The sequence below is a fragment of the Peptostreptococcus anaerobius 653-L genome, from assembly GCF_000178095.1.
Classification (GTDB): domain Bacteria; phylum Bacillota; class Clostridia; order Peptostreptococcales; family Peptostreptococcaceae; genus Peptostreptococcus; species Peptostreptococcus anaerobius.
Genome location: NZ_ADJN01000058.1, coordinates 1 through 50400, shown reverse-complemented (window position 1 = coordinate 50400; position 50400 = coordinate 1). Strand labels below are relative to the sequence as shown.

The 50400-nt window shown below is 37.3% G+C and carries 44 protein-coding genes, 4 tRNA genes and 1 riboswitch; of the genes, 45 read left to right on the top strand and 3 right to left on the bottom strand.

What is annotated here, in order from left to right; translation table 11 throughout:
* The first annotated feature begins 70 nt into the window (after positions 1 to 70).
* The 21 genes from HMPREF0631_RS07210 (at position 71) to metK (ending at position 19471) form a co-directional block, all read left to right on the top strand.
* Positions 71 to 146: transfer RNA gene (locus tag HMPREF0631_RS07210), tRNA-Met, on the top strand.
* A 7-nt stretch (positions 147 to 153) separates the two neighbouring features.
* A tRNA-Glu gene (locus HMPREF0631_RS07205) sits at positions 154 to 225 on the top strand.
* A gap of 24 nt (positions 226 to 249) precedes the next feature.
* Positions 250 to 326 (top strand) — tRNA-Asp (locus tag HMPREF0631_RS07200).
* Positions 327 to 330: 4 nt separating this feature from the next.
* Positions 331 to 405 (top strand) — tRNA-Gly (locus tag HMPREF0631_RS07195).
* A gap of 150 nt (positions 406 to 555) precedes the next feature.
* Entirely contained in the window at positions 556 to 1407 is an 852-nt protein-coding gene (gene cdaA / locus HMPREF0631_RS07190; protein ID WP_002844130.1) for a diadenylate cyclase CdaA, read from the top strand.
* A 13-nt stretch (positions 1408 to 1420) separates the two neighbouring features.
* Positions 1421 to 2344, top strand: coding sequence for a CdaR family protein (locus tag HMPREF0631_RS07185; RefSeq protein ID WP_002844132.1), 924 nt, complete (start codon positions 1421 to 1423; stop codon positions 2342 to 2344).
* A gap of 668 nt (positions 2345 to 3012) precedes the next feature.
* Positions 3013 to 4086, top strand: coding sequence for a butyrate kinase (buk, locus tag HMPREF0631_RS07180; RefSeq protein WP_002844128.1), 1074 nt, complete (start codon positions 3013 to 3015; stop codon positions 4084 to 4086).
* Positions 4087 to 4162: 76 nt separating this feature from the next.
* Positions 4163 to 4837 carry a hypothetical protein gene (locus HMPREF0631_RS07175; RefSeq protein ID WP_002844157.1) on the top strand — a complete coding sequence of 225 codons (675 nt, stop codon included), beginning with the start codon at positions 4163 to 4165 and terminating at the stop codon, positions 4835 to 4837.
* Between the two features lie 52 nt (positions 4838 to 4889).
* Complete coding sequence (locus tag HMPREF0631_RS07170; protein ID WP_002844120.1) at positions 4890 to 5108, top strand: 4Fe-4S dicluster domain-containing protein; 219 nt, start codon at positions 4890 to 4892, stop codon at positions 5106 to 5108.
* 20 nt (positions 5109 to 5128) lie between these two features.
* Positions 5129 to 6190, top strand: a complete 1062-nt coding sequence (locus HMPREF0631_RS07165) for a 3-methyl-2-oxobutanoate dehydrogenase subunit VorB (protein WP_002844118.1) — start codon at positions 5129 to 5131, stop codon at positions 6188 to 6190.
* Positions 6190 to 6978 carry a thiamine pyrophosphate-dependent enzyme gene (locus HMPREF0631_RS07160; protein WP_002844166.1) on the top strand — a complete coding sequence of 263 codons (789 nt, stop codon included), beginning with the start codon at positions 6190 to 6192 and terminating at the stop codon, positions 6976 to 6978. The genes HMPREF0631_RS07165 and HMPREF0631_RS07160 overlap by 1 nt, the downstream gene beginning before the upstream one ends.
* Positions 6979 to 7536, top strand: a complete 558-nt coding sequence (locus HMPREF0631_RS07155) for a 2-oxoacid:acceptor oxidoreductase family protein (RefSeq protein ID WP_002844167.1) — start codon at positions 6979 to 6981, stop codon at positions 7534 to 7536. It abuts the gene before it with no gap.
* A 177-nt stretch (positions 7537 to 7713) separates the two neighbouring features.
* Positions 7714 to 9063 (top strand): phosphoglucosamine mutase, encoded by a 1350-nt coding sequence (gene glmM, locus HMPREF0631_RS07150; RefSeq protein WP_002844162.1) that lies wholly within the window; start codon positions 7714 to 7716, stop codon positions 9061 to 9063.
* Positions 9064 to 9273: 210 nt separating this feature from the next.
* Positions 9274 to 10527, top strand: a complete 1254-nt coding sequence (gene murA / locus HMPREF0631_RS07145; RefSeq protein ID WP_002844145.1) for a UDP-N-acetylglucosamine 1-carboxyvinyltransferase — start codon at positions 9274 to 9276, stop codon at positions 10525 to 10527.
* A gap of 36 nt (positions 10528 to 10563) precedes the next feature.
* The gene (gene mreB / locus HMPREF0631_RS07140) at positions 10564 to 11574 is read left to right on the top strand and encodes a rod shape-determining protein (RefSeq protein WP_002844136.1); all 1011 of its coding nucleotides are present in this window, start codon (positions 10564 to 10566) and stop codon (positions 11572 to 11574) included.
* 66 nt (positions 11575 to 11640) lie between these two features.
* Positions 11641 to 12789 (top strand): glycosyltransferase, encoded by a 1149-nt coding sequence (locus HMPREF0631_RS07135; RefSeq protein WP_002844126.1) that lies wholly within the window; start codon positions 11641 to 11643, stop codon positions 12787 to 12789.
* 1 nt (position 12790) lies between these two features.
* Positions 12791 to 13999 (top strand): nucleotide sugar dehydrogenase, encoded by a 1209-nt coding sequence (locus tag HMPREF0631_RS07130; RefSeq protein WP_002844143.1) that lies wholly within the window; start codon positions 12791 to 12793, stop codon positions 13997 to 13999.
* Between the two features lie 12 nt (positions 14000 to 14011).
* Positions 14012 to 15112: a non-hydrolyzing UDP-N-acetylglucosamine 2-epimerase gene (gene wecB / locus HMPREF0631_RS07125; protein ID WP_002844123.1), complete on the top strand. Its 1101-nt coding sequence runs from the start codon at positions 14012 to 14014 to the stop codon at positions 15110 to 15112.
* Positions 15113 to 16330 (top strand): glycosyltransferase, encoded by a 1218-nt coding sequence (locus HMPREF0631_RS07120; RefSeq protein WP_002844122.1) that lies wholly within the window; start codon positions 15113 to 15115, stop codon positions 16328 to 16330.
* A gap of 16 nt (positions 16331 to 16346) precedes the next feature.
* Positions 16347 to 17918 (top strand): murein biosynthesis integral membrane protein MurJ, encoded by a 1572-nt coding sequence (murJ, locus tag HMPREF0631_RS07115; protein ID WP_002844127.1) that lies wholly within the window; start codon positions 16347 to 16349, stop codon positions 17916 to 17918.
* A gap of 158 nt (positions 17919 to 18076) precedes the next feature.
* Positions 18077 to 18176: riboswitch (SAM riboswitch) on the top strand.
* 110 nt (positions 18177 to 18286) lie between these two features.
* Positions 18287 to 19471, top strand: a complete 1185-nt coding sequence (gene metK, locus HMPREF0631_RS07110; protein WP_002844151.1) for a methionine adenosyltransferase — start codon at positions 18287 to 18289, stop codon at positions 19469 to 19471.
* Between the two features lie 292 nt (positions 19472 to 19763).
* Here the strand turns inward: metK and HMPREF0631_RS07105 are convergent, their stop codons facing one another.
* Positions 19764 to 20951 (bottom strand): YkvI family membrane protein, encoded by a 1188-nt coding sequence (locus HMPREF0631_RS07105; RefSeq protein ID WP_002844138.1) that lies wholly within the window; start codon positions 20949 to 20951, stop codon positions 19764 to 19766.
* Positions 20952 to 21225: 274 nt separating this feature from the next.
* On the opposite strand from HMPREF0631_RS07105, the gene recD2 reads away from it, so the two are divergent.
* The 6 genes from recD2 (at position 21226) to rpmE (ending at position 30019) form a co-directional block, all read left to right on the top strand.
* Positions 21226 to 23448 (top strand): SF1B family DNA helicase RecD2, encoded by a 2223-nt coding sequence (gene recD2, locus HMPREF0631_RS07100; RefSeq protein ID WP_002844164.1) that lies wholly within the window; start codon positions 21226 to 21228, stop codon positions 23446 to 23448.
* Between the two features lie 7 nt (positions 23449 to 23455).
* A complete protein-coding gene (locus tag HMPREF0631_RS07095; RefSeq protein WP_002844147.1) occupies positions 23456 to 24277 on the top strand; it encodes a ComF family protein in 822 nt (273 codons plus the stop codon).
* 29 nt (positions 24278 to 24306) lie between these two features.
* Positions 24307 to 26829 carry a cell wall-binding repeat-containing protein gene (locus tag HMPREF0631_RS07090; RefSeq protein WP_002844133.1) on the top strand — a complete coding sequence of 841 codons (2523 nt, stop codon included), beginning with the start codon at positions 24307 to 24309 and terminating at the stop codon, positions 26827 to 26829.
* A 134-nt stretch (positions 26830 to 26963) separates the two neighbouring features.
* Positions 26964 to 28580 (top strand): putative polysaccharide biosynthesis protein, encoded by a 1617-nt coding sequence (locus HMPREF0631_RS07085; protein ID WP_002844153.1) that lies wholly within the window; start codon positions 26964 to 26966, stop codon positions 28578 to 28580.
* 167 nt (positions 28581 to 28747) lie between these two features.
* Complete coding sequence (locus HMPREF0631_RS07080) at positions 28748 to 29695, top strand: SAM-dependent methyltransferase (protein WP_002844144.1); 948 nt, start codon at positions 28748 to 28750, stop codon at positions 29693 to 29695.
* A gap of 123 nt (positions 29696 to 29818) precedes the next feature.
* The gene (gene rpmE / locus HMPREF0631_RS07075) at positions 29819 to 30019 is read left to right on the top strand and encodes a 50S ribosomal protein L31 (RefSeq protein WP_002844141.1); all 201 of its coding nucleotides are present in this window, start codon (positions 29819 to 29821) and stop codon (positions 30017 to 30019) included.
* Between the two features lie 87 nt (positions 30020 to 30106).
* Here rpmE and HMPREF0631_RS07070 read toward each other — a convergent pair whose 3' ends face one another.
* Together HMPREF0631_RS07070 and HMPREF0631_RS07065 are read right to left on the bottom strand one after the other, a co-directional pair.
* A complete protein-coding gene (locus HMPREF0631_RS07070; protein ID WP_002844165.1) occupies positions 30107 to 30430 on the bottom strand; it encodes an AzlD domain-containing protein in 324 nt (107 codons plus the stop codon).
* Positions 30420 to 31130, bottom strand: a complete 711-nt coding sequence (locus tag HMPREF0631_RS07065) for an AzlC family ABC transporter permease (RefSeq protein WP_002844124.1) — start codon at positions 31128 to 31130, stop codon at positions 30420 to 30422. The genes HMPREF0631_RS07070 and HMPREF0631_RS07065 overlap by 11 nt, the downstream gene beginning before the upstream one ends.
* 346 nt (positions 31131 to 31476) lie before the next feature.
* Between HMPREF0631_RS07065 and HMPREF0631_RS07060 the strand changes: the two genes are divergently transcribed.
* The 18 genes from HMPREF0631_RS07060 (at position 31477) to HMPREF0631_RS09585 (ending at position 49722) form a co-directional block, all read left to right on the top strand.
* The gene (locus tag HMPREF0631_RS07060) at positions 31477 to 31614 is read left to right on the top strand and encodes a terminase small subunit (protein WP_002844161.1); all 138 of its coding nucleotides are present in this window, start codon (positions 31477 to 31479) and stop codon (positions 31612 to 31614) included.
* Positions 31615 to 31628: 14 nt separating this feature from the next.
* Positions 31629 to 32189, top strand: coding sequence for a hypothetical protein (locus HMPREF0631_RS07055; protein ID WP_002844149.1), 561 nt, complete (start codon positions 31629 to 31631; stop codon positions 32187 to 32189).
* Positions 32190 to 32202: 13 nt separating this feature from the next.
* The gene (locus tag HMPREF0631_RS07050; RefSeq protein ID WP_002844168.1) at positions 32203 to 32436 is read left to right on the top strand and encodes a hypothetical protein; all 234 of its coding nucleotides are present in this window, start codon (positions 32203 to 32205) and stop codon (positions 32434 to 32436) included.
* A gap of 646 nt (positions 32437 to 33082) precedes the next feature.
* Positions 33083 to 33991, top strand: a complete 909-nt coding sequence (gene prmC, locus HMPREF0631_RS07045; RefSeq protein ID WP_002844159.1) for a peptide chain release factor N(5)-glutamine methyltransferase — start codon at positions 33083 to 33085, stop codon at positions 33989 to 33991.
* Between the two features lie 173 nt (positions 33992 to 34164).
* A complete protein-coding gene (locus HMPREF0631_RS07040; RefSeq protein WP_002844146.1) occupies positions 34165 to 34707 on the top strand; it encodes a biotin/lipoyl-containing protein in 543 nt (180 codons plus the stop codon).
* Position 34708: 1 nt separating this feature from the next.
* Positions 34709 to 36058: an acetyl-CoA carboxylase biotin carboxylase subunit gene (accC, locus tag HMPREF0631_RS07035; protein ID WP_002844137.1), complete on the top strand. Its 1350-nt coding sequence runs from the start codon at positions 34709 to 34711 to the stop codon at positions 36056 to 36058.
* 2 nt (positions 36059 to 36060) lie between these two features.
* Complete coding sequence (accD, locus tag HMPREF0631_RS07030) at positions 36061 to 36921, top strand: acetyl-CoA carboxylase, carboxyltransferase subunit beta (protein ID WP_002844154.1); 861 nt, start codon at positions 36061 to 36063, stop codon at positions 36919 to 36921.
* A gap of 60 nt (positions 36922 to 36981) precedes the next feature.
* On the top strand, positions 36982 to 37725 hold the full coding sequence (locus HMPREF0631_RS07025) for an acetyl-CoA carboxylase carboxyltransferase subunit alpha (RefSeq protein ID WP_002844139.1): 744 nt from the start codon (positions 36982 to 36984) through the stop codon (positions 37723 to 37725).
* Between the two features lie 14 nt (positions 37726 to 37739).
* Positions 37740 to 38429, top strand: coding sequence for a MarR family winged helix-turn-helix transcriptional regulator (locus HMPREF0631_RS07020; RefSeq protein ID WP_002844150.1), 690 nt, complete (start codon positions 37740 to 37742; stop codon positions 38427 to 38429).
* The gene (locus HMPREF0631_RS07015; protein WP_002844119.1) at positions 38419 to 39429 is read left to right on the top strand and encodes a beta-ketoacyl-ACP synthase III; all 1011 of its coding nucleotides are present in this window, start codon (positions 38419 to 38421) and stop codon (positions 39427 to 39429) included. The genes HMPREF0631_RS07020 and HMPREF0631_RS07015 overlap by 11 nt, the downstream gene beginning before the upstream one ends.
* A 161-nt stretch (positions 39430 to 39590) precedes the next feature.
* Positions 39591 to 39821, top strand: a complete 231-nt coding sequence (locus HMPREF0631_RS07010; protein WP_002844121.1) for an acyl carrier protein — start codon at positions 39591 to 39593, stop codon at positions 39819 to 39821.
* Positions 39821 to 40774, top strand: coding sequence for a nitronate monooxygenase (locus HMPREF0631_RS07005; protein ID WP_002844129.1), 954 nt, complete (start codon positions 39821 to 39823; stop codon positions 40772 to 40774). The genes HMPREF0631_RS07010 and HMPREF0631_RS07005 overlap by 1 nt, the downstream gene beginning before the upstream one ends.
* The gene (locus HMPREF0631_RS07000; protein WP_002844152.1) at positions 40767 to 41699 is read left to right on the top strand and encodes an ACP S-malonyltransferase; all 933 of its coding nucleotides are present in this window, start codon (positions 40767 to 40769) and stop codon (positions 41697 to 41699) included. The genes HMPREF0631_RS07005 and HMPREF0631_RS07000 overlap by 8 nt, the downstream gene beginning before the upstream one ends.
* A gap of 15 nt (positions 41700 to 41714) precedes the next feature.
* Positions 41715 to 42461 (top strand): 3-oxoacyl-[acyl-carrier-protein] reductase, encoded by a 747-nt coding sequence (fabG, locus tag HMPREF0631_RS06995; protein ID WP_002844135.1) that lies wholly within the window; start codon positions 41715 to 41717, stop codon positions 42459 to 42461.
* 22 nt (positions 42462 to 42483) lie between these two features.
* Positions 42484 to 43719: a beta-ketoacyl-ACP synthase II gene (gene fabF / locus HMPREF0631_RS06990; RefSeq protein WP_002844134.1), complete on the top strand. Its 1236-nt coding sequence runs from the start codon at positions 42484 to 42486 to the stop codon at positions 43717 to 43719.
* Between the two features lie 14 nt (positions 43720 to 43733).
* Positions 43734 to 44180 carry a 3-hydroxyacyl-ACP dehydratase FabZ gene (fabZ, locus tag HMPREF0631_RS06985; protein WP_002844155.1) on the top strand — a complete coding sequence of 149 codons (447 nt, stop codon included), beginning with the start codon at positions 43734 to 43736 and terminating at the stop codon, positions 44178 to 44180.
* 469 nt (positions 44181 to 44649) lie between these two features.
* Complete coding sequence (locus HMPREF0631_RS09920) at positions 44650 to 47511, top strand: hemoblobin-interacting domain-containing protein (protein WP_002844163.1); 2862 nt, start codon at positions 44650 to 44652, stop codon at positions 47509 to 47511.
* A 213-nt stretch (positions 47512 to 47724) separates the two neighbouring features.
* A complete protein-coding gene (locus HMPREF0631_RS09585) occupies positions 47725 to 49722 on the top strand; it encodes a cell wall-binding repeat-containing protein (protein WP_002844131.1) in 1998 nt (665 codons plus the stop codon).
* The last annotated feature ends 678 nt before the right edge of the window (positions 49723 to 50400 follow it).

Below are 50400 nucleotides of genomic sequence, written 5' to 3'. Positions count from 1 at the left end.
TACAAAAACAATACTTTAATTGGAAATTGAAGTCTATGACTTCAATTTTGATATGTAAAGACCAAATTATCGCGGAGTGGAGCAGTTGGCAGCTCGTCGGGCTCATAACCCGAAGGTCGTAGGTTCAAGTCCTGCCTCCGCAACCATTATTATGGCTCCTTGGTCAAGCGGTTAAGACACCGCCCTTTCACGGCGGTAACAGGGGTTCGATTCCCCTAGGAGTCACTTTTTAATACAAATAGGCAACAAGGCCTGGTAGTTCAGTTGGTTAGAATGCCAGCCTGTCACGCTGGAGGTCGAGGGTTCGAGCCCCTTCCAGGTCGCCATTTTGCGGGAATAGTTCAGTGGTAGAGCGCGACCTTGCCAAGGTCGAAGTCGCGAGTTCGAATCTCGTTTCCCGCTCCATTTTTCAAAAATCCTTTATAGGATTTTTTTTTATATATTTTTTTACAAAAAATCATATACTTAGACTTATGTAAGGAAAAGTGTGTTAAAATAATTATACATGATAAATTATCGTATGTATTTAAATAAATTAAGCAAGGAGAATTATAGATGTGGTCAATAAGTATAGCTTTAAATAAAATTTCTCAAATAGCCTTGAAAATAAGCATAAATGATGCGATTGATATGCTAATAATAGCCTATATATTTTATAAAATGTTGATGTTTATAAAGGATACCAGGGCAGAACAGCTCTTTAAGGGCGTAATTATGTTATTGGTTGCTACACAATTGAGTGGTATGCTGAAATTACATACACTTTATTGGATACTTGTAAAGATACTGGAGGTAGGATTTATTCTTCCATTTATTATATTCCAACCAGAATTAAGAGCGGGTCTAGAGCATATAGGAAGAAATACTAGCATAATAAAGTTTGGTGGACATGGTGATTCTGATATAGATAAGGACCAAGACCTTGTAATAGCTGAAATGGTAGATGCCCTTTACGATTTGGCTAGCAGGAAAATAGGTGCTCTTGTGGTGCTTGAAGGAAAGACTAAGATTAATGAAATAGTTGATACTGGTACTAAGATAGAGGGTAGGGTGACTAAGCAATTATTATGTAATATATTTATACCTAATACACCTCTACATGATGGTGCGGTTGTAGTTAGAGACAAAAAAATAAAATCAGCTGCGTGCATACTTCCTCTAACTCAGAGAAAAGATATAAGCAAGGAACTAGGTACAAGGCATAGAGCTGCCATAGGTGTGAGTGAGATGTCGGACTGCCTTACTCTTGTAGTGTCAGAAGAGACAGGAAGTGTATCAATTACTAGGTCTGGCAAGATATACAGAGATGTTACAAGAGAAAGACTTACTAATATATTAAAGAATTTCTATAAGACCAAGTCTGAGAACACTAATATATTCAAAGAATTGATGAAAAAGCAAAAATAGGTAGGTGTCTATTATGAATAAAAAACCTTTAAATAATAAGAAGAATATAAAAACAAAGATAATATCTGTTGCAGCTGCAGTAGCCTTATGGATGTATGTAATTGCTGTTGTAGATCCAGAAGATAGGAAGGTTATAGAAGATATTCCAATAACTATAAAAAATACCCAACAGATAGAAAAAGAGGGATATGTTATATATCCCAAAGATCACATGACTACTGATATAACTCTTGAAGGCAAGTTATCCGAAATTCAGAAGATTACCAAGAACAGCGTAAGTATTTATGGAGAAGTGATAAATCCTGTAGAGGGTAAAAATACTGTATCCCTATCAAGTAACATATCAAGTCATGTTTCAAGAGAAATTAAAGAGAGTAGCTTTGTCGTAAATCTAGAAAAAAAAATAACTAAAAAGGTGCCTGTTAAGATAGAGATTCCTTCAAACTACAAGGAAAAAATACACAGTGCCAATGGAGAATACAAGTACGTGAAGGTGTCTGGTCCTAGGAGCTTGGTCGATGAAGTGTCATATGTATCTGCTACTATAAATACAGACAAGCTTGAAAAGATGTCTGATAAAACTCAAGTAGTACAGGAAATATACCTATTAGCCTTCACAAAAAACAAGAAACCAGTAAGCGTGGATATAGAGATTAAGAAGATGGATGTTGAAATCAAGTTTGCAATTGAAAAAGAAGTAGAAGTAGTACCTAATCTAGGAAATTGGGATATTACAAGAGATTCTTTATCAATTAGCCCTGAAAAGGTTACAATAATAGGTGATAATGAAACTTTAAAAAATATAGAAGAAATTTCTACAAATAGACTAAATGAAGAAGATTTTTCTAATGCTAGTAGCAAAAAAGTGAAACTTGTTATACCTGATGATATAAAGATAAAAGGTGATATAGAAGAGGTTCAAATAAGCAAAAAATAAATCTCCTATAAAAAAGTAATACCTAGCAAGGGTTTGCCTTTAATTGATAAATAGACAAAAAATTATGTGAATAGCATATTGTTGTTGTATTTATAAGATGGGCTAATATTATAGAAATTTTTGAAAATTTAGTTAAATTTAAATAATAAATGAAAAATGAGAAGATACATTATAATATAAGGTTGACATATCTTTGTTAATTAAATATTTTTATTGCATCTTCTTAATTTTCGTTATAAAATAATAAATGAAAAGGAATTAGTGAATAGAAAAAAATTATCTATTAATTGATATTAATTTTTGTAAAATCGTTTGCAAAGTTGAAAAACTAAATGAATACTTATAATAAATCAAGAGGATTAATCAAATACTTTAAATTATATGTCTTCTTCCTCAAAAGTGTCTTTTTTAGACAAGATGAGTTGTTAGTTTTTTTAACGGAGCTAATCATTATGACAGGATATAGAAGATTTAATAAAATTAAGTTTATTGCCTTGTTTAGTAAAAAGTTTGATGATTTAGTTTTTTATTGTAAAGTGAGTTACTAGACATTAATTGGTTATAAAATTAGTTTATTTGTTCAGAGTTAGAAGTGGATTTTGTTTCTTATGGTTTATGAAAACGTTATAAATAAATTAATTGTATTAAATGGAAAATTGGAGGTAATGATGAAAGATATTTTTAAGATTCTTACAATTAACCCGGGGTCTACATCTACAAAGATAGCAGTATACGACAATGACCAGGAAGTATTTGAAAAAACACTACGCCACTCATCTGATGAAATTGGTCAGTTTGAAACTATAGCAGACCAGTTTAACTTTAGAAAAGACGTTATAGAAGGTGAGTTGAAGGCAGCTGATATAAAACTTGAAGAACTTGATTGTGTAGTAGGCAGGGGTGGTCTTCTTAAACCGATAAAAGGTGGTACATACAGTGTGTCTGATGATATGATAGAAGACTTAAGAGTTGGAGTATCTGGCCAGCACGCTTCAAACTTGGGTGGAATAATAGCTAGGGAATTTTCTAAGGAACTTGGTATACCAGCTTATATAGTTGACCCAGTTGTTGTTGATGAACTTAGTGATGTAGCTAGAATATCTGGCCTTGCTGATATAGAGAGAAGATCTATATTCCATGCTCTTAACCAGAAGGCTATAGCTAGAAGATATGCTGATGAAGTAGGTAAAAAATACGATGAACTAAACCTTATAGTAGGACATATGGGTGGTGGAATATCTGTAGGTGCCCACGAAAAGGGTAGCGTAATAGATGTTGCAAATGCCCTAGATGGTGAAGGACCATTCTCTCCAGAGAGAAGTGGTGGAATACCAGTAGGTAGTCTAGTACAGATGTGCTACAGTGGTGAATACTCACTAGCAGATATGAAGAAGAAGATAACAGGTAGGGGTGGACTAGTTTCTTACCTTGATACTAGTGATGCTAGAGATGTAGAAGCCATGATAGAAAAGGGAGATAAGAAGGCTGAACTTGTATATGATGCAATGGCTTATCAGATAGCTAAAGAAATAGGTTCATGTTCAGTAGTTCTTGAAGGCAAGGTAGATGCAATACTATTGACTGGTGGTATAGCATATTCAAAGATGTTTACAAAGAAGATAATAGACAAGGTAAGCTTTATAGCTGATGTAAAGGTTTATCCAGGTGAAGATGAGATGGCAGCTCTTGCCTTAGGTGGACTTAGAATTCTTAGAGGGGAAGAAGAAGCTAAGATCTACTAAATCTTACTTTGATAGATAAAGGCTTATATAGAACTAAAATTCTGGAGATTGAGGATTTTTGTATAGGAGTAAGCGGATGAATAATAAGAGAATAAGAATAATAACAGGCCACTATGGGAGTGGTAAGAGCGAGTTTTCAGTAAACTACGCATTGAAGTTAAGAGGAGAAATTGAAGGTAGACTTGCTATATCAGACCTTGATGTTGTAAACGTTTACTTCAGATCTAGGGGAATGAAGGATTTACTTGAAGAAAAGGGGATTCATGTAATCGCATCTTCCGTAGACGCTCCAACACTTGATATACCAGCATTGTCAGCTGAGATACACACACCTTTACTAAACAAGGACTACAACAACATTATAGACCTTGGTGGTGATAAGGTAGGTGCAACTGTCATAGCTAGGTATAGAGATATGATTGATGATGAAGACTATGATATGTTCTTTGTTGTCAACGCAAATAGGGAGAAAACACAGACAGCTGAAGAGGTAATGGGATATATTGATGAGATTGAGGCAGCTTCAAAGTTGAAGGTGACAGGACTAATCAACAATACTCATATGCTCAAGGCGACTACAATAGAGGATCTTGAAAAGGGTCAGGAGGTATGTAGAGAAGTTTCAAAGGCTAGAAATATTCCAATAAAGTTTGTTTCATGCATGGAAAGTCTTGTTGACCAGATTCCTGAGGACTTTGAAGGTGAAATTATTCCACTTAGTCTAATGTTAAGAGACCAGTGGATGATGTAGTGTGTTTTATATAATTAGTATAATATAATTATTTTATTAAGGAGGCAATATAATGGCGGCTAAAGGTAGAGTGTCTTTTGATCAGAAGTACTGTAAGGGTTGTGGACTTTGCATCTCTGTATGTCCAAAGAAGATAATTGCTTTAGACTTATCTAAGGTTAATTCAAAGGGATATAACCCTGCAAATGTAGAAAATATGGATGAATGTATCGGTTGCGCAAGCTGTGCAATGATGTGTCCAGACGCAGTTATTACAGTAGAAAGATTATAATTAATTAGGGGGGATTTTAAATGGCTAAGATACTAATGAAAGGTAACGAAGCATTTGGTAAGGCAGCAATGGTTGCTGGATGTAAGTATTTCTTCGGTTACCCAATAACTCCACAGAGTGAGTTACCAGAATATTTGTCAAGAGAATTACCAGCAAATGGAGGAGTTTTTGTTCAGGCAGAATCTGAAGTTGCTGCAATAAATATGGTTTATGGTGCAGGTGGAACTGGAGCTAGAGTTCTTACTTCATCATCTTCACCAGGTGTAGCATTAAAGCAGGAAGGTATAACTTACTGTGCAGGTGCTGAAGTACCATGTGTTATCCTAAACGTAGTGAGAGGTGGCCCAGGGCTAGGTTCTATACAGCCATCACAGTCAGACTACTTTATGACTACTAGAGGTGGTGGAGACGGAGACTACAGAACTCCAGTATACGCTCCAGCTAGTGTTCAGGAAGCATGTGATATGATCCAGGATGCATTTGACGTAGCAGAAATCTACAGAACTCCAGTACTAGTTCTTCTAGATGGTATGATAGGTCAAATGATGGAACCAGTTGATTTTGACAAGCCAAGAAAGCACAGAGAGCTTCCTGAAAAGACTTGGGCTACAACTGGTACAAAGGGAGAAAGAAAGCCAAATATAATCAACTCACTATACCTTTCTCCAGAAATACTTGAAGAGCACAACTACCACTTACAGAGAAAGTATAACAAGATTGAAGCTAATGAATGTCAGGTAGAAATGGATAGAACTGAAGATGCAGAACTAGTATTCGTTGCTTACGGAACTATGGCAAGAGTTGTTAAGAACTGTGTAAACGAACTAAGAGAACAGGGTTACAAGGTTGGTCTAATAAGACCTAAGACAGTATGGCCTTACCCATACCATGCATTCGATGAAATACCAGCTTGCAAACACTTATTTGCAGTAGAAATGTCATTAGGACAGATGGTAGAAGATGTTAAGCTTGGTTCAAATGGTAGACATGAAGTACACTTCTATGGTAGGCCAGGTGGTATGGTTCCAGAACCAAAGGAAATAATGAATAGAGCGATAGATATATTAGGAGGTGCTAAGTAATGGCTGTTATTTTTGAAAAAACTAAAGGTTTAACTGATGCGCAGACACATTACTGTCCAGGATGTACTCATGGTATAATCCACAGAACAGTTGGTGAAGTACTTGAGGAAATGGACGTTTTAGGTAATGCTGTAGGTGTAGCACCAGTTGGTTGTTCAGTTCTTGCATACAATTACTTCAACTGTGATATGAGTGAAGCTGCTCATGGTAGAGCACCAGCAGTTGCTACAGGTATAAAGAGAGTATTAGGACCAGATCATATGGTATTTACATATCAGGGAGACGGAGACCTTGCTTCTATAGGTACTGCTGAAATAGTACATGCTGCCAATAGAGGAGAAAATATAACAGTTATATTCGTAAACAATACTACTTATGGTATGACAGGTGGACAGATGGCTCCTACAACTCTAATAGGAGAAAAGGCTACAACTTGCCAGGGTGGTAGAGATCCTAAGCTTCATGGTTATCCAATCAGAATAGCTGAAATGCTTTCTACACTAGTAGGTGCTACTTTCGTCGAAAGAGTAAGAGTAGATACTCCAGCAGAAGTTAGAAAGGCTAAAAAGGTTATAAGAAAAGCGTTTGAAGTTCAGAAGGCAGGTCTTGGTTTCTCACTAGTAGAAGTATTATCTACTTGCCCAACTAACTGGGGTAAGACTCCAGTAGATGCACTTCAGTGGTTAAGAGACAACATGATTCCTTACTATCCAGTGCAGAACTTCAGAGATATAGATATAGAAGCTGCACTAGCAGAAAGAGCTGAAGCAGAAAAGGAGGACAAATAAATGAGTACATCTAGAGTTATTTGTGCAGGATTCGGTGGACAGGGTGTAATGTCTATGGGTCAGCTAATGACATACGCAGGAATGCTTGAAAATAAAGAAGTTTCTTGGTTACCATCTTATGGTCCTGAAATGCGTGGTGGTACAGCTAACTGTGCTGTTACTATATCTGATGAACCAGTTGGTTCACCAATCATTACAGATGATGCAACTGCAGCTGTAATAATGAACTCACCATCGCTTACTAAGTTTGAAGGAGATGTTGTTCCAGGAGGAACAATTCTTATAAATAGTTCTCTAGTACATGAAAAATGTGAAAGAGACGATATAGAAGCTTACTATATAAACGCTAACGAATTATCAAATGAACTAGGTGGATCAAAGTTTGCCAACATGGTAATGCTTGGAGCTTTCCTAGCTGTTGATAGCAGTGTTGATATAGAATCAGTTCTTGAAGCATTCAAGAAGGTTTTCGGAAAGAGAAAAGAAAAATTCATACCAGTAAATAGACAGGCCCTTCAGGCAGGTTATGACGCTGTTATGGATCAGAAGAAAAACTAATTCCAATATACAATATATTACCTTTGATGGGTCGCCACAATTGCCAGTGGCGGCCCGTTTTTTTGAAAATATATTATAATAAATTATGACAAAAAGGCTAAATTATGATAATTAGTTCAGTTTTTGTGATAGAATAATAGTGAAACTTTAAATATAAATATGAGGAGAGATATATAGATGAGAAAATATTTTGGTACAGATGGTGTTAGGGGTATAGCCAACACGGAATTGTCACCTTCTATGGCTTTTAAGCTTGGAAGGGCTGGAGGCTATGTGCTAGCTGAAAATAAGGAAAAAGTAAAGGTAGTAGTTGGTAGAGATACTAGAATATCTGGAGATATGTTGGAAGCAGCCTTGATATCTGGTCTGATGTCAGTTGGTTGTGACGTAATTACAGTTGGAATAATACCTACACCAGGTGTGGCATACCTTACTCGTAAGTATGAGGCAGATTGTGGAGTTGTTATATCTGCGTCTCATAATCCAGTTGAGTACAACGGAATAAAATTCTTCAACAAAAGCGGATTTAAGTTGGATGACTCAATTGAGCTTGAAATCGAAAAATACATAGACAATATGGACTTGATAGATGTAAATCCTACAGGAGACATGGTCGGTAGAAAAATATTTGACCATGAGGCAATTCGCCACTATGCGGACTATCTAAAGTCTAAGATAGATGTCAGTCTTGAAGGTGTAAAGTGCGTACTTGATTGTGCAAATGGTGCAGCATATAGGGTCGCTCCTATGGTCTTTGAAGAGTTAGGTGCAGAGGTCATAGCTATAAATGCCCAGCCAGATGGAACTAATATAAATGACAAGTGTGGCTCTACCCATCCAGAAGGTCTACAAAAGAAAGTAATTGAAGTTGGTGCTGATATAGGTCTTGCTTATGATGGTGATGCAGATAGACTAATAGCAGTAGACGAAAAGGGCAACTTGGTCGATGGAGACAAGATTATGGTTTTAGGTGCTATAGATATGAAGAAAAAGGGTAAATTAGTTAAGGATACCCTAGTTGTAACTGTAATGAGCAATATAGGCCTTACAATAGCAGCCAAGGAACATGGCATAAATCTTGCAACAACAGCTGTAGGAGATAGGTATGTCCTAGAAGAAATGCAAAAATCAGGCTATGTTCTTGGTGGAGAGCAGTCAGGCCACCTGGTATTCCTAGACTACAATACAACTGGTGATGGTACAATGTCATCCCTTGTCCTAACACAGATAATGGTTGAAGAAAAGAAGGCTATGTCAGAACTTGCATCTGTTATGGACCAGTATCCACAGGTACTAGAAAATGTCAAAGTAAAAAATGAGTTTAAGAATTCATATATGGATTTTAAGGAAATTGCTGACGAAATAGTAAGAATTGAAAAGGAAATGGACGGCAAGGGTAGGGTCTTAATCAGACCATCAGGAACAGAACCACTAGTGAGGGTAATGTTGGAAGGAAAAGACCAAGACCATATCCACGAGCTAGCACTTGGGCTTGCAGCTATTATCAAAGAAAAGATAGGCTGTTAAAAGAAAATAGATACTTATTCTTGTTAATAAGTCCAAGATTTGATATAATTATATAAGAATGCGCAAAGAAGGGGGTACTATACTCCTTTCTAGCGGGTTTGTAATCATTTACAAGCCTTTCATCTATCTGGTGGGTTTTTAAATGGCGATAAACATAGTGCTAATTGTTAGCAGAGATTATTATATTATTTTAGATTTAGGAGAGTAAATATGCCGAGGATTAGAGTTAGAAAGAGTGACCCATTAAAGGGTAATGTAAAGATAGATGGGGCTAAAAATGCGGTATTGCCAATTATAGCAGCGACATTACTAGCCAATGATATATGCGTACTTAAGAGTGTACCTAACCTTAGGGACGTTCATGTAATTTCAGACTTACTAAGACACTTAGGTGCAAAGGTTGATTATAGGGATGGAGTTTTAACAGTTGACTCTACAAATATAATAACATACGAGGCACCATATGATTTGGTTAAGAAGATGAGAGCATCTTTTTTGGTGATGGGTCCACTTCTTGCTAGATTTAACCATACAAAGATATCTATGCCAGGTGGTTGTGCTATAGGTACAAGACCTATAGACCTACACTTAAAGGGCTTTAAAGCTCTTGGGGCTAACATAAATATGGATCATGGTTTTGTTGAAGCCAAGACTGAGGTTTTGAAGGGTAATAAACTATACCTAGATTTCCCATCAGTTGGAGCTACACAGAATATAATGATGACAGCAGTACTTGCTGATGGTGTGACTATAATAGAGAATGCGGCAGAGGAACCAGAAATAGTAGACCTTGCCAACTTCCTTAATGAAATGGGTGCATCTGTAAGAGGAGCAGGTACTAATACAATAAAGATAAAGGGTGTAAAGTCACTTCATGGTGCTGAACATACAATAATACCTGATAGAATAGAGGCTTCTACTTATATGGTGGCAGCTGCTATGACTAAGGGTGATGTAACTATAGAAAATGTAATAATAGACCACCTTAAACCAGTAATAGCCAAGCTTACAGAAGCTGGTGCTCAGGTTATAGAAGGTGAAAATACAATCAGAGTTGTTGGACCGGAATCTATAAAACCAATAGATATCAAGACTCTACCACATCCTGGATTCCCAACGGATGTACAGGCCCAGTTTATGGCTATGCTTACAGTAGCCCAGGGAACTGGTGTGGTTATAGAGACTGTATTTGAAAACAGGTTTATGCATGTAAATGAATTTAATAGAATGGGTGCCAACATTAAGATTGATGGTAGAAGTGCTGTAGTAAACGGAGTCAAATCTCTAGTTGGAGCTGATGTGACAGCAACTGACTTGAGAGCTGGAGCAGCCCTTATCCTTTGTGGTCTAATAGCAGATGGTATTACTAATATTGGAGAAATATACCACATACAGAGGGGTTATGTAGATATTGACAAGAAGTTTAGACAGCTTGGCGGTAATGTAGAAATAGTAGAAGACTAGAAATAGTCCTATTTTAATAGATGTGGAGGTTTTATTATGGCTGGAATGGATATAGGAATAGATTTAGGCACAGCTAACGTATTGATAGTAGTGGACGATAAGGGTATTGTTCTAAGTGAGCCATCAGTGGTAGCAGTCGATAATAGAATAGATGAAGTGATAGCAGTAGGTAATGAAGCCTATAAGATGATAGGTAGAACACCAAAAGATATAGAAACTATAAAGCCTATGATGAATGGTGTGGTATCAGATTATGACAATGCTGAAAGAATGCTAAAGGGTTTTATTTCTATGCTAGGAGAAAAAAAAGGTATGGGAAAGATTGTCATGCCTAGGATCATGGTATCTATACCTTCAGATATTACAGATGTAGAAAGAAAAGCAGTAGAGGATGCTACCAAGCAGGCAGGTGCAAGAGAAGTCCTTCTAATAGAAGAGCCGGTTGCCGCTGCTATCGGTGCAGGAATAGATATAACAAAGCCAGGTGGTCACCTTGTAGTAGATATAGGTGGTGGAACATCTGATGTTGCTGTAATTTCTTTAGGTGGAACAGTAATTTCCAAGTCAATCAAGACTGGCGGAAATAGGTTCGATGAAGATATCATCAGATATATAAAGAGAAACTATAATGTTATTATAGGAGAGAGAACAGCTGAGAAAATCAAGAAAGACATAGGTTGTGCTTATAGAAGGCAGGAAGAGAGATTTATCAAGATAACAGGTAGAGATCTTACTAATGGTCTTCCAAAGGCAATTACTGTGAGCTCAATAGAAATAATGGATGCTATGAGTGGCAGCGTAAACCAGATAACTAACTTAGTTACAAAGGTATTGCAGGATACTCCACCAGAGCTGGCTTCTGATATAGCAGAGAATGGAATAATGCTGACAGGTGGCGGATCTTTACTTTATGGAATGGATAGAAAAATATCAGAACTAACAGGTCTTAGAGTTAGACTAGCAAAAGACCCAATCAGTTGTGTGGCATTAGGTACAGGTATAGCCCTTGGATCAGTAGAGCTACTAGAGATAGCAGGAACTGTATAATGAATTTATTTATGCCTCTTACATTTGTATAGATTGTGGGAGGCATTTTTTATAGGAGTTGGATAAATGAGAGTATTAATAGCGAGAAACTCGGACGCACCTACTAATGCCAATATACGTAGGGTCTTGGAAGCCCTGACATCAGCAGGTCATAGCGTGGTAGTCCTGTCTCGTAACAGGGCATGTGATGAGTCTTTAAAAGGCTACATCAAAAAGACAATCAAGATAAATAATTTAGAAATAGACAACTATGAGTTACAATTATCAGGCAAGACAGAGAGGGGTATGAAAAATTTCACTACCCTAAAATCTTATATGGATAGCCTTAAGTCGTGGATGAAAGGCAATGTAGACAAGTTTGATGCTATCCACGCCTTTGACCTAGATACAGGTCTTGTGGCCAAAAAAATAGCAAAATCATACAATAAGCATCTAGTTTACCATATAGCAGATTTTTATGTGGACTCAAGGGCAAAGATACCAGGACCCCTAAAATTTATTATAAGGTCTATGGAGTATTCTATAATAAACTATGCAGACAATACTATAATATGTACTGAGGAGAGAAAAGATCAGATAGCTGGGGCAAGACCAAGAAAGCTAACAGTTGTTCACAACACTCCTAGTATAGACTTTGATGTTAGTAGCTATATAGATCAGTCGATGGATCCTGACCACAAGCTGACACTAGCCTACATAGGAGTCCTGTCTAAGAGAAGATTCATAGATCAGGCTGTGGATTGTATGATGGATATGAAGGATAGCCAGATGATACTTGCCGGTGGTGGAGACCTTGTTGATTTTGTTAAAGAAAGAGCTGACAAGACAGATAATATCAAGTATATGGGTAAGGTGGATTACGAGGATACATTTGATATATACAGCAAGTCAGACCTTATGTTTGCAGTATATAATCCTCAAATAATGAACCATAAATATTCAGCTGCCAATAAGATCTATGAGGCTATGTTACTCAAAAAGCCGATAGTTGTTGCCAGGGGTACTTCTATGGACAAAATAGTTGAGAGGTACGATATCGGTTTTGTGATAGACTATGATAAAAATGAATTTAGGGACCTACTTTATAAATTAGAAAAAGATAGGTCTATAATAGATAAAAAGGTTGAGAATATGCAGGGAGTCTACGAAAATTACTCTTGGGAGACTATGAAAAAAAGGCTCATTGATGTGTATTCAGATTTGGAAAGGGACTAATATGATAAATGTAGTGGGCTTGGGTTATATAGGCCTACCAACATCTTTGATGTTGGCATCTAAGGGCCTTGAAGTTGTAGGAACAGATTTAAATCAGAATATAGTAAATAACCTAAAAAGCCAGAATGTAACATTCAAGGAAGACGGACTAGAAGACCTACTAAAAAAGGCTATAGAAAATAAGATAAGATTTACAACAGAATATGTTGATGCTGATGTATATATCATTGCAGTACCAACACCATACGATGGGTCAAGCAAGAAGATAGACCCTGCCTACTTGATCTGTGCTACTAAAAGTGTAGTAGAAGTAGCTAGTGATGGGGCTATACTGGTTGTAGAGTCAACTATTTCGCCTGGTACTATAGATAGAATAGTAAGACCTATAGTTGAAGAATCAAATAAGTCAATAGACTTAGTCCATGCACCAGAGAGGATACTACCTGGTAGTATGATTAAGGAATTGGTGAATAATTCTAGGACTATAGGAGCGGATAAGCCAGAAGTTGCTGAGAAGGTAAAGAGTATATACGGTTCTTTTTGCAAGGGAGATATTGTACTTACAGATATAAAGACAGCAGAGATGTCCAAGGTAGTAGAAAATACATACAGGGACATAAATATAGCCTTTGCCAATGAACTTGCCAAGATATGTAGACAGGACCATATGGATGTCTATGAGATAATAAAGATAGCCAACAAGCATCCTAGGGTCAATATACTTACTCCGGGACCTGGTGTTGGAGGACATTGTATATCCGTTGATCCTTGGTTTTTGGTTGGAGACTACCCAGAACTTGCTAGGTTGATTGGCACTGCGAGAAAGGTCAATGATTCAATGCCGACCTTTGTACTTGATAGGTTAAGGGACATAATGAAAGATAATTCTATAGAAGATATGTCTAGGGTAGGCATCTATGGAATAACTTATAAGCCAAATGTAGATGATACAAGGGAATCACCTAGCCTTCAGTTTTTAAACCTGCTAGATGATGATGAAAGATCTTTGATAAAAATATACGATCCTATGGTAGAACCTTCAAGATATGAGGGCATGGTAGAGGGATTTGATGAATTTTTAGGTGGAATTGACCTTGTACTAGTAATGGTTGACCATAAGCAATTGTCAGTCAATGAAGATAAATTAGAGGGTAAGATTATTTTTGATACAAAGAATATTATAAGAAAGTATCCAACTTACAAGCTATAAGGGGGTGAGTGTATGAAGAAAGTTATGCTGGTATTTGGTACTAGGCCAGAAGCCATAAAAATGGCACCAATTGTTAAAGAACTTAAAAGTAGAAAGGGAATAAAAACTATTGTCTGCGTTACAGCCCAGCACAGGCAGATGCTAGACCAGGTGCTGGATGTATTTGATATAGTACCAGATTACGACCTAGACATAATGAAGAAATCTCAAACCCTAGCCTATATTACATCATCTGTTTTGTCAAAAATAAATGAAATTATAGAGCTTGAAAAACCGGACTGCATGATGGTCCATGGTGATACGACTACAACATTTACAGCTGCCCTAGCAGCCTTTTATAACCAGGTCAAGATAGCCCATGTTGAAGCTGGACTTAGGACCTACAACAAGTACTCACCATATCCAGAAGAGATAAATAGGCAGATGGTGGGACTAGTGGCTGACTTTAATTTTTGTCCAACAAATATGACTAGGGACAACCTCCTAAGAGAGGGCAAGGATGAAAAATCTATATTTGTCACCGGTAACACAGCTATAGACACCCTAAAGTATACACTTAGTGAGACCTACAAGGATCCTTATATTGATTGGCTGGGCCATGATAGGTTGATTTTACTTACAGCCCACAGGAGAGAAAATCTTGGACAACCTATGGAGAGGATATTTGCCGCTATAAAGGACTTGCTTGCAAGCTATGATGATATAAAGGTAATATATCCAGTCCACAAAAACCCAAGAATTATAGACCTAGCCAACAGGGAGTTTGAGGGCTGTGACAGGGTAAGGCTAATAGAGCCCCTAGATGTCGTTAGCTTCCACAACCTTATCAACAGGTCCTATATGGTGATGACAGACAGTGGTGGTATCCAGGAAGAAGCCCCATCTATGGACAAGCCGGTCCTTGTCCTGAGGGATGAAACGGAAAGGAAAGAAGGTCTTGAAGCTGGAACCCTGCTACTAGTCGGAACAGACAGGGAAAAGATAGTGAAATGGGCTAAGAAGCTCTTGGATGACAAAGACCTATACAATAAAATGGCCCAAGCTCAAAATCCTTATGGAGATGGAAGGGCCAGTCAAAGAATAGTAGACATAATAGAAAGAGGTACATTTTAGATGAATATTTTTTACCTAGTTAATATGAATGAAAATAATATAAAGGGTTTGTTTACTGCTAATCACGAAAAGCTTCTTGCCCTAGAAAACTTAATAGGTAAAGAAGACGTACTAAATGTTTACTCCGTCCAATTTTATGATGTCGGTATATCCAAATTTTTGAAAAAGATAAAAAAGAAAAAAATATTTGTAAATAATGGCCCTTCTTTTGAAATTGATGGAAGAGTATATAAAAAAGATTATCTAAAAGTAGACCTGTTTGCAAGAAAAATAGAAAAGCAAGATGACGATTACAAAAAATATGAGCCATTTATTGAAGCTCATAGAAAAGAAATAGAAGCGTGCGACATAGTGGTTGCCCAGTGGGGCTATCCTCATGGTAGGCTTGCCTATCATATAGGTAAAAAGTTTGATAAGCCTTACTTTGTCCAGTACTATGGCAGTGATATACATACAAATCCATTCAGGGACTCAAATGTAAAAAAGAAGGTTTTAGATGTCCTAAATAATGCAGCCAATAACTTCTTTGTAAGTGACGTCCTAAGAAAGACTGCCAATAAGCTAGGCTGGAAGAAGGACAACTATAGTCTGACTAAGAACGGTGTCAATTTTGATAAGTTCTTTGATATTGGGGAGACTAGAAAAAACCAGTTAAGAAGAGAACTTGGAATAGAGCCTACAGATACAGTGATAGGATATGTAGGCAGCCTTACAGAGGTTAAGCGTTCTGATAAGTTGGCTGAGATATTCTCAGGTGTAGACTCAGTCAAAAAATGCAAATACCTACTTGTGGGCGATGGAGACATGAGAGACCTTGTCGAGTCCCAAGTCAAGGAGGCTGGACTAGATGTCATATTCACTGGCAACGTATCAATAGAAGAGGTAAATGAACACCTCAACCTTATGGATATAATGGTATTGCCATCTAGAAGAGAGGGCTTTGGAAGCGTAATAGTAGAGGCCAACTCCCTAGGGGTCCTTGCTATAGGATCTGGCTCTGGAGGCATACCTGAAGCAATAGGAAACCCTGACTATATAGTCCAAGAGGGTGAAAATTTTGAAAAGAGATATGCTGAAAAAATCCTAGACTCTATCAATAGGGGCTGGGATAAGGAAGCTTTAAAGGAGAGGACAAGATTGGAATATGGTTGGGACCATATAGCCAGTATTGACCTAGAGATAATGAGAAATTATATGAAAATAAAAAGGAATCAGTAAAGAGGAGAATTTAATAATGAAGAGTAATAAGGTTGTAAAAAATGTCGTCCTCTTGATGAGTCTGACCCTATTGTCAAAATTTGTGGGATTTTTCAGAGAGCAGGTAATGAGCTATTACTACGGAGCATCCATGTATAGTGATATATATTTCTCTGCCTATGACATACCCAAGATACTATTTTCTCTTTTGGCAGCATCCCTAGCTACAACTTATATACCTATGTATAACAGGGTGGTTGAGGAAAAAGGAGAAGAGAGAGCCAACGTATTTACCAACAATGTTTTGAACTTGACCTTGCTAGTTGGATTTTTAATATCTGTAGTGGCCTTTATATTCATGGAGCCTATTGTAAAAGTATTTGCATATGGGTTCAAGGGCGAAACATTTAATGAAACAGTCAAGTTTACAAGGATTATGCTAGCAGGTTATATATTCTCAGGCATGAGCTCTGTAGTCAGTTCATTCCTCCAGAACAAGGATGATTTTCTTATATCGGGAATAACTGGCATACCCTATAATGTAATAGCAATCCTATCTATAGTTATAAGTATATACACAAACAATATATATATACTACCGATTGGGGCAAGTTTGGCCCTGTTTTCCCAGTATATAATCCAGTTACCGAAATCCTTTAAGCTAGGTTATAAGCCTATGCCAGTAATGGATTTTAAAGACAAGTATGTGCTGGATATGTTATTTTTGGTAGCCCCTGTATTGGTATCTACATCAGTGTCACAGATTAATAGGGCAGTTGACAAGACCCTGGCATCTACACTAGTTGTAGGATCCATGTCATCACTTAACTATTCCAACAAGCTGATGGGATTTTTTATAGGTATATTTATAACAGCTATAAGTATAGTAATATTTCCGCAGTTGTCTAAGATGTCATTTGACAAGGACAAGACAGGATTTAATAACCTTATAAAGAGATCTGTAAATATAGTCTATATAATGATTATACCTATTACATTTTTGTGTATAGTCTTGGCAAAACCTATAATAATGGCCCTATTTATGAGGGGGGCCTTTGATATGAGGGCAGCCAATCTTACTACAAACGCCTTTATATTCTACTTAGTTGGCATGATAGGCCTAGCAATGAGGACCGTTGTGATGAAGGTTTTCTACTCTATAGGAGATACAAAGACACCTATGGTAAACTCTACTATATCAGTCCTGCTCAATATAGGCCTTAGTATAGCCTTGGTAAAGCCTATGCAAAATGGAGGACTTGCCCTAGCGACTAGTCTATCATATATAATATCTATGATAATGCTTATGAATTCACTGAAAAAATCTATTGGAGACTACGGTGAAAAAGAAGTCATGTCATGTATTGCAAAGGTCTTTGTAGGGTCTATAATCATGGCTCTTATAGCCAAGTTAGTATATGACTTTATAGTAGGTATGGCAGGAAGTGGAGGCCTTGTAAACTTTGTAGGTCTGATCATAGCAGCTGCAATATCTACATTGGTATACCTTTTGGTTGTTAAGTTGCTAAAGGTAGATGAAATTGACTACCTATTCAAGGAGTCTAAAAATGGAATTAAAAAGCTTAAGAATAAGCTGGCTAAAAATTAAGGTGAATTGAAAAGGTAAATTCCACACGAGGGTGGAAGTTACTTTTACAAGTGACAAGTTAAAAATTAAATACAAAAATATGTTGACATCACACTAAACAAGTGTTAATATATTTTAGTAACTAGAATAACTGATATGCTAATGTGAGTTGGCATATCACCTTATCAAGAGTGGCAGAGGGACAGGCCCTATGAAGCCCAGCAACCGGAGAATTTACGGTGCTAAATCCTACAAGATTTTTATCTTGAAAGATGAGGTTTGCTATAATTATTGAAATTAAAGCCTCTTCATTTTTCATGGAGAGGTTTATTTTTTTCTTATATAGGAATAAGGCACCAGAGTAATTGTATTTTAGAAAGGAAAAGTTAATGGCAAGACATTTATTTACATCAGAATCAGTAACAGAAGGACATCCTGACAAACTTTGTGACCAGGTGTCAGATGCGATACTTGATGCCCTTATTGAAAAGGATCCAACATCAAGAGTAGCTTGTGAGACAACAGCTACAACAGGATTAATATTAGTAGCAGGAGAAATATCTACAAATGCATATGTGGATATTCCAAAGATAGTAAGAGAGACAGTAGAAGGAATAGGATACGTTAGAGGAAAATTCGGATTCGACGCTGAAAACTGTGCAGTAATAACAGCTATAGACGAACAGTCAAATGATATAGCTATGGGTGTTGACGAAGGACTGGAATCAAAAGAAGGTGAAAAGGTAGAAGATGAGATAGAAAAGGTTGGAGCAGGAGACCAGGGAATCATGTTTGGTTTCGCTTGTAATGAAACACCAGAATTGATGCCACTTCCAATATCTTTAGCCCACAAGCTATCTAGAAAGTTAACAGAAGTAAGAAAGTCAGGAGAGCTTGCCTACCTAAGACCAGATGGTAAGACTCAGGTAACAGTAGAATACGAAGATGACAAGCCAGTGAGAGTGCATACAGTACTTATATCTTCACAGCATGATCCAGAAACTACTAACGACCAGATAAGAACTGACCTAATAGAAAAGGTAATAAAGACTACAATACCAGCAGAATTATTAGATGATGAAACACTATACTACATCAACCCAACAGGAAGATTTGTTGTAGGAGGACCACACGGAGATACAGGTCTTACAGGCAGAAAGATTATCATAGATACATATGGTGGATACTCAAGACACGGCGGTGGAGCATTCTCAGGAAAAGACCCTACAAAGGTTGACAGGTCAGCTTGTTATGCAGCAAGATACGTTGCCAAGAACATAGTAGCAGCAGGCCTTGCAGACAAGTGTGAAATAGAATTAGCCTATGCCATAGGTGTTGCTAGACCACTATCTATATTTGTAGATACTTTTGGAACTGGAAGACTAGACAATGAAAAGCTAGTTGAGATAGTTAAAGAAAACTTCGACCTAAGACCAGGAGCAATAATAAAGAACCTAGATCTTAGAAGACCAATCTATAAGCAGACAGCAGCATATGGACACTTTGGAAGAACAGATATCGACATCCCATGGGAAAAGACAGACAAGGTTGATATCCTGAAAAAATATTTATAAGATAGACTAAATTGAATGCATAATAGGCAGTTGTAGATTTGTAATCTATTCATAGAATTTGAAATATCATAAGCTTAACTCACTGAAAGCTCTATGCGCGAAGCGCCGGTCCGCTTTCCGTCGTTCGTTTTCGCTTTGATATTTGTAAATTCTATTTTATGATTATAGAATCTACAAACTGCCTATTTTTTGCTATAGAGTTAATCTTTAAAAATTTTTTGGAATCAACCTGTCTTGTGGAAAGAGTCGGAATAAGGAAAGAGACAGTAGAAAACTACTGCCTCCAAATAAATTATGCTTCTAATTTCTCGCCTTTGTCTCTTTTCTTTATATTCTTATATCCTAGTATCCATAATGGTAATATTATAAATGCCCAGTTGAATATTCCTAGGTACTTGTAGGCAACCTGTACAACCCACATAAGTCCTAGCTTAGATACTGCGTAGCACACTAGCAAGCATACGAAACTTATAATAGCCTTTCTTAGAACAGGCTTTGAATCCATATTCTTTAGCACATATGGGTCAAGTCTCTGTACCATACCGAATATAAATCCTACTGCTGTTGTTATAAGAGCTAGGAATAGTAGTATTGGGTAAAGTACTGCAAGCACTGGTATGTTTAGCTGGTTTACTATAAACACTGTTGGAAGCTTTCTAGTAGCTTCGTCTAGGTAGATGTGTGGCATCTGTGAGAATATTAATAGGCATATACCAACTAGCATAAGTATGTTGATTACCGCACCCATTATCATGGCACCCTTAGCTTCTTGCTTGAAGCTACCACCCTTGAATGATGCTGCTATACCACCTATGGCACTGATCTGGAATCCAGCATAAGTAAGTCCCCATAGTAGTGAGTTACCTATATTTCCTGGTACTGTGTCAGCGCTTCCTGAGATAGACCACTTAGCTGAGTTTGGATTTACATATCCTTCCCTAAATAATCTTGCTATATCTGGAGCAAATTTTATAAGTCCTGCAACCAACACTATAGAGATGATTACTAGAATAGCACTTGTCATTATCATGGCATTTTTTCTTACTAGGTTCTCTCCAAATATACAAAGTATAGTTACTATTATAAACATTGCTATTGATCCAACGGCTACTGGTAGTCCTAGGTACTGGTTACCAAGCAGACCTCCTGTAGCTATAGTAGCGGCTGTAGCAGCTATAGTAGTTATTATAATAGAGAAGTCCATAGCAGGTGTCAAAAGCTTTGATGCTGAACCGAATGCTTCTTTAGACCACAAGTCATAACCCCACTTGTCTGTTTGCCTTGCAGTTTCTAGTCCTATATAATAAGTGAAAGCAATAATTGCAAAAGTGATTATAGGCATGAAAACTCCAAACCATCCATGGTTGGCAAAGTATTGTAACTCCTGTGTACCAGAAGCAAATCCTGCCCCGCAGTGGGTAGAAAACCAAACTGTGGCAACACCGATACTGATTGACGTAAAATATTTGTTCTTACTCATTTCAGAATACCTCCTTTTAAGTTTGTCTATATTATATCACTTATAAGAGAATAATTAAACAACAATAATGTCACAAATTTCAAGGGTCATCCTGATTTATCCTTAACTTTACTTATAAAACTTATATTAATTATGTATAATTGAATAAACTTTACCAAAAACATTGTTAAAAAAGGTGAATATACTGAAAAAATTTGATAATTAATATGTGGCCCTTTTTTCACAAAAATAGGCTATAATATTAATAGTGAGTTAAAAGATTGGAGGTGAGATCATGGCAAAATTAGAAGGTACTGTTAGTGATATAGTTTTTGCAGGTGATAATGGTTATGTTATAGCTAGGATGAAAATTGAAGAATCTATTGAGACTATAGTAGGTTATTTGCCAGGTCTTTCTACCGGAGAGAATATTGAAGCTGAAGGTGAGTGGACTGTTCACGAGACTTACGGAAGACAGTTAAGAGTCAATTCATATCAGCTTGTAATACCAACTACTGTAAGTGGTATCCTGTCGTTTTTGTCATCAGGTGTCATCACAGGGGTAGGTCAGAAAATGGCCAAACGTATAGTGGACAAGTTTGGTGTTAGGAGTCTTGAGGTAATACAAAATAGCCCAGAGGATCTTCTTAAGATAGAGGGCATAGGCCCCAAGAAGTTAAAACCCTTAGTAGAATCTTACAGGGAAAATATGGGTGTTAAAAATGTAATTATACAGTTATCCCCATTCGGCATAACTCCAAAAATGAGTATGAAGATATACAAAAAATATGGTGAAACTTCCATAGATGTAGTTAGAGAAAATCCCTACCAACTAATAGATGATATTGTTGGTATAGGCTTTAGTATAGCCGATGGGATAGCTAGTGGTAATGGTCTAGCCAAGGATTCCAGCTACAGGATAGAGCAGGGTATAATCCATATTCTAAAAAATTCTATAAATAATGGCCATACATTTTTGCCAGAGACAATACTCTTGAAGGAGGCTCAAAGGTTACTTGATATAGAACTTGAGAAAATAGAAGTCTCAGAGTATGACTTGATCATAAGTAGGAAGATAGTAGTTGAAAAGTATGGCGATGAAAATATGGTGTACCTAGCAAGGTACCACAAGGCAGAACAGGATGTTAGTACCAAGATTTTGGAACTGGTTGCCAATCCTAGAAAGGACCTAAAAATAGACCTAGACGAGGAACTTGAAGACTTTCAGGAAGACAATGGCATATTCTTGGCAAGTGCCCAGACCCAGGCTGTAAGGGCTGCTTTTGAAAATGGTGTCATGGTCCTAACTGGTGGACCGGGTACCGGTAAGACTACTACAATCAACACTATTATAAATATGTTCAAGAAAAATAAAAACAGGGTTGTATTAGCAGCGCCTACTGGTAGAGCAGCCAAGAGGATGACTGAGACCACAGGAGAAGAATCCAAGACTATACATAGGTTACTTGAAATGGCCTTTGATGCGGATGATAGGGTCATATTTGTCAAGAATGATGAAGAACCTATAGATGCCGATGTAATAATAGTGGATGAAGCATCCATGATAGATATATTCTTGATGGACAACCTACTCAAGGCAATGTCAGCCAAAACAAGACTTATTCTAGTAGGGGATGTGGACCAGTTGCCATCTGTAGGAGCGGGTAACGTATTATCTGATATAATAAATTCGGGTGTAGTTACAACAATCAAGCTTACGGAGATATTTAGACAGGCCCAGGAGAGTGACATCATAGTCAATGCCCACAGGATCAACTCAGGTCAAGATATAATTGCCAATAGGAAGGGTGGAGACTTTTATTTTATAAACGCAGATACAGATGAAGAAATATGTGACCAGATAAGGTCCTTACTCGGTGGAAGACTGGAGAAGTTCTACAAGGCAGATTCAATCAAGGATATGCAGGTTCTTTCTCCTATGAGAAAGGGGACAGCTGGTGTAAACAACCTAAATACGATCCTTCAGTCAAGTCTAAATCCATACAGGTCTGACAGGCTTGAGGTTGAACTTATGAAGAGGACTTTTAGGGTTGGAGACAAGGTAATGCAGGTCAAGAACAACTACCAAAAGAAGTGGGAGGACGAGGCCACTACTGACTCCGGTGAAGGCATATACAATGGAGATATTGGTTACATCTACCATATAGACAAGCAGGCCAAGCAGATTTATATAATATTTGACGAGTACAAGATATACAAGTATAAGTATGACGAGCTAGACGAGATAGAGCATTGTTTTTGTACGACTGTCCACAAGAGTCAGGGGAGTGAGTTTCCAGTGGTTATAATACCGATGACATGGGGACCATCTATGCTACTTTCTAGAAATCTTATATATACTGCTGTTACAAGGGCAAAAAAACTTGTAGTAATTGTAGGTATGAAAAAATACCTAGACCATATGATAAAAAACAATAAAAACAATGAAAGATTTTCTAATCTTGACTATAAAATCATGAAGCTTTGGAATAATTATTATGAAGATTTGATGGAGTAGTTTTGATATGAAGAAGATTGATTTAGAAAATACAGCTTACAAAAAAGACGATAAGAAAAATTTTATTAGACTTATTTTGGATATTATATATCCTCAAAATCTGTCGTGTGTATTTTGTAAGATGCCCATAAGTAGGTCTAACAAGTACTCGGTATGCAAGTCTTGTTATGACCAGATGGTTTTTATTATAAATGCTTGTCCTAAGTGTGGCAAGCCAATTATAAATACAAGCCTTAAGAATGATAATGATATATTGGACTGTGATTATTGCAGGAATAAGTCTACAATATACGACAGGAATATATCATTTTTGGAATACGAGGATAAGTCAAAACACCTTGTATTCGACTTAAAATACAACTCAAAGACTTTCTTGGCTAATAACATATCCGATATAATGACAGATATGTTAAAGGAAATCTATCCAGATGTTATAGCTTCAATTGACTATATAACATACGTTCCAATGAGCAAAAAGCGCAGTAAGGATAGGGGATTTAATCAAGCCGGTGAAATAGCCAAAAGGTTGGGGAAAAACTTTGATATTGAATGCTTGGATATGATAGATAGAACAAGGGATACCAGAAAGCTACATGGCCTAAATGCAGATGATAGAAAAAGAGAATTGAGGGGTGTGTTCAAGGTTCAAGATGACTATACAAAGTACTTAGAAGACAGGGTTGTAGCTGTAGTAGATGATATATTTACGACAGGGTCAACGCTAAATGAGATAGCTAAGGTACTCAAGTTGTCTGGGGCTAAAGAGGTAATAGGCCTGACATTTCTTACTGGTAAGTATGAAAAGCCTATCATCGAATATATAGAATAGATATTATTAAAATATTTTAAGGGGGATTTATGAATAAGTTAATTAACAGTATGCTTGCTGCATCCATGGTAGTTTCTATGGCTACAAGTGTATTTGCTGATGATATAGATAATGTGGATGTAAGCGATAATGTGGGATCTTTAAGTACAAAAAGTAGTGAGGTTGACGGATTCAATTTTGAAACAGAGCCTCTATTAGAAAATAAAAATATAAAGACCAATTCTGCCTACTCAACACTTATGGGAAAAGACAGGATAAATACGTCTGTAGAAGTATCTAAAAAAACTTATCCATATGGAAGTGAGACAGCTGTAGTGGTAAATGGTTTTGTATATGCAGACTCGATCTCTGCTATACCTGTATCAGCAAAACGTGGAGGTCCTATACTTTTGACAGCAGGTAAGGAACTTGAGGGTGAGTTGGCAAGTGAACTAAATAGGTTGGATGTTAAAAACGTAATTTTGATAGGAGGATCTAGCTCTATATCAGATAAGATATACAAAAAATTGGAAGAAGACAAGTATAGGGTATCAAGAATCTCAGGCTCTAATAGGTATTTGACCAATCAAGAAGTTATAAAAGAAATATATGGCAAGACATATTATAATAAGGTTGTTTTTGTAAGTGGTGATAACTTTGCAGACTCGATAAGTGGTGGAGTATACGCCTATAAGACTAAGGCCCCGATTGTACTGGTTCCATCCACTCTTGATCAAGACAATAAAAAATACCTATCAGACTTAAATGTCAATGAACCGATTTTAATCGGTGGTACTAGGTACCTGCCTAAAGAGTTGGACAATATGTATACAAATTCCCAAAGATATGCTGGCTTTAACAGATATGATACATCATATACAATAAATACAAGATTGTTCGACAATCCTAAGAACCTTGTTATTACTACAGGGGAGGATTTTGCCGATGCCTTGTCAGGTGTACCTTACGCTGCTAACAACGAGGCCAACTTGGTCCTATATGATAACAACCCTAGAACATATATAAATTCTGACAAGTATTCAAGCATCACTTGTCTTGGTGGTAGGATAGCATCCAAGTTTAGAAATAAATCTATAAACAAATGGATATATTCTAAAGACTATGTTAAGAGTGCTGATATGCTTCTTTCTAATAAGCTTCCTAGAGAGGGAAGCATGGACAATCCTATAGATTTTAAGGGGAGTTTTAGTCCCTTGAAGTCTGAATCTAGGAGTTCAAGAAGGCAGTTGTATGGCTTCTTTTACCTAAATGACCTAGTAAATGCCTTTGAAGAAAGTGGCAATAGGTCTTATTTAGAAAAGGGAATGGAATTAATAAGGATATTCGAAAAGGAACAGGCCAATACCTACGATGATATAATGTGGCATGATGAGACAACTGCCAGACGCTTGGATTATTATCTTAGATTTTACTCTGTAGCCAATATACTGCTAAATCCAAGCGACAAGGACCTTTTGAATAAGTCTATGTACAATATGGCTACAAAGATGCTTTCTCCAGGTTTTTGGGCGGGCAATTATAACCATGGACTATTTCAGGATATGGCAGTGCTTAGGTATGCTGACTACATAGGTGACAGGGGTATGTATAAGTTGTCTCTCACACGTGCAGCTGAATATTTCAATACCCACTTTGATCAAGAAGGAGTCCATATAGAAAATTCCCCAGAATATCATTTTGTCATGCTAAAAGAGCTAGGTGACTTTTTAAAACAGGTAAGTAGGGCGGACACAAACTACTATGAAATACTAAAAAACAAGTTCGAGATGTCCAAGAAGTATTCAAGGTCTATTATACTTCCTGATGGTTTATTGCCAGTGGTCGGTGATACAGGTATGATAAAACCAAACCTTGAGGACTACTATGGACCAGAAAAAGAAGAAGAGGGTGACCAAATTAAAAGGTTTACATTTAAGAATGCTGGTTACGATATAGCCAGGAGTAAGGACGCATTTTTGATGATGAGGGGAGGATATCTAACAGACGTACACCATCACAATGACGACCTGTCTTTTTGGCTGTATAAGAAAGGAAATATATTCACTGAGGTAGGGGCCTTTGGTTATGAATATTCTAATCCACTTTCGAAGTATGTGAGGACTTTCAAGGCCCATAATTCTCTTGTTGTTGATTCTGATAACAACTATGGTGGTCTTGGTAGAGAGGTCAAAATACTTGATGGAGATTCTAGCACGATGGTTGGTATTAGTAAAAGACCTAAAAATACTGACTTTACTAGGGAGATAAAATACAATCCAGATATGACAGAGATAAGTATAAAGGATAAGGTCCAAGCCAGGGATAATTCTAGCCATAAGTATGAACTTTACTTCCATCTGGATCCAGAGATTGAAGTATCATTGAAGGATAAGACTGCCATACTTAAGAGGAGAAATATTGAGATAGGGAAAATGACATCTACAGCACCTATGAAGCTAGACAAGGATATATTCTGTAAAAATTATAGGGAAGATATAAAAAATACTAGTGTTATAGTTCTAGAAGTGAGCGGCAAAGACCAGCTTGTAGATACAAAAATAGAATTAAAATAGGGTCACTGAAAATAATTGTAGACATATAATTGAAATAGAAGTTATGTACTAATAAGTGTGTCTGTGCTATAATGTAGTATGTTAAAATAGCGAATAAAATAAGTTATAACATATATAACACTATGGAGGACAAAATGGGAATAAGTAATAAAAAGAATTCGTTTATTATGGGTACCCTCATATTGGGGGCAGCCGGTGTTGTAATAAAGCTGTTGGGGGCAGTGTTCAGGATACCCCTAACGTATTTGATAAGTGCAGAGGGTATGGGTTATTACCAGACGGCATACCCTGTATACGCCTTGTTCTTAACACTTGCTACGGCAGGTTTTCCAACGGCAATAGCCAAGTTGGTTTCTGAACAAGCAGCCCTTGGTAACCACAAGGGAGCCAATGAAATATTTAAGATAACACATTGGATGTTGTTCCTTACAGGTTTGGTTACATTTGTAATTCTCTTCTTTGGAGCAGGATTTATAGTTACAGATGTCCAGCACAATCCTAATGCCATACATGCTATGCACGCAATAGCGCCAGCACTTCTTATAGTGCCGTCTATGTCTGCATATAGGGGTTACTATCAGGGATACCAACAGATGACAAGGATAGCCGGTTCACAGATTATAGAGCAGGTATTCAGGGTATTCTTGGGACTTATGCTAGCCTATATGTTGATGGCCAAGTATGGACCTAAGTTTGGTGCAGCGGGTGGTATATCAGGAGCTACTATAGGAGCATTTGCATCATTCTTGTTCTTGCTATTTATCTATATGAAGGACAGCAAGGAAAGAAAGGCCTTGATAGAGACAAGTGTTGGTTATCACAAGCAGCCTACATCATTGATAATCAAGAGAATATTATTGGTCGTACTACCTATATCTATAGGAGCCTGTGTAATGCCTCTTGTAAATGTTGTAGATACTGTCATAGTAATATCTAGGCTAGAAGTTGCAGGTTATACAGGCGTTGCTGCCAATGCATTATTGGGACAGTTGACAGGTATGACTATACCGATTATATCAATGCCTATGATATTCACTACAGCAATAGGTATGTCATTGGTTCCAGCAATATCAGAGTCATATGCCCTAAGGAAGTTTGATGATGCAAGACACAATGCCAAGTTGGCATTTAAGATCACTCTTTTACTTTTATTGCCATGTGCCTTTGGTTTAGCATCACTTTCAGAGCCTATAATGGGACTACTATTCCCTAAGGAAAATGCCCAGACTCTTGGTATTATCCTGTTTACACTTGCTCCAGCCTGTGTATTCTTGGGTCTTTTATACACATTTAACGGTATACTTCAGGGTATGGGTAAGCCTATGATACCTGTATATGCCCTATTATGTGGTATAGTAGGTAAGATAGTAATATCATATACACTTACTGCAATGCCTCAGTTTAATATACTGGGATCAGCATTTGGTACAGTGGCATCCTATCTTATAGCTGCCATATTTGAGTATAGGTATATCAAGAAAGAGCTTAATATAGAATTCGACAAGATGCAGTTCTTTATCAAGCCAATAATAACGGTTATCCTGATGTTTGCAGGAGTCAAGCTTACTTATATGGGTCTAGGCATGGTTATATCAGGCAAGTTACTTACAATGATATCTATCATGGTAGGTGGTCTAATATATATTGTAGTGCTTCTTGGAATAGGCGGTATCAGCAAGGAAGAAATCCTAGCTATGCCTAAGGGAGACAAGTTATTTGGAAAATTAAAGAAGTTAAAACTAGTTAGATAGTATATAAGAGAGACTGGACAGTGTTCAGTCTCTTTTTATGTGGTATAATAGGATGATAGATAAGCATATGAATAAATATTTTTTAGGTGAGTTTGTATATAATAAGATTGAGAAAAACAGACCAAAAGAATAGTATAAAAAGGATAAAAATATAAGAGAGGTAATATATGAGTATAAGTATAATAGGTCTTGGGGCAGGAGATATATCTCAGATCAGTCACAGGGCGGTTGAAGAACTAAGGTCAGGCAAAAAGATATATCTAAGGACAAGTAAACATCCAGTTGTTGATCTACTAGGGATTGAGTATGAGTCTTTTGATTCATATTATGACCAAGGGGAAAAGTTCGAAGAGGTATATGATAGGATAGCCCAAAAGCTTGTGGACCTAGGTAAAGACACAGACATTATATATGCTGTTCCAGGTCATCCTAGAGTTGCTGAGACCAGTGTAGGTCTGGTAGAAGACTATTCAAGGGCAAATGGCGTAGATGTAGATGTCATAGCCTCAATGAGCTTTATAGATGCTATGTACAACTATCTAGCATTTGACCCATCAGAGGGATTCAGGCTCTTGGACGCTTTTAATATAGACAAAAGAGACCTCAGCATAGATTCTAATATAATTATAACTCAGGTGTACGACAGGTATATAGCATCCAATATCAAGCTGATGCTGATGGACTACTACCATGATGACCAAAAGGTGTGGATAGTAAAGAGTGCCGGTATAAAGGGCATGGAGTACAAGAAGGAGCTTGACCTATACGATTTGGATAGGGAGGAAAACTACTTTGACCACCTGACTAGCCTATATATACCTAAGGGCGGAAACAAGAAGACTAGTGACGTTTACGATATAGTTAAGGGGATGGATATAGGGAATATAGAAAGGGTCAGTCTTGAAGATAATCCGGGAATGGTCAACTATACACAGGAGATAGATTATAGGCTAAGCAAGCTAAAAGAAGGCCTAGACAGGATAAAGGACGACGATCTGGATGACGTCATGGACCTAGTAGGGCAGGGGCTTATGGACATTTTGGAGGTATGTGAAATAGGCAAGGATGAAGGGCTTTTTGACCTAGATGAAATATGTGAAAGATTAAAAAAGTAATTGCCTAATAATATATATTAAATCTTGAATTGTCCTGTCTATTATGTTATAATAAGGAAGTTGAATTCATAAACATGGGTGTATGCCCGTGTTTTTAATAAATAAGAAAGGGGTGACTTTGAAATGCAGAAGGATATACAGCCAAAGTACAAGGAAGTAGAAGTTAGATGTGCATGTGGAAACACATTCATGGCAGGCTCTACTGAGGATGAAATAAGGGTAGAAATATGTTCAGAATGCCATCCATTCTACACAGGTAAGCAGAAGAATATCGAAAAGGGTGGAAGAATCGACAAGTTTAAGAAGAGATTTAACATGGAATAAGCATTTTGTAGAATTATTAATATCTAAATTCGAATTTACGTATTATAAAAGCAGCTATAGGCTGCTTTTTTTCGTATATAGAAATTTTTATATCATCATAGCAATCCACATAATCACCCCACCAGCAACTACTGACAGGCCTATATTCCTAAACTTAACCGAAATAGCTATAACTATCAACAAGGGCACAAGCTTGATGTTGCTAGTGCTGATAAACAATTCTCCACCCTTGTAAAAAACGTCTTTGATAATCATGGCTACAAACACGCCTAGAGGTATGTATTTTATAAAAGAATCGAACTCCTTGGATGTGGACTTTTCGCCTACTATTGCAAAAGGTAGGTAACGAATTAGGAACATACCTACAAATCCAAGGACGATAATGGATATTTTTAATAAACTAGGACTCATTTTTCATCCTCCTTTTTCTCCTATCTAGGAAGTAGCCTATGCTAGTGACAGTCAGGGATATGATTATTAGGTCTAATCCTCCCTGGTATATTGTAAGTACGATAAAAGATACTACTATGGCTACAAAGAGCATAATTAAATCCATCTTGTCTGCAATCCTAAGAACAGTAAGTATAACAAACATACTAGACATCATAAAAAAAGCCAAGTCCATAGGTATATCTACAATCTGTCCAAATATGGCGCCTACTAGGTTGCCTATCATGCCGAAAACAGCTGCGAATACAGAGAAATAAAGGGCCATATCGTCATCCCAGTAGCTAGAAGAGTCGTATTTTATCTTGTTTATTGCAAAGGTCTCATCCGTCACAAACTGTGTGAAAAGGAGTTTTTTGATACCCTTCATATTTTTAGTCTCATTGATCAAGGATGAACTGTACATGGCATTTCTAAGACTTGAGACTAGGATTGTCGCAATCAAATATATGGATATCTGGGGGAAAATACCAGCTGCCAGCATATTAGCTGTTATAAATACGGCGCTACCTGAAAATATCAATACAGAGAACAAGACCACCTCTATAACGCTAAAACCGACCTTTTGTATCAAGGCACCACCCATGATTCCAAGAGCCACATAACCAAATGCTATTGGAAGAGATGTCAAAAAGGCGGACCAAATTTTTTCTTTTTTTGTCATAAGTACTCCTTTCTTTTTTTGTTATTAATTAAAAAGAGCTTTATTTTATAAATACATTAACTAAATTAACCCAAATTGAACTAAAAAGTAAGAAAATTTAGTATATTGATATTATATCACATTTGCCTAATTTATAGTTATAAATGCGAAAAATAGCAATAATTTTATGAAAGGAATAGTAGAACATAAGCTGTATAAGTAATATTTTATAGTAAATATATTTAGTGGTATTTTATCGTTGCTTACATCGATAGCGATGTATTTTAATGACATAATGCAAAAAAGAGTAATTTATTATGTATATATGTTAACAGCATATATATTTTCCTTAGTCTGGTGGTTCAGAGTGGGGCAAGATATTGTCGATATGAGTGTAAGTGCCAAGGATAGAATTAAGGACGATGAACTATTAGGAAAGAGGTATTCCATGTGGACTGATAAGGTTGAAAATACTACAGAGGTTGTGGTAAGTCATCCGTATTAGCACAAGGATTAATATTGGATCTTGTTCAACAGCCTATAACAATATGCAAAGAGCCAGTAGAAAAAGCCTGGAAAAACAGACATAGTGATAAGAGACAGTTTAAAAAATACAAGAATTTAGGTTATGATGGGGTTAAATCATTTGATGATTTTCAGAAAATAAAGTATAATGATACTAAGGAATGGGACATTGTAAAGGGATATACAGGCATTGTTCAAAAAGGTGAAATATCTCCACTTGTAAAGTATAGTAATTTCAAAAAGCATCACAATGAACTTGAAGATAAGCTTATTGGTATTAAAACTACTGATGAAGTTGAGATTAAAAGGGTATCATATCATTTTACAGGCAGGGCAATAGGTACTCATGATTGGGCAAATTCGAACAATTCAAAAGAAATTATGAAGAAGTTGAATCATAAACGCGTGCCTAGTGAGGATATAGAAAAGTGCTTGGCTAGTGGTAGTATTATCAAGAAGAGAAGTAATAGTGTATTATTGGGGTTAGATGGAAGATGTGGAGTTACATATAACCCAATTACAAACACTTTAATTCAATGTAATTTGAGGAAATAGAGAAGGTGTAAGTATGTTTGGCTTAACAAATGAAGAGATAGACTATCTGAAAAATTGTAATAGCAGTATAAAGCTTATGGTAGATACAAGTAATTATGCAGATTTGCAGACTGAAGTAGATTGGTATCTAACGAGTGATGATTGTATGTATTATGATTCTGATGGGCAAAATTGGTATACCGAAAAAGGTAAATATGTACAGTCGTTATATGACAAGATATTAGACTGGGAATATAGTCAAGAGTAAGCACTTTACAATAGTTAGGGTGCCTTTTTAGTGCATAAAATCGACCCAGACAAGTCGTTAAAAGGTCTATTTTTAATGCCTAAATTCGACAAATAAGTCGTCAAAATAAACCTTCGCAGTAGTATCTGCGTAATAAAAACGAAAAGGAGTATAGCAATGAAGAGAGAATTTTTAAAGAATCTTGAACTAGAAGACGGTAAGTTTACAGGTGCTGATTAGTTCATGGAAATGTAAACGAAGAATACTCAACATCAGGAGTTGAAAAGCAAAGATTCACAGCAGACCTAAAAATATTTGGTGGTGGCTTCAAGGTAGATAGAGTAGATGAAAAAACCAAAGGCAGGCCTAGAAAGTCAAAACCAAAGCCTGATGAATCAGGTGATAAGACAGAGTGTGAACAGAGTGAAAGCCAGTGCCTTTGACTCGTCGCTACCCTTGGGCTTATAGTCCGTGTGCAAACCACCCGTTGGACGGGTTGTCATGATTTATGGGGTTTTGGTGGGGGTTTCTTCCATCATATAAATAATCATAAATAATAACCCATGACCTGGAAGGCTTGCAAATACTTAATAAATAAAAATAGATAATTATTTGGGCTTATACATAGGATTATGGTATAATAATTTACTGTGAGTAAGGAGGTTTTATGATAGATAATAATACAATAAACTATAGATTAAAAGATGCAATAGAATATGGAATGGATAAATTAAAGGATTCAAGTCCAAGTCCAAGGTTGGATGTAGACCTTATGCTTTGTAAGGTCATGGATTTTGACAGGATGAAGCTGATGATGTCCTATGACAAGCCTATGCACCCGGAAGAGATAAAAGAATTTGAAAGAATGTTAGAGCAGAGGTCTATGAGAAAACCAATTGCCTATATCATAAATGAAAAAGAATTTATGGGCCTAAATTTCTATGTGAACGAAAATGTTCTAATACCTAGACCGGATACTGAAATAATAGTTGAAGAAGTACTGGATATAATTGACAGGGCACCAAAAGAGGGTGAGAATGGTCCTATCAAGATCATGGATATGTGCCTTGGCTCTGGTGCTATAGCCCTTAGTATTGCTAAATTGTCGAGTGTTGATCTTCAGATATGTGGTGTCGATATATCCAAGGAGGCTATAGATGTTGCAAGAGTCAACAGAAGAAGGCTTGGGCTTGGAGCCTGTGTAGACTTTGTAGAGTCTGACCTATTTTCTAGTAGTGACTTAGAGGTCTATCTCGATAGTCTAGACATCCTAGTTTCAAACCCACCATATATAGAGGACCATGTCATAGAAGGATTAGAACCGGATGTAAAGGACTATGAACCAATCTTAGCCCTGGCTGGTGGAGATGATGGCATGGATTTTTACAAGTCTATTATTAAATCGTCACCTAAATTTCTAAAAATAGGTGGATGGTTGGTGTTTGAGTCTGGTCACGATCAGGCCGAAAAAATAAAAAATGAAATGGAAAAAGTAGGTTTTGATTGTTTGTACTTCAAAAAAGATTTACAGGGCTACAACAGAATGGTAGCTGGAAGACTTATTCATAAAAACTAGTAAATTCAATAGTCCTAGACATGACTTTAAAGGGTCTTTTTTATTTTGTCAAAAAACAGATCTGAAAAAATATTAAGTTATTCAAAATAAACTATTGACCTTTTCCATACTTAGTCATATAATATCCAATATAATACTTTGACTATCAAAATAAGTTAGGAGGTATATTGAGTATGGAGTTAGAATTTATAAAAAATTTGGCTCAAATAATGAATGATGCTGGTCTGGGAGAACTTGAGTACAGGCAGGGTACGGATAGTTTGGTCCTGAGAACCAAGTCAAATGCATATAGTAATATGCTGAGCAGTCATTTATTGGGATCAAATATTGAAAATATTAATCAAGAAAAATTATCAAATAGAAGCTTTGGATTACAAAATAATATGGACAGCCACAATACAAATATGGGACCTATATCATCGGATGATTCTTCAAATGTTGGTGAATGTCCAAGTGACAAGGTCGATCAATCTGATTTGAAGGATATAACATCCACAATGATAGGTACTTTTTATACGAGTCCATCACCTGATGAACCAGTATTTGCCAAGGTTGGTGACAAGATCAAGAAGGGACAGGTTGTCTGTATCATAGAGTCTATGAAATTGATGAACGAAGTAAAGTCTTGCTTTGATTGTGAAATTGTAGAAGTATTGGTTGAAGACCAAGAAGTCGTAGAATTTGGTCAAGCCCTATTCAGAGTAAGGGAGGTCTAAGATGATTAGGCCTATAAAAAAAGTACTGGTTGCCAACAGGGGAGAGATTGCAGTTAGGATTATCAGGACACTTAAGGACATGGGAATCAGGTCGGTTGCCATATTTTCTGATGTCGATAGGGACAGCCTACATGTACAGATAGCAGACGAGAGTATTTGCATAGGACCTAAAAATGTCAAGGACAGCTACCTAAATAAGGTACAGATAATAAATGCAGCCCTTGTAACAGGTGCGGATGCCATACATCCAGGATTTGGATTTTTGTCTGAGAATTCATCTTTTGCCAAGCTGTGTGAGATATATGAGATAAAATTCATAGGTCCATCCAGCAGGCTAATATCTTTGATGGGAGATAAGGAAGAGGCCAAGAGACTTATGAAGGAGGCTGGGCTTCCTGTTGTAGAAGGTTCTGAAACAGTGGTAGAAAATATTGAGCTCGCAAAGATCATATGTGAGCAGATAGGATATCCAATCATCATCAAGGCTAGGTCTGGTGGAGGTGGCAAGGGCATGAGACTTGTAAGAGAAGGTCAGGACCTAGAGTCTGCCTTTATGTCAGCCAGAAAAGAAGCGGAAAATGCCTTTGGTGACAAGGAGGTCTATATAGAAAAATATATAGATGATCCTAGACATATAGAGGTACAGATACTTGCAGATGAGCATGGAAATGTGGTCCACCTAGGTTCTCGTGATTGTTCTATACAGATGAACCACCAAAAGATTATAGAAGAGGCACCAGCAACTTCTATAAGAGATGAGACTATGAACTACCTATACGATATGGCTACAAGGGCTGCTAAGTATGTAGGCTATACAAATGCAGGCACTATAGAGTTTCTTGTTGACAAGGATGGTAAGGCATACTTTATGGAGATGAATACCAGGATACAGGTTGAGCATCCGGTCACAGAGATGATAACAGGTATAGATATAATCAGAGAACAGATAAACATAGCGTCTATGGAAAAACTTGCCTATGAGCAAAAAGACATTACATTTACAGGTCATGCTATAGAGTGCAGAATCAACGCCTATGATGAAGATAATAATTTTATGCCGAGCGTTGGTAGGATAGAGGGGCTCAATATACCGGGTGGCTATGGGGTTAGGATAGACTCCTCTATATACCAAGGTTATATGGTATTGCCTTTTTACGACTCTATGCTAGTCAAGCTAATAGCCTATGGAAAAGATAGGAAAAATGCAATCGATATAATGAAGAGGGCTCTAGATGAGTTTGTAATAGATGGTATAAAGACCAATATTGGTTTTAACAAGGAAATAATGAGGGATGAGGTATTTGTAGCTAATGAGCATACAACATCATACCTACAAGGCAAGAGGAGGTAACAATGATACTGGAACATTTTAAAAGGAAAATGTACAAACCTGCAAAATATGTCACTATCAAGCCGGACTGTCTGGTCAAATGCCCAGAGTGTCAGGAGATGGTATTTGTTGATGACTTGAAGGGCAAGTACAAGATATGTCCAGCCTGTGGTAAGTACCTCAAGATGTCTGCTAGGGAAAGAATCAACAGCATAGTAGACGAAGAAAGTTTTGTAGAATATTTCAAGGAAAAGAAGGTAAGGGACCCGCTTAATTTTCCGGACTACAAGAAAAAACAGCTAGGTCAAAGGGAGTCTTCGGGAATAGACGAGGCAGTCATAACTGGTACTGCTAGGATCAAGGAGTCCAGAGTCGTAATAGCTGTCATGGATACCAATTTTATGATGGGGAGCATGGGTTCAAGTGTGGGTGAGAAGATCACCAAGGCAATTGAGCTAGCTATCAAAAAATCTCTTCCGCTTGTAATATTCTCAGCATCAGGTGGGGCCAGAATGCAGGAGGGGATGTTCTCTCTTATGCAGATGGCTAAGACATCACAGGCAATAGCCAGATTAAATGAGAGAGGTCTATTATACATATCTGTTATGACAGACCCAACTACTGGTGGTGTGAGTGCATCATTTGCCAGTCTAGGGGACATAATCATAGCAGAAAAGGGTGCCTTGATAGGCTTTGCAGGACCTAGAGTAATCAAGCAGGTGACAGGCACTGATTTACCAGAAGGCTTTCAAAGGGCTGAGTTTCTCTTAGAACACGGAATGGTGGACATGGTACTGCCTAGGGAAGAAATGAGAGATAGGTTGGCAGACATACTTGCTATTAATCTACATAACAACAAGAAAGCGTCAAGAGAAGATAGATAAGTTGGCAGATATACTTGCCAAAGTTATATAAGATAAGAAATCGAGAAAGGAGGTTGGATTTTGAAGACAGCAATGGAAATAGTCAGGGCATCCAGAGATCCTGGCAGGTACAAGGCAAAAGACTATATAGACTACCTATGCAAGCCCTTTGTAGAGATGCATGGAGATCGCGCTTACTCAGATGACGATACTATCATAGGTGGCATAGGAAAGCTAGGACCCTACTCAGTCATGGTAATAGGGCAGCGAAAAGATAAAAACTATGGTATGCCAAACCCTGAAGGCTACAGGAAGGTGCTGAGGTTGATTGCCCATGCCAACAAGTTCAAGCTGCCTGTTATAACTATAATAGACACGCCTGGAGCTGGATGTGGCATCGGGGCAGAAGAAAGAGGCCAAGCCCTTACAATAGCCCAGTGTATATATGAATTTTCAAGACTTGAGGTGCCGACCCTATCAGTGATAATAGGAGAAGGGGGCAGTGGTGGAGCCCTTGCCCTTAGCCTTACAGATGAAATATGGATGCTAGAAAATAGCGTATATTCAATACTATCTCCAGAGGGATTTGCAAGTATACTTTGGAAGGACCCCTCAAAAAAGGACGAGGCAGCTGAGTTGATGAGACTTACAAGCCACAATCTTATGGAGGATGGATTTATTGAAAGGATAATAGAAGAGGACGGAGGTGAGATATACAACCTAAAGAATCATATAATCAATTTTCTAGAAAAAAGCTATTCTATATCTATAGATAAAATAATGAAAAAAAGATATGATAAGTATAGAAAGATTATAGGAAGCTAAATAGGAGGCTAGAAATGGTTGATTATAAAAATATAGAAGATAAATCTAATAAGAAAAAGATAAAGGTTGAATTTTCAGATGGGGATAGTATATCTGTTGGTGAGGAAAACTACTCATATATAACATTTGAAAATGACAAGGCTTTAAACGAGAATATAGTTGTTGAAGATAATGAAGATAAGGCTCAAGTGATTAGTCAAGAAAGTATTGAAGAGGAGACTAAGTCCAAGAGCGAGAACTTGTCTTATGAGGCTAGTAGAAAGGTAATAAACGATATAGTAGTAGACCTATTCAAGAACATACTTACTATAGAGGAGAAATCCCTTAGACTAAGGGGTATCAAAGACCTGTCTATGAGTGAAATACATGCCCTTGAAGCCATTGGAACGGGTGATGGTAAGATGATGTCTGAAGTAGCTGATATATTGGATATCACTATGGGGACCCTTACTACAACTATTTCCAAGCTAGAGACAAAGGGTTATGCAAAAAGAGAAAAAGACCCTAATGACAGGAGGGTGGTAATAGCCAGCCTTACAAGAAAGGGTGTTTTGGTGGACAAAATTCATAGGAATTTTCATGAGGAGATGATCGACCACCTGATGATAGATCTAAAGCTAGAAGAGGACCAGGCCTTGATCAGAGCCCTTATGAATATAAATGAGTTTTTCCTAAAAGAATACGGAGGAGAACATGGGTGTTAATATAATAGGAAGTGGAAGATATGCACCAGATAATATACTGGACAATGAGATGCTTTCAAAACTAGTAGACACAAATGATGAATGGATAGTAGAAAGAACAGGCATAAGAAGAAGGCACATATCCAAGGATGAAACAACAGAGGATATGGCCCTAAAGGCATGTCAAAGAGCTATAGAAAAATCTTCTATAGATGTAGACGAGATCGAAATGATTATAGTTGCAAGCGTGACATCTGATACCAAGGTACCATCTACAGCATTTACAATAGCTGGTAGAATGGGTCTAAAAAATATAATATGTATGGACATAAATGTGGCCTGCAGTGGCTATATCTATGCAATAGCTACAGCCAAGGCCATGATGAGGGACATGGGTAAAAAATATGCCCTGGTTGTTGGAGCTGAGAGACTTACTAAATATGTAAATTGGGAAGATAGAACTACTTGTATATTATTTGGTGATGGTGCAGGTTGTATGATACTAGAAAACGAGGACCTAGTAGAGGATAGGTCAGTATCAAAATACAAGTATGAGATCATAGACTACCACCTAGGTGGTAAACCAGACGTAAATAAGTACCTTACTATAGATGCCAAGGACAAGATAGATGATGAAGACAACTTGTATATAGGCATGAATGGTAGACAGGTCTATAAGTTTGCAACAGATGTAGGTCCAAAGGTAATAGATAAATTGCTAAAGGACAACTCTGTAGATGAGAGTCAGGTGTATTCATTTGTTGCCCACCAGGCCAATATGAGGATAATAGAGTGCCTATCAGATAGGTCAAATATAGGAATGGACAGGTGGTATACCAATATACAAGAATATGGAAACACATCTTCTGCAAGTGTTGCAATAGCATTTGATGAAGTTGTAAGTAGACTTGAAAGTTCAGACCAAGATGAGGGAGATATCCTAGGCAAGTACCTTATAACTACGGCATTTGGTGGAGGACTTAGCTTTGGTGGTATATTGATTAAGATAAAAAAAGTATAGCTAGAAATATAGCTTAGTAAAAAATAGTCTATTTATATATAAAAAACAAATATAGGAAAAAGAGCAAAAACAAATAAAGTATAAAGGTACAATTTAAGATTAGAAAAAGAGCAAAAACGAATAAAATACAAAAATATAATTTAAGAAAAGAGGAATATAAAATGATAGAAAAGATAAGAGAAATACTAGCAGATCAGTTAGATATAGAAATAGAAGATATAAAGGCAGATAGCCACATACAGGAAGAACTAGAAGCAGATTCACTAGACGTAATGGACATAATGACTGAAATTGAAGATGAATTTGACATAGAAGTAGAAGACGATGCAATAGAAAACCTAACTAGCCCAGAAAAGATTGCAGCATATATAGAGGGTCTAAAGGCTAACTAATGGTTAAGAGATTAGAAGACAGCAAAATATGCCATGTGTTAGGTATTGACTACCCAATCTTCCAAGGTGGAATGGCTTGGGTATCAGATGCTGAGCTTGCTGCGGCAGTATCCAATGCTGGTGGGCTAGGTATTATAGCAGCGGGTAATGCGCCAAAGGACTGGCTAGTAGGAGAGATAAGAAAGGCAAAATCCCTTACAGACAAGGTATTTGCAGTCAATATAATGCTACTGAGTCCCTTTGTGGATGAGGTCATAGATGCTGTCATAGAAGAAGGTGTAAGGGTTGTAGTTACTGGTGCGGGTAATCCAGGCAAGCACTTTGCAAGGCTAAACGAAAACGGAATAAAGATAATACCTGTAGTACCTTCAGTATCGCAGGCTATTCGTATGCAGAGAAATGCTGGTGTAGTCGCTATTATAGCTGAAGGGGCAGAGGCTGGTGGCCATGTTGGAGTTACAAATACCATGGCTATGGTACCACAGATAGTGGACTCTGTAGACATACCAGTAATAGCGGCAGGTGGTATAGGTGATGGTAGAGGAGTTGCAGCTGCATTTTGTCTTGGAGCTGATGGTGTTCAGTTAGGTACTAGGTTTATACTTGCCAATGAGTGTAGGGCTAGTGAAGCCTACAAGGAAAAAGTAGCATCTGCCAAGGACATATCTACTACTGTAACTGGTATGTCAACTGGCCATCCTGTAAGGGTAATAAAAAACAAGTTCGCCAAGAAGTTCAAGAAGTTGGAAGACCAAGGTGCAAGTATCGAAGAACTTGAAGCCTATGGTGCTGGCAGCCTAAGGTCTGCAGTTTTGGATGGAGAGTGCGACTATGGATCAGTTATGGCAGGACAGATAGCAGGTCTAGTATCTAAGAGAGAGACCTGCAAGGAGATAATTGATGATTTAGTAAATGGCTACAATAAGGTGTTGAGAGGTATAGTAAATGACTAAAAAAATAGCTATAGTATTTCCAGGACAGGGGTCTCAGTATGAGGCCATGGGTAAGGACTTACTAGGTTCTAGGGTATACAAGCTTGCTAAAGACATACTAGATAAGGATACATATGAGGCTATAGCCAATGCCAATATAGAAGAGATATCCAAGACTAGGTATGCTCAGCCGGCCATATTTATGAACAGCATGGCCCTACTTGATGAATTGCTCAATAAATATAAGAATCTTGAAGTAGCTGCAATGGCTGGTCTTAGCCTAGGTGAGTACTCAGCCCTATGTAGTTCTGCAATGATAGGTCTTGAGAAAGCGATACGACTAGTAGCAAAAAGAGGCCAGATAATGGGTCAAGGTGTGAAGGGTCAAGGAACTATGTTGGCTATTATGAAGACTCCACTAGATACTATTGAAGAGATTGTATGTCAGGTCAAAAAGTCCAATCCAGACATAAAGAACCTGGATATAGCAAATATCAACTGCCCAGGCCAGATAGTAGTAGGGGGAGAATTCTCAGCTATAGACAAGTTGGAGGATGCCTGTAAAGAGAGGTCTATTAAAAAGACAGTGAAACTAAATGTCGAGGGACCATTTCATACTAGTGTCTTAAAACCATCAGCTGATATCTTTAGGCAGGAGCTTGAAAAAATAGACTTCAAGTTTAATAAGGATATCAAGGTCTACAAGAATCTAGACGCAAGTGTCTATGGTCGGGACCAAGATTATGTAGATATCTTGATGAAGCAGATGTACTCTAGGGTCATGTTCGAGCAGACTATCAAAAATATGATAGACGATGGTATAGACACCTTTATAGAAGTAGGACCAGGAAAGAGCCTAGCAGGATTTATCAAAAAGATAGATAAGACAAAGAAAGTTATAAATATACAAAATTTAGACGACATAAGAGAAATGAGTGAGGTCTAGAAAGAGGTGGATACGATGCAAACCAATCAGAAAGTTGCCTTTGTAACAGGTGGAACAAGAGGAATAGGTAGGGCTATAGTAGAAAAATTAGCCCAAGAGGGATATATAGTTGGATTTTCATATGTTAGCTCAGATGAAAAAGCCAATACCATGGTAGAAGAATTAAAGGCAAAGGGTCAGAATGTATTTGCCATGAAGTTTGACGTCAAGGATTCAGAAAAGGTAGCTGAAGCATTTGACAAGATATATGAAGAATATGAGAATATAGATGTCTTGGTCAACAATGCAGGCATCACTAGGGACAAGCTATTTATCAAGATGAAGGAAGCGGATTTTGATGATGTAATAGATACAAACCTAAAGGGGATATTCAACTGTACAAAGCAGGTTGCAAGGAAGATGACTAAGAAAAGATCGGGTAGAATCATAAGTCTATCATCACTAGCAGGACTAGTGGGAAATGTTGGTCAGACTAACTATTCAGCATCAAAGGCTGGTGTAATAGGTATGACAAGGACACTGGCAGCAGAACTTGGACCATATAGCATCACAGTAAATGCTATAGCACCTGGATTTATACAGACGGATATGACAGATGCTATACCAGAAAAAATAAAGGCTAAGATAGTAGATGCAATACCGCTAAGGAGTGTTGGTCAGCCTAAGGATATAGCTGATACAGTGGCATTTTTGGCAGGAGAATCTGCTAGGTATATAACTGGACAGGTCATAAGTGTAGACGGTGGACTGTCTTCAATATAATAACCGATTAATGGAGGATTTTATGAGTAGAAGGGTCGTAATAACAGGAGCTGGTGTAATCAGCCCGATTGGCCAATCAATAGAGGAATTTGTGGAGAGTGTCAAGGCAGGCAAGTGTGGAATAGGGCCGATCACCTCTTTCGATAATACAGGCTACAAGACTAGGCTAGCAGCAGAGGTCAAGGATTTTAATCCAAAGGCCCATGGTGTTGATGGTCCAAAGAAAAAGGATAGGTTCGTTCAGTTTGCAATAGCAGCTGCCAAGGAAGCCATGAAAAATAGTGGCTATACTATAAACGAAGAAAATGAGTTTAGGACAGGTGTAGTAGTAGGAAGTGGTATAGGTGGATTGGATACCATAGAGGGTGAACATATCAAGTATATGGAGAAGGGTCACAAGAAGATCTCTTCGCATTTTATACCAAAGTGTATAATAAATATGGCTGCTGGTCACGTGTCTATAGCCCTAGAAACTAGGGGTGTATGTACATCTTCAGTGACTGCCTGTGCAACAGGAACAGACTCAATAGGCCATGCCTTCAGGTTGGTCAAGGATGGCTACCAGGATGCAGTGTTTGCAGGTGGTTGTGAGTCATCCATATGTACTATGGGAGTGGGCGGCTTTGAAGCAATGTCAGCCCTATCATTTAGCGATGACCCAACTAGGGCTTCTATACCTTTTGACAAGGAGAGAAGTGGGTTTGTAATGGGAGAAGGATCAGCCATAGTACTGATAGAGTCGCTTGACTCAGCCCTAAAAAGGGGGGCGGACATTATCTGTGAGATAGTGGGCTATGGACAGACTAGTGATGCCCACCATATCACAGCGCCTAACCCAGATGGCAAGGGTGCAGCAAATGCTATGCTATTTGCCCTAGAAGAGGCTGGAGTAGATAGCAATCAAGTAGACTATATCAATGCCCATGGTACTAGTACACAGCTAAACGATGTGGCAGAGACAAATGCTATCAAGCTTGCATTTAAGGACCATTCAAAGGACATAATGGTATCATCAACTAAGTCTATGACAGGACATATGTTGGGGGCAGCTGGGGCAATAGAAGCTATTGTATGCGCCTATGCCCTTAAGGATGGATTTGTTCCACAGACTATAAATTACAAGGTCAAGGATGAAGAATGTGACCTAGACTATGTTACAGATGAGACTAGAAAGAGAGATATAGAGTATGCTATATCCAACTCACTTGGTTTTGGAGGACACAATGCTAGCTTGCTTCTTAAGAAGTACAAGGGCTAGGGTCAGGAGTAGATATGGAAAATACAGAAAAGAAATCATTAAATGTTGAAGAAATAAAGGCAATTATACCCCATAGACATCCCTTTCTTCTAGTGGATAGGGTTGTGGATATGGAAGAAGGAAAGTGGGTAAAGGCTCAAAAGTGCATCACAGCATCAGAGCCTTGGTTTACAGGACACTTTCCAGACCGCAATGTAATGCCTGGAGTACTGATGGTAGAGGCTATGGCTCAGGCAGGAGCAGTAGCTATACTATCCCTAGACCAGTACAAGGGCAAGCTGGCGTTTTTCTCAGGGATAAAGCAAGCCAAGTTTAGAAGGCAGGTTGTGCCGGGAGATAGACTGGATATTGATGTTGAGATTGTCAAGATGAGAAGGAACTACGGTGTCGGCAAGGGAAGCATTACTTGTGATGGAGACTTGTGTGTAGAGGCAGAGATTAGCTTCTTTGTTGAGGGATAGAAAACTATATAGTTTGTTTAATTGGGGAGTTTGTATGTTTTAATTCTATTTGATAGAAGTTGAGTATACAAACTCCTTATTTGCATTAATAAAAATGACAAAAAAATTACATACACTCCACACACGTGGGGGTGATTTTTAAGATTTATCTATATTAGAGAATGGTGTGAAGTATTAACCGAATATCTAAATTTGAAAACAAGAGTTAACATCACACTTCACATATACACAATACATTAAAGAAACTTACAACTAAATACAACAAACAAAACCATCCTATGTGCTAAGTATTTATGACTTAGTTATAAAGGATGGTTATTTTTTACCCACACACCAACAAATGATAATTAAAATCTTAAAAAAATAATAATTATTATTATAGATAAAAGGATTTTGTAGTGGTAGAATGATATTCGTAAATAATAATAGTATTCGAATACATTATTTTATATCATAGGGGGGATTGAAAATGAAAAAAGTATTGTGTATTGCAACAGCAGTGACTATGTTAACCAGCATAGTTCCATCTGCATATGCAGGATTGATTTTTAAGCCTGCTCAAAATTCTTTTGTTGTCAGTAATTTAGATACAAATGATAAGAAGTCGAAAAGCCATGCCAAGGTAATAAGTGTGGCGGATACGAGTTCTTTTTTGGTTTTCGATTTTAGTGATAAATCATCCAAACCAAGTAAGTTGTTCTTAGATGGCCTTGAGAAGGATTTTTCTCCAGTAGATGACAGTGGGAAAATAATCAAGAGCGAGTTTGATGGAAGCCACAAGACAGCGAGAATTATATTTGATAATGGGGAGGTTTTAGAGGAGACTTTGCAAGACTCATATAAGACATTTCCATACAAGTACAATCAATCTAAGTCAGGTATACCGGATGTAGTGATAGGTCATGCGGTTATGCCTGTATGGGATTTTCATTCTACAAAGAAGGATGAAAATGGTAGGGAACTAACATATCCAGAAAAAACTACATTCGATGTGTCAGATAGCAAAAAAATAGATGTAGTGACTGCTCCAACTAAAAAAGAAGGAGAATCTAAGAACAAAGAGGATGCCAAATCTAGTCAAGGGGAGAAATTTAATCCAATGGCCAATCCTAATCCATTAGAGAAAGAGTCTGCAAATGATTTTGACTATGGCAAGGATATAGTTATAAATTATGACCTCTCAAAACCTCAAGAAAAGAAAAAATTTAATGGAATATATTCTGTGGCCAAGGTATATGACAATGGAATGGAACCTAGTTTGAGGATAAGAAAAACTAGCGATAGTAAGAGAGGTCAATTGAGGATTGTATTTTCTACATCTAGACCAATTCAGAAGAAGGGTCAACATAGGCTGAAGATTTTGTATAGGGGTAGTAGACCTGAGATTAGAGACTTTACCTACAAGATGAAGGCTCCGAAAATCAGTCTTACTGCAGATAGTGGAGAATACATTGATGGTAAGAGTATAATATTTAATTTGAATGATTTTGAATACACTTTTCAGCAGGATACTGGTATTGAGCAAGTGTTCTTAAACGGAAAGGAACTTAAAAGACATAAGGTAGTTGATTTTGGTTTAGACTATGAAAAAGAAAAGAAGAAAGATCCTACTTTATTAGACAACGAGTCAGGAAATCCATGGCATGTAGTTGGTCAGACTTTTAGAATCAAGAATGATGGAATCAAGGATTTAAAGAGGGGTGTAAACCACCTAACTATAAAGTACAAGGGATACCATGATAGTTATCTTAAGTTTGCTTTAAGTGGTAAGTTGGTACCAAAAGAATGCTTGGACAAAGATGAGTTGAATGAAGATAAGAATAATGATAAGGAATTAGAAAAAAAATACGAAGTTAGACATAGATCGAAAATGGCCACTAGTCTTAGATCAGGTTTAACAGTGGCCGAAAAATCCAATTATTCTAGAGGTTTTCTAGATGGAATATTTAATCAATTTAAATCGGTATCACGAGTTGATGTAGTATCTCATTCTACTGTAGGTGGCGGTTCGGGATCATCATCCATTTCTCTGGATGGAGAATCTGGAGGCAGTGTGAACCAAGTTACCAAGTTGATATATAAGTATGATATGGTGGCTAATGCAGTTATTTTGGAGAAATTGGGCTACCAAAACGAAAATACCAAGAGGTTGTTAGATGCTTGGGAAGGAACTTCAAAGGAAGTTGCTATATTAGAATCAAATCCAAACAGGAAGGTTGTTTGGGACAAGTACTTAACATATGTGCAGGATAATAGGTTAAACAAAATGACCTACCACACTTTTATGGATTATTATGCTGACCCAGATGTAGAGTTGTCTAATGATGGACACAACCAAATGAAGTATATGATGCCGGGTGGACTAGGAAGACCTATATTCAGTATGTCTCAGATATTTGAATCAAAGGGCAAAGATTCTAAAGATAGGGGTGGATTGAAGAAAGTCCCAACTAATATCTCTAGTAGGCTAGATAATGTAAGAGTAAGAGAAAGTGTGAGTTTACCATTAAATGACTGGACAAATAATATTCAGTATATAGGGGTTGGAGGCAAAGATTTAAGACCTAATGTAGATTACTGGAAAGACTACTCAAATAGTAGCTTTACAATTGATGGCAAGATATTTGATACAGCTGGTAGCAAGACTTTAATTATTAAATCTGGAGGTTATGAAGAACTTGAAAGGAACTTACTTGTAAGAAACCCTGTAAAAAGAGATGTTCAACTAAGGTTAAGAGAGGAAGCTTATCAAGATGGTCTTCCAAAGATAGGTCAGGACATTAAGTTTGATATTATGACTATGGATGCTAGGCTATCATACTTGGAAATCAAGGCACCAAACTCAGAGTACATTAGACTAGACAAGTCTTCTATGGAAAAAGTTGACTCTCTTGGCATGGTAAAGGTATTTGCAGATGCAATCAAGGCTCCAGGAGAATACCATTTTAGGTTCAATTTTGAGGCCTACAATCCAGTAGTCTTGGATGTGAATATTGATAGTGGTGAATCAAGACAAGACAACCATGAAAATACTCTAGTTAAACCTGATTTTGATGAAAAAAGCATGAAGGAAAAGTATCCAGGCATGGTATTCGATTTTTCAAGAAGCAGGCTGTACAATGACGGTAGCTTTGCTGGAAACTACAAGTTTATGATGAAGGTTAAAAGAATAGAAATTAATGGACAGAGGGTACCTTTTGGTTCTACTGGAGTCCTTAGAACAGGTGATGGTAATAAGATTGGTTTTAGGTTCTTTAGACCTATAAGTCATGGTGACACATTGAGCCTGTATGCTGAAGGTTATGATACATTAAATTATTTTGTAAAATAGCAGTGTTCTATATAAAAGTTGAGTGTTGAATATATGATATAGATCATTGCATACATAAAGTGGAGTGATCTATATAGTAAATAGAGCATTGCATACAGAAAGCGTAGTGCTGCACATATAAAATTGGCATTGCACATAGAAAGTTGAGCGTTGAATATAAAAGGTTATGGGTTGCCTAATAAAACCTGATTGTATATTAAAGGAGATGGTATTTTGAAAACTAAGAAGATGACAAGTGTTATATTAGCGGGGGCTATGATAGCAGGTATAGCTGGCCAGGGTATTTCCCTAGCCGATAATGCTAAAGATTCAAAAATAAGTGTAGAAAGAATAGGTGGAGAAAATAGGTATGAGACAGCCTTAAAGGTTGCAAATTACCTGAAGACTACAAAATCATTAAAGGAAATAGAAGCCTTCGTTGTTAATGGTAAGAATTTCCCGGATGCTCTTGCTGTTGGACCGGTGGCTGCAGCAAATAACAAGGCCATTGTACTTACAGATGGAAGGACTGACCTAAATTCTAGACTTAAGTCAATGGGAGTGAATAAGGCTACTATAGTCGGTGGTGTAAACTCTGTTTCAAGCGAAATAGAAAAAAATCTTTCAAAGGATATGCCAGTGGATAGGATTGCAGGAGCAAACAGGTATGATACTGCAAAGATGGTAGTAGAAAAAGCAGGAATAAAGACTGTAGGAGTAGCAACTGGTAGAGATTTCCCAGATGCACTAGTTTCAGGTGCGCTTTTAGGGGCAAAGGGTCAGGGACTGATCTTGGTTGATGGTAGAAAATCGGAATCTATTCCACAGGGCTTGAGTGCTAGCTACACATTTGGTGGTACAAACTCTGTCAAAGATACATATGGAAAGAGATTGGCCGGCAAGGGGAGATATGATACATCAGTCGAAGTTGCAAAGGAGTTGGGTACAAGTGATACTGTAGTTTTGGCATCAGGTAAGGTATTTGCAGATGCATTGACAGCAGCTCCAATGGCTAAGGCTATGAATTCTCCTATAATATTGACAAATGGAAATGATTTGACAAAGGAAGGACAGGACTTGATTAAAAAGGCAAAGAAGGTAGTGATAGTAGGAGGAGAATCAACTATTACTAAGGCTTTGGCTAAAAAGGTAGCCAACAAGTTTGAGACTAATACAGAGGAGTCTAAAAAACCAGAACCAAAGAAACCGTACACATCAAATAAGACTAATGGATCAAAGACACCAGAGAAACCAAAGAAGCCGGATGAAAAGAAGAAGACTTTAGAGTCTGTTAAGATTGTAGCTCAAGATAAGGCCAAGATTGGTGATACTATTGATGTTAAAACGGAACTTGGGAAGAAGACTAACTTAGAGGACAAGGATGTAAGTGTTGACATAGTTATGACTAAGACAAGTGAGGATACTCTACTAAAAGAAGGTAAGTTGACTGTAGGCTTGGATGAAATTGGTCCAGTTAAGATAGTTGCAACTGCTAAATACAAGGATGAAAACAAGGCTGACAAGGAAATTAGAGCCGAAAAATCTATAGAAATAGACAATGCTGTTATGCTGAGTATAATACCTATGGGTATAAATGGGGAAAACTTGGAAAAAGCGTCGGACAAAAAGTTAGCAGGAAGAGATATACTAACTTCTTCAGGAAAGAAAGTAAATGATATAGAAGGTATTAAAGAAGTCCTATCTCAATATGAAGCTGAACATGATTCATATACCTTCAAGGAGTGGCAGTTAGATAAGGGACAGAAGATAGAAAAGGCAGCCCTACTAGAAAAGATGATAGATAAGAATACTCTAGTTAAGGGAGAGGATAAGTATAGTATGGTAATAAGGCCTGTATATGAAAAGAAGGTCCCTATAACTCACAGCAAACCAATCCTAGACAAATTGACTTTGGACAATGCTTGTGGAATTGCTATATCATCAAACAATGATGATTCTACTGGATGGTTTAAGGAATTTTCTTCTGGAAAGGCTACTATAGTATATAATGGACAGGTAATTAGTAAAAAATTAGATAAAAAGATATTTATGCCTAGGAGTGACCAAGAATTGAGCTATGCCTATGAAGATGGAGGATTGAAGAGAATTTTTATTTATGGTTTAAAATTAGATGATACTGTTAAGATATCCATACCATCATACCCAGATGTTACTTTAAAGGCTGTAAAGGGAAATCCATTTGACCCGTATACTCTAAGAGAAGCTAAGTAGTGAGGCAAGTAATTAGCATTAATTATCCACAAAATTATTAAAAACAAGATCTAAAATAATATATACCGACCCTAATCTACAAGAAATATTTGAAGATATGAGGGTCGGTATTTTTATGCAAGAAAGTAGCTAAAGCCTTGAAAATTTTGGATTTTGTACTAAGTGATTTATGTATTGAGAGTCTTAAAGAGAGGCATATTTGTGGATAACTTTTATGAAAAAAATAAAAAAATATAAAAAACCTATTGACGAATACTTTAAAAGGGTGTATAGTATTACTTGTCGCTGAGAGATACAGCAAGACAATGAACTTTGAAAATTGAACAGCAGGTTAATTCAAAAGTCACATAGTGACAATTGATTAATCGTTTAAACCATGTAAGGAAACTTACTTGATTTAAACCACAAACAAACCAAGCCAGATATTTTAGAGATAACAATAGTCTGAGCGAGAACAAATTTTTTTATGAGAGTTTGATCCTGGCTCAGGATGAACGCTGGCGGCGTGCCTAACACATGCAAGTCGAGCGAGGGCTTACTCGGAATTGAGTATTCTATCAGCGTTTTTTCGTTTCTGACCATAGTAGTCAGATTGGAAGAAACGAAACACGCACTATTAAGTGCCAGTTCGCACTATTAAGTGCCAGTAAGGTAGAGTATTGAATTCTGAGTAAGACC

Coding starts and splice junctions, on each gene's coding strand:
- HMPREF0631_RS07135 (WP_002844126.1), top strand. CDS start 11,641: ATGAGAGTATTAATAGCGAGAAACTCGGACGCACCTACTAATGCCAAT.
- HMPREF0631_RS07005 (WP_002844129.1), top strand. CDS start 39,821: ATGGTTAAGAGATTAGAAGACAGCAAAATATGCCATGTGTTAGGTATT.
- HMPREF0631_RS07015 (WP_002844119.1), top strand. CDS start 38,419: ATGGGTGTTAATATAATAGGAAGTGGAAGATATGCACCAGATAATATA.
- HMPREF0631_RS07000 (WP_002844152.1), top strand. CDS start 40,767: ATGACTAAAAAAATAGCTATAGTATTTCCAGGACAGGGGTCTCAGTAT.
- prmC (WP_002844159.1), top strand. CDS start 33,083: ATGATAGATAATAATACAATAAACTATAGATTAAAAGATGCAATAGAA.
- glmM (WP_002844162.1), top strand. CDS start 7,714: ATGAGAAAATATTTTGGTACAGATGGTGTTAGGGGTATAGCCAACACG.
- murJ (WP_002844127.1), top strand. CDS start 16,347: ATGAAGAGTAATAAGGTTGTAAAAAATGTCGTCCTCTTGATGAGTCTG.
- recD2 (WP_002844164.1), top strand. CDS start 21,226: ATGGCAAAATTAGAAGGTACTGTTAGTGATATAGTTTTTGCAGGTGAT.
- HMPREF0631_RS07120 (WP_002844122.1), top strand. CDS start 15,113: ATGAATATTTTTTACCTAGTTAATATGAATGAAAATAATATAAAGGGT.
- wecB (WP_002844123.1), top strand. CDS start 14,012: ATGAAGAAAGTTATGCTGGTATTTGGTACTAGGCCAGAAGCCATAAAA.
- HMPREF0631_RS07095 (WP_002844147.1), top strand. CDS start 23,456: ATGAAGAAGATTGATTTAGAAAATACAGCTTACAAAAAAGACGATAAG.
- HMPREF0631_RS07175 (WP_002844157.1), top strand. CDS start 4,163: ATGAATAATAAGAGAATAAGAATAATAACAGGCCACTATGGGAGTGGT.
- HMPREF0631_RS07105 (WP_002844138.1), bottom strand. CDS start 20,951: ATGAGTAAGAACAAATATTTTACGTCAATCAGTATCGGTGTTGCCACA.
- rpmE (WP_002844141.1), top strand. CDS start 29,819: ATGCAGAAGGATATACAGCCAAAGTACAAGGAAGTAGAAGTTAGATGT.
- HMPREF0631_RS07010 (WP_002844121.1), top strand. CDS start 39,591: ATGATAGAAAAGATAAGAGAAATACTAGCAGATCAGTTAGATATAGAA.
- cdaA (WP_002844130.1), top strand. CDS start 556: ATGTGGTCAATAAGTATAGCTTTAAATAAAATTTCTCAAATAGCCTTG.
- fabZ (WP_002844155.1), top strand. CDS start 43,734: ATGGAAAATACAGAAAAGAAATCATTAAATGTTGAAGAAATAAAGGCA.
- HMPREF0631_RS07040 (WP_002844146.1), top strand. CDS start 34,165: ATGGAGTTAGAATTTATAAAAAATTTGGCTCAAATAATGAATGATGCT.
- HMPREF0631_RS07050 (WP_002844168.1), top strand. CDS start 32,203: ATGTTTGGCTTAACAAATGAAGAGATAGACTATCTGAAAAATTGTAAT.
- HMPREF0631_RS07185 (WP_002844132.1), top strand. CDS start 1,421: ATGAATAAAAAACCTTTAAATAATAAGAAGAATATAAAAACAAAGATA.
- HMPREF0631_RS07080 (WP_002844144.1), top strand. CDS start 28,748: ATGAGTATAAGTATAATAGGTCTTGGGGCAGGAGATATATCTCAGATC.
- HMPREF0631_RS07165 (WP_002844118.1), top strand. CDS start 5,129: ATGGCTAAGATACTAATGAAAGGTAACGAAGCATTTGGTAAGGCAGCA.
- HMPREF0631_RS07155 (WP_002844167.1), top strand. CDS start 6,979: ATGAGTACATCTAGAGTTATTTGTGCAGGATTCGGTGGACAGGGTGTA.
- HMPREF0631_RS07085 (WP_002844153.1), top strand. CDS start 26,964: ATGGGAATAAGTAATAAAAAGAATTCGTTTATTATGGGTACCCTCATA.
- accC (WP_002844137.1), top strand. CDS start 34,709: ATGATTAGGCCTATAAAAAAAGTACTGGTTGCCAACAGGGGAGAGATT.
- HMPREF0631_RS09920 (WP_002844163.1), top strand. CDS start 44,650: ATGAAAAAAGTATTGTGTATTGCAACAGCAGTGACTATGTTAACCAGC.
- fabF (WP_002844134.1), top strand. CDS start 42,484: ATGAGTAGAAGGGTCGTAATAACAGGAGCTGGTGTAATCAGCCCGATT.
- HMPREF0631_RS07090 (WP_002844133.1), top strand. CDS start 24,307: ATGAATAAGTTAATTAACAGTATGCTTGCTGCATCCATGGTAGTTTCT.
- HMPREF0631_RS07130 (WP_002844143.1), top strand. CDS start 12,791: ATGATAAATGTAGTGGGCTTGGGTTATATAGGCCTACCAACATCTTTG.
- accD (WP_002844154.1), top strand. CDS start 36,061: ATGATACTGGAACATTTTAAAAGGAAAATGTACAAACCTGCAAAATAT.
- fabG (WP_002844135.1), top strand. CDS start 41,715: ATGCAAACCAATCAGAAAGTTGCCTTTGTAACAGGTGGAACAAGAGGA.
- mreB (WP_002844136.1), top strand. CDS start 10,564: ATGGCTGGAATGGATATAGGAATAGATTTAGGCACAGCTAACGTATTG.
- HMPREF0631_RS07160 (WP_002844166.1), top strand. CDS start 6,190: ATGGCTGTTATTTTTGAAAAAACTAAAGGTTTAACTGATGCGCAGACA.
- HMPREF0631_RS07070 (WP_002844165.1), bottom strand. CDS start 30,430: ATGAGTCCTAGTTTATTAAAAATATCCATTATCGTCCTTGGATTTGTA.
- murA (WP_002844145.1), top strand. CDS start 9,274: ATGCCGAGGATTAGAGTTAGAAAGAGTGACCCATTAAAGGGTAATGTA.
- buk (WP_002844128.1), top strand. CDS start 3,013: ATGAAAGATATTTTTAAGATTCTTACAATTAACCCGGGGTCTACATCT.
- HMPREF0631_RS07020 (WP_002844150.1), top strand. CDS start 37,740: ATGGTTGATTATAAAAATATAGAAGATAAATCTAATAAGAAAAAGATA.
- HMPREF0631_RS07170 (WP_002844120.1), top strand. CDS start 4,890: ATGGCGGCTAAAGGTAGAGTGTCTTTTGATCAGAAGTACTGTAAGGGT.
- HMPREF0631_RS07065 (WP_002844124.1), bottom strand. CDS start 31,130: ATGACAAAAAAAGAAAAAATTTGGTCCGCCTTTTTGACATCTCTTCCA.
- metK (WP_002844151.1), top strand. CDS start 18,287: ATGGCAAGACATTTATTTACATCAGAATCAGTAACAGAAGGACATCCT.